This is a genomic window from Erysipelothrix aquatica (genome assembly GCF_009828775.2).
In the GTDB taxonomy this organism is placed as follows: Bacteria; Bacillota_I; Bacilli_A; order Erysipelotrichales; family Erysipelotrichaceae; genus Erysipelothrix; species Erysipelothrix aquatica.
Window position 1 is genome coordinate 57,672 of sequence record NZ_WTSY02000001.1, and the last position, 57,671, is coordinate 115,342.

General features: G+C 38.0%; 55 protein-coding genes, 1 riboswitch and 1 other annotated feature (2 of these 57 cut by a window edge). Of the genes, 5 read left to right on the plus strand and 50 right to left on the minus strand.

What is annotated here, in order from left to right; all coding sequences use genetic code 11:
• The 10 genes from GVV20_RS00275 to GVV20_RS00320 form a co-directional block, all read right to left on the minus strand.
• Positions 1-170 carry the 5' end (the start) of a response regulator transcription factor gene (locus GVV20_RS00275; protein WP_159636351.1) on the minus strand. It extends 499 nt beyond the left edge of the window, so only the first 170 of its 669 coding nucleotides appear in the window; its start codon is at positions 168-170; the stop codon falls past the left edge of the window.
• Between the two features lie 45 nt (positions 171-215).
• Entirely contained in the window at positions 216-3,254 is a 3,039-nt protein-coding gene (gene dnaE / locus GVV20_RS00280; protein WP_159741374.1) for a DNA polymerase III subunit alpha, read from the minus strand.
• 64 nt (positions 3,255-3,318) lie between these two features.
• The gene (galE, locus tag GVV20_RS00285) at positions 3,319-4,332 is read right to left on the minus strand and encodes a UDP-glucose 4-epimerase GalE (protein WP_159741373.1); all 1,014 of its coding nucleotides are present in this window, start codon (positions 4,330-4,332) and stop codon (positions 3,319-3,321) included.
• 15 nt (positions 4,333-4,347) lie between these two features.
• A complete protein-coding gene (locus tag GVV20_RS00290) occupies positions 4,348-5,421 on the minus strand; it encodes a phosphotransferase enzyme family protein (protein ID WP_159741372.1) in 1,074 nt (357 codons plus the stop codon).
• Positions 5,422-5,604: 183 nt separating this feature from the next.
• Complete coding sequence (locus GVV20_RS00295) at positions 5,605-6,426, minus strand: ZIP family metal transporter (RefSeq protein ID WP_201287483.1); 822 nt, start codon at positions 6,424-6,426, stop codon at positions 5,605-5,607.
• A gap of 57 nt (positions 6,427-6,483) precedes the next feature.
• Positions 6,484-7,431, minus strand: a complete 948-nt coding sequence (locus GVV20_RS00300; protein WP_236261741.1) for a DHH family phosphoesterase — start codon at positions 7,429-7,431, stop codon at positions 6,484-6,486.
• On the minus strand, positions 7,403-8,602 hold the full coding sequence (locus tag GVV20_RS00305; RefSeq protein ID WP_159812613.1) for an acetate/propionate family kinase: 1,200 nt from the start codon (positions 8,600-8,602) through the stop codon (positions 7,403-7,405). The genes GVV20_RS00300 and GVV20_RS00305 overlap by 29 nt, the downstream gene beginning before the upstream one ends.
• Entirely contained in the window at positions 8,599-8,913 is a 315-nt protein-coding gene (gene ylxM, locus GVV20_RS00310) for a YlxM family DNA-binding protein (protein WP_236261740.1), read from the minus strand. Before ylxM ends, GVV20_RS00305 begins: the two co-directional genes overlap by 4 nt.
• Positions 8,913-9,863, minus strand: a complete 951-nt coding sequence (gene ftsY / locus GVV20_RS00315) for a signal recognition particle-docking protein FtsY (RefSeq protein ID WP_159641362.1) — start codon at positions 9,861-9,863, stop codon at positions 8,913-8,915. The genes ylxM and ftsY overlap by 1 nt, the downstream gene beginning before the upstream one ends.
• Positions 9,863-12,793, minus strand: coding sequence for a chromosome segregation protein SMC (locus GVV20_RS00320; protein ID WP_159741073.1), 2,931 nt, complete (start codon positions 12,791-12,793; stop codon positions 9,863-9,865). The genes ftsY and GVV20_RS00320 overlap by 1 nt, the downstream gene beginning before the upstream one ends.
• A gap of 124 nt (positions 12,794-12,917) precedes the next feature.
• Between GVV20_RS00320 and GVV20_RS00325 the strand changes: the two genes are divergently transcribed.
• A complete protein-coding gene (locus GVV20_RS00325; protein WP_159636365.1) occupies positions 12,918-13,439 on the plus strand; it encodes a hypothetical protein in 522 nt (173 codons plus the stop codon).
• Between the two features lie 50 nt (positions 13,440-13,489).
• Here the strand turns inward: GVV20_RS00325 and GVV20_RS00330 are convergent, their stop codons facing one another.
• From GVV20_RS00330 to parE, 10 genes are all read right to left on the minus strand, one after another.
• Entirely contained in the window at positions 13,490-16,660 is a 3,171-nt protein-coding gene (locus GVV20_RS00330) for an InlB B-repeat-containing protein (RefSeq protein WP_159741072.1), read from the minus strand.
• A gap of 208 nt (positions 16,661-16,868) precedes the next feature.
• Entirely contained in the window at positions 16,869-17,546 is a 678-nt protein-coding gene (locus GVV20_RS00335; protein WP_159741071.1) for a 5'-methylthioadenosine/adenosylhomocysteine nucleosidase, read from the minus strand.
• Complete coding sequence (locus GVV20_RS00340) at positions 17,543-18,214, minus strand: class I SAM-dependent methyltransferase (RefSeq protein WP_159741070.1); 672 nt, start codon at positions 18,212-18,214, stop codon at positions 17,543-17,545. The genes GVV20_RS00335 and GVV20_RS00340 overlap by 4 nt, the downstream gene beginning before the upstream one ends.
• Positions 18,211-18,534 carry a ribosome silencing factor gene (rsfS, locus tag GVV20_RS00345; protein WP_159636373.1) on the minus strand — a complete coding sequence of 108 codons (324 nt, stop codon included), beginning with the start codon at positions 18,532-18,534 and terminating at the stop codon, positions 18,211-18,213. The genes GVV20_RS00340 and rsfS overlap by 4 nt, the downstream gene beginning before the upstream one ends.
• On the minus strand, positions 18,531-19,550 hold the full coding sequence (nadD, locus tag GVV20_RS00350; protein WP_159741069.1) for a nicotinate (nicotinamide) nucleotide adenylyltransferase: 1,020 nt from the start codon (positions 19,548-19,550) through the stop codon (positions 18,531-18,533). Before nadD ends, rsfS begins: the two co-directional genes overlap by 4 nt.
• Positions 19,547-19,831, minus strand: a complete 285-nt coding sequence (locus tag GVV20_RS00355) for a YhbY family RNA-binding protein (RefSeq protein ID WP_159741068.1) — start codon at positions 19,829-19,831, stop codon at positions 19,547-19,549. The genes nadD and GVV20_RS00355 overlap by 4 nt, the downstream gene beginning before the upstream one ends.
• A complete protein-coding gene (gene rsgA, locus GVV20_RS00360; protein WP_159741067.1) occupies positions 19,831-20,853 on the minus strand; it encodes a GTPase RsgA in 1,023 nt (340 codons plus the stop codon). Before rsgA ends, GVV20_RS00355 begins: the two co-directional genes overlap by 1 nt.
• Positions 20,843-22,147, minus strand: coding sequence for an adenylosuccinate lyase (gene purB / locus GVV20_RS00365; RefSeq protein ID WP_159741066.1), 1,305 nt, complete (start codon positions 22,145-22,147; stop codon positions 20,843-20,845). The genes rsgA and purB overlap by 11 nt, the downstream gene beginning before the upstream one ends.
• Positions 22,148-22,237: 90 nt before the next feature.
• Complete coding sequence (gene parC, locus GVV20_RS00370) at positions 22,238-24,706, minus strand: DNA topoisomerase IV subunit A (RefSeq protein WP_159741065.1); 2,469 nt, start codon at positions 24,704-24,706, stop codon at positions 22,238-22,240.
• Positions 24,696-26,606 carry a DNA topoisomerase IV subunit B gene (gene parE / locus GVV20_RS00375; RefSeq protein ID WP_159812611.1) on the minus strand — a complete coding sequence of 637 codons (1,911 nt, stop codon included), beginning with the start codon at positions 26,604-26,606 and terminating at the stop codon, positions 24,696-24,698. Before parE ends, parC begins: the two co-directional genes overlap by 11 nt.
• 132 nt (positions 26,607-26,738) lie before the next feature.
• Here parE and plsY point away from each other — a divergent pair, with 132 nt between their 5' ends.
• The 3 genes from plsY (at position 26,739) to GVV20_RS00390 (ending at position 29,829) form a co-directional block, all read left to right on the plus strand.
• A complete protein-coding gene (plsY, locus tag GVV20_RS00380) occupies positions 26,739-27,341 on the plus strand; it encodes a glycerol-3-phosphate 1-O-acyltransferase PlsY (RefSeq protein WP_159741683.1) in 603 nt (200 codons plus the stop codon).
• A 74-nt stretch (positions 27,342-27,415) separates the two neighbouring features.
• Positions 27,416-28,132, plus strand: a complete 717-nt coding sequence (locus GVV20_RS00385; RefSeq protein WP_159741682.1) for an ABC transporter ATP-binding protein — start codon at positions 27,416-27,418, stop codon at positions 28,130-28,132.
• Complete coding sequence (locus GVV20_RS00390) at positions 28,129-29,829, plus strand: ABC transporter permease (RefSeq protein WP_159812609.1); 1,701 nt, start codon at positions 28,129-28,131, stop codon at positions 29,827-29,829. Before GVV20_RS00385 ends, GVV20_RS00390 begins: the two co-directional genes overlap by 4 nt.
• 35 nt (positions 29,830-29,864) lie before the next feature.
• On the opposite strand, the gene GVV20_RS00395 is transcribed toward GVV20_RS00390, so the two are convergent.
• From GVV20_RS00395 to GVV20_RS00435, 9 genes are all read right to left on the minus strand, one after another.
• Positions 29,865-30,719, minus strand: a complete 855-nt coding sequence (locus GVV20_RS00395; RefSeq protein ID WP_159741397.1) for an alpha/beta fold hydrolase — start codon at positions 30,717-30,719, stop codon at positions 29,865-29,867.
• Between the two features lie 84 nt (positions 30,720-30,803).
• Positions 30,804-31,022 carry a YtxH domain-containing protein gene (locus tag GVV20_RS00400; protein WP_159645915.1) on the minus strand — a complete coding sequence of 73 codons (219 nt, stop codon included), beginning with the start codon at positions 31,020-31,022 and terminating at the stop codon, positions 30,804-30,806.
• Positions 31,023-31,108: 86 nt separating this feature from the next.
• Positions 31,109-31,825 (minus strand): YebC/PmpR family DNA-binding transcriptional regulator, encoded by a 717-nt coding sequence (locus GVV20_RS00405; RefSeq protein ID WP_159741396.1) that lies wholly within the window; start codon positions 31,823-31,825, stop codon positions 31,109-31,111.
• A gap of 25 nt (positions 31,826-31,850) precedes the next feature.
• Positions 31,851-34,223, minus strand: a complete 2,373-nt coding sequence (pheT, locus tag GVV20_RS00410) for a phenylalanine--tRNA ligase subunit beta (RefSeq protein WP_159741395.1) — start codon at positions 34,221-34,223, stop codon at positions 31,851-31,853.
• A 9-nt stretch (positions 34,224-34,232) separates the two neighbouring features.
• On the minus strand, positions 34,233-35,264 hold the full coding sequence (pheS, locus tag GVV20_RS00415; RefSeq protein ID WP_159741394.1) for a phenylalanine--tRNA ligase subunit alpha: 1,032 nt from the start codon (positions 35,262-35,264) through the stop codon (positions 34,233-34,235).
• 34 nt (positions 35,265-35,298) lie between these two features.
• Positions 35,299-35,491: a binding site (T-box leader), on the minus strand.
• A gap of 84 nt (positions 35,492-35,575) precedes the next feature.
• Positions 35,576-36,412 carry a VanW family protein gene (locus tag GVV20_RS00420; protein ID WP_159741393.1) on the minus strand — a complete coding sequence of 279 codons (837 nt, stop codon included), beginning with the start codon at positions 36,410-36,412 and terminating at the stop codon, positions 35,576-35,578.
• Between the two features lie 68 nt (positions 36,413-36,480).
• Positions 36,481-37,287: a metal ABC transporter permease gene (locus GVV20_RS00425; RefSeq protein ID WP_159741392.1), complete on the minus strand. Its 807-nt coding sequence runs from the start codon at positions 37,285-37,287 to the stop codon at positions 36,481-36,483.
• 1 nt (position 37,288) lies between these two features.
• On the minus strand, positions 37,289-37,960 hold the full coding sequence (locus GVV20_RS00430; RefSeq protein ID WP_159741391.1) for a metal ABC transporter ATP-binding protein: 672 nt from the start codon (positions 37,958-37,960) through the stop codon (positions 37,289-37,291).
• Positions 37,950-38,900: a metal ABC transporter substrate-binding protein gene (locus GVV20_RS00435; protein WP_159741390.1), complete on the minus strand. Its 951-nt coding sequence runs from the start codon at positions 38,898-38,900 to the stop codon at positions 37,950-37,952. Before GVV20_RS00435 ends, GVV20_RS00430 begins: the two co-directional genes overlap by 11 nt.
• A 148-nt stretch (positions 38,901-39,048) precedes the next feature.
• Here GVV20_RS00435 and GVV20_RS00440 point away from each other — a divergent pair, with 148 nt between their 5' ends.
• Complete coding sequence (locus GVV20_RS00440) at positions 39,049-40,395, plus strand: FAD-dependent oxidoreductase (RefSeq protein WP_159641396.1); 1,347 nt, start codon at positions 39,049-39,051, stop codon at positions 40,393-40,395.
• Positions 40,396-40,422: 27 nt separating this feature from the next.
• Here the strand turns inward: GVV20_RS00440 and GVV20_RS00445 are convergent, their stop codons facing one another.
• From GVV20_RS00445 to dnaG, 21 genes are all read right to left on the minus strand, one after another.
• A complete protein-coding gene (locus GVV20_RS00445; RefSeq protein ID WP_159741586.1) occupies positions 40,423-41,598 on the minus strand; it encodes a hypothetical protein in 1,176 nt (391 codons plus the stop codon).
• A 67-nt stretch (positions 41,599-41,665) separates the two neighbouring features.
• The gene (locus GVV20_RS00450; RefSeq protein WP_236261739.1) at positions 41,666-42,364 is read right to left on the minus strand and encodes a zinc metallopeptidase; all 699 of its coding nucleotides are present in this window, start codon (positions 42,362-42,364) and stop codon (positions 41,666-41,668) included.
• Between the two features lie 56 nt (positions 42,365-42,420).
• Positions 42,421-42,705: an HU family DNA-binding protein gene (locus tag GVV20_RS00455; RefSeq protein WP_159636411.1), complete on the minus strand. Its 285-nt coding sequence runs from the start codon at positions 42,703-42,705 to the stop codon at positions 42,421-42,423.
• Positions 42,706-42,766: 61 nt separating this feature from the next.
• Positions 42,767-43,759, minus strand: coding sequence for an NAD(P)H-dependent glycerol-3-phosphate dehydrogenase (locus GVV20_RS00460; RefSeq protein ID WP_159741587.1), 993 nt, complete (start codon positions 43,757-43,759; stop codon positions 42,767-42,769).
• Positions 43,759-45,069 (minus strand): ribosome biogenesis GTPase Der, encoded by a 1,311-nt coding sequence (der, locus tag GVV20_RS00465; protein WP_159812607.1) that lies wholly within the window; start codon positions 45,067-45,069, stop codon positions 43,759-43,761. Before der ends, GVV20_RS00460 begins: the two co-directional genes overlap by 1 nt.
• 5 nt (positions 45,070-45,074) lie before the next feature.
• A complete protein-coding gene (cmk, locus tag GVV20_RS00470) occupies positions 45,075-45,725 on the minus strand; it encodes a (d)CMP kinase (protein WP_159741763.1) in 651 nt (216 codons plus the stop codon).
• Between the two features lie 14 nt (positions 45,726-45,739).
• Positions 45,740-46,663 (minus strand): hypothetical protein, encoded by a 924-nt coding sequence (locus tag GVV20_RS00475; protein WP_159812605.1) that lies wholly within the window; start codon positions 46,661-46,663, stop codon positions 45,740-45,742.
• Between the two features lie 145 nt (positions 46,664-46,808).
• Positions 46,809-47,330 carry an ECF transporter S component gene (locus GVV20_RS00480; protein WP_159741451.1) on the minus strand — a complete coding sequence of 174 codons (522 nt, stop codon included), beginning with the start codon at positions 47,328-47,330 and terminating at the stop codon, positions 46,809-46,811.
• A 44-nt stretch (positions 47,331-47,374) separates the two neighbouring features.
• A riboswitch (FMN riboswitch) is annotated at positions 47,375-47,493 on the minus strand.
• A 127-nt stretch (positions 47,494-47,620) separates the two neighbouring features.
• Positions 47,621-48,178, minus strand: coding sequence for an elongation factor P (efp, locus tag GVV20_RS00485; protein ID WP_159741452.1), 558 nt, complete (start codon positions 48,176-48,178; stop codon positions 47,621-47,623).
• Between the two features lie 2 nt (positions 48,179-48,180).
• Positions 48,181-48,399 carry a hypothetical protein gene (locus GVV20_RS00490; protein WP_159741453.1) on the minus strand — a complete coding sequence of 73 codons (219 nt, stop codon included), beginning with the start codon at positions 48,397-48,399 and terminating at the stop codon, positions 48,181-48,183.
• 535 nt (positions 48,400-48,934) lie between these two features.
• Complete coding sequence (locus tag GVV20_RS00495; RefSeq protein WP_159741454.1) at positions 48,935-49,198, minus strand: hypothetical protein; 264 nt, start codon at positions 49,196-49,198, stop codon at positions 48,935-48,937.
• Positions 49,199-49,208: 10 nt separating this feature from the next.
• Complete coding sequence (comGC, locus tag GVV20_RS00500; RefSeq protein ID WP_159741455.1) at positions 49,209-49,502, minus strand: competence type IV pilus major pilin ComGC; 294 nt, start codon at positions 49,500-49,502, stop codon at positions 49,209-49,211.
• Entirely contained in the window at positions 49,499-50,428 is a 930-nt protein-coding gene (locus GVV20_RS00505; RefSeq protein ID WP_159741456.1) for a hypothetical protein, read from the minus strand. The genes comGC and GVV20_RS00505 overlap by 4 nt, the downstream gene beginning before the upstream one ends.
• Positions 50,397-51,257, minus strand: coding sequence for an ATPase, T2SS/T4P/T4SS family (locus tag GVV20_RS00510; protein WP_159741457.1), 861 nt, complete (start codon positions 51,255-51,257; stop codon positions 50,397-50,399). The genes GVV20_RS00505 and GVV20_RS00510 overlap by 32 nt, the downstream gene beginning before the upstream one ends.
• Positions 51,258-51,310: 53 nt before the next feature.
• Complete coding sequence (locus GVV20_RS00515) at positions 51,311-51,940, minus strand: MBL fold metallo-hydrolase (protein ID WP_159741458.1); 630 nt, start codon at positions 51,938-51,940, stop codon at positions 51,311-51,313.
• 25 nt (positions 51,941-51,965) lie between these two features.
• Complete coding sequence (gene rpmG / locus GVV20_RS00520; protein WP_159636437.1) at positions 51,966-52,115, minus strand: 50S ribosomal protein L33; 150 nt, start codon at positions 52,113-52,115, stop codon at positions 51,966-51,968.
• 65 nt (positions 52,116-52,180) lie between these two features.
• A complete protein-coding gene (locus GVV20_RS00525) occupies positions 52,181-54,232 on the minus strand; it encodes a peptidoglycan D,D-transpeptidase FtsI family protein (protein WP_159741459.1) in 2,052 nt (683 codons plus the stop codon).
• Positions 54,233-54,241: 9 nt separating this feature from the next.
• Positions 54,242-55,579: a DEAD/DEAH box helicase gene (locus tag GVV20_RS00530; protein WP_159812601.1), complete on the minus strand. Its 1,338-nt coding sequence runs from the start codon at positions 55,577-55,579 to the stop codon at positions 54,242-54,244.
• Between the two features lie 14 nt (positions 55,580-55,593).
• The gene (locus GVV20_RS00535) at positions 55,594-56,232 is read right to left on the minus strand and encodes a tRNA (adenine(22)-N(1))-methyltransferase (RefSeq protein ID WP_159741714.1); all 639 of its coding nucleotides are present in this window, start codon (positions 56,230-56,232) and stop codon (positions 55,594-55,596) included.
• 3 nt (positions 56,233-56,235) lie between these two features.
• A complete protein-coding gene (rpoD, locus tag GVV20_RS00540) occupies positions 56,236-57,318 on the minus strand; it encodes an RNA polymerase sigma factor RpoD (RefSeq protein ID WP_370456906.1) in 1,083 nt (360 codons plus the stop codon).
• Positions 57,319-57,613: 295 nt separating this feature from the next.
• Positions 57,614-57,671, minus strand: partial view of a DNA primase gene (gene dnaG, locus GVV20_RS00545; protein WP_159741624.1) — the 3' portion only. It continues 1,697 nt past the right edge of the window; 58 of the gene's 1,755 nt are visible here — the last part of the coding sequence; its start codon lies beyond the right edge, outside the window; it ends in the stop codon at positions 57,614-57,616.

Sequence of the window (57,671 nt, forward strand, 5' to 3'; positions counted from 1 at the left end):
TTAGGCATCATGATGTCCAATACAACAACATCATAATCTTCTTCTTTTACTTTATCGATGGCTTCTTGACCATCGGATGCTTCATCCGCAATCAAACCAGATGCTTTTGCATATTCTTTTGCTACTTCGCGAATTTTGACTTCATCGTCAACAATTAAAAATTTAATCATCTGTATCACCTCTTAGTTGTAGTTATATCATACACGAAACGGGTACTAGTTTTCAAACGTAAACATATCTTGAACAATAATTGAATCTGTTTCTTTTACCTGGACTTTAATGAGAACCACCGCTCCAACTTCAAGCTGGTCTTTAATTTTTTCATAGACATTATTGAATACAACAACATCTTTATTATCAGTATCATCGCTAACTTGAAGGAACGCCATCATTTTCCCGTTCTTTGCGCGATGTTGCTTGACTGCTTCGATCATGCCAATGACACGATAGTATTCGTAACGTGGCTCGAGTTGAACAAGCGAATCCGTGCCATGTTTGGCTTTCAAAGATTTCGTTGGATGGTCTGAAAAGTAAAAGCCCAATAAATCATGTTCGTACGCCAAAGTCGCGCGAACATTCTCATTAACCTGCGTAAAGATGGGTTCGCTAATTAGTGAAAAGTTAAGTTGTTTTCGCCCGTCTTTTTCGACTTTAATAATATTGGCATAGCGAATGGCTTCTTCTAATGATGCGAGCATGGACTCACGATTAGCACCGAAGTAATCCATCGCCCCCGCTTTAATCAACATCTCAAAATGACTCTTTTTAACCCCAACAAGATTTAATCGGCTCACCGCATCATAAAATGATTTGTACGATCCATTTTCTGAACGCTCTGCTTCAATCTCTGCTGCAATCGTTCCACTAATTCCTTTAATGATAGTGAATGGCATGCGAATTTTAACACCATCTAGTGTGTAAGCACTATGGCTATGATCTAAATTGACACTCAATAAACTCACATTGCGACGACGACATTCGTCAATATATTGTCGTGTCTTGACATCGCTTCCTAAAACACTCGAGAGGAGTTCTGTATAAAAGAGATGTGGGTAGTTTGCTTTAAGATATGAGAGTTGATAGGCAATCAAACCATACGCAACAGAGTGCGATTTATTGAACCCGTAATTTGCGAATTTTTCTATTAAATCATAAATTTCATTTGCAAGTTCACGATCATGTCCTTCACGAAGACATCCATTAATAAAATCTTCCCGAAGTGCATTGAGTTCAACTGCGTTTTTCTTACCCATCGCTTTTCGTAAGATATCCGCTTTTCCAAGTGTGAAACCTGCCATTATTTGCGCAACCTGCATAATTTGTTCTTGATAAATTAGAATTCCATAGGTAGATTCAGTAATTTCACGCAACTTCGGATGTAAATATTTAACACTTGATGGGTCTTTACGAGACGCAAGGTACAGTGGAATATTTTCCATGGGTCCTGGACGATACAACGCGATTGTATCGACAATGTCCATAAATTTGCTTGGCTTAAGTTTTTTAAGTAATGCTTTCATACCATCTGATTCTAATTGAAATACTCCAACAGTTTCGGCAACCGAAAGAAGTTGGTAAGTTTTTGCATCGTCCATCGGAATTTTCATTATGTTAAATGCGGTCGTTTCATTAATTTTACGTGCGATGTTGTCGATGATTGTTAGGTTTCTTAGTCCCAAAAAGTCAATTTTGATAAGCCCAATAGCTTCTAAGTACGTCATATCATACTGTGTTACATGCGTTTCTTCATCAAATGCGAGCAGTGGCACAACATCGTCAAGTGGTTTGCGCGACATAACCACCCCAGCTGCATGCTGTGAAGCATGGCGCAGTAACCCCTCTACTTTTAAAGCAATTGTAAAAACACGCTTAAGGTGTTTATCGCTATTGAGAAAGGTTCTAAATTTCGGAACGTTGTCATAGTTTTCTTGAAGCGTGCTTGCGCTAATTAGCTTCGCACCCGTATCTACAGTACGAATTGGAATTTGCAACACTCGACCAACATCACGAAACGCTTGACGCGCTCGTAATGTCCCAAATGTCACAATGTTCGCAACATGGTTATGGCCATATTTTTCTTGAACATATTGAATTACAAGATGACGCTTGTCATCTGGAAAGTCGATATCAATATCTGGCATCGAGATTCTTTCGGGATTCAAGAATCGTTCAAAAAGCAAACCATATTCAATCGGATCTACTTCGGTAATTCCTAAAGCATAAGCAACCAAAGATCCTGCAGAACTCCCGCGACCCGGGCCAACATAAATGCCCTCTTTTTTTGCGTATCGGATGATGTCGTAAACAATTAGAAAATAATCAGTAAAATTCATACCATTGATGACCGATAATTCATACTCGAGACGATCTTCATAAACTTTATTCACCGGTTGCTTAATACGGCGACTTAAGCCAAAGGCAGCAAGTTTTGATAAGTACACATCGTTGCGAACAGCTTGACCTGTCTCAAAATGAGGCAATGATGTTTTAATACTAAAAACATCGACGGTGCACATATCCGCTATTTTTTGTGTGTTTTCCAAACAACGTGTATCATACATTGATGCCATCGCTTCTTGGGAATAGAAATTACGATGGGGGGACGAAACCAACGTCTTGTCTTCTAAATACGTTCCTTTACCAATCGCCTGGACAACTCTAAAGGCTTCTTCATCACCTTCAAGTTCATAGTAAACTTTAGACATAGCAACAGGCTCAATATCGCTAAAAATCGCCATGTCGATAAGTTGCGAGTTTGTTTTTCGAAAGAAATTCGATTCTTGGTGTGATATCCCAATATACAGGTGCGTAAACATTTGCTTCATAACATTAAGACGGTGCTTCACCTCATCTAAATTTTGATTCAATAATGCTTTTTCAAACGGACCACCTTCCGAATGTGCGATCACTATCAACGATTTTTCATACGTTAATATTTCTTCGAATGTAAGCACTGATTTTTGACTTAACGCGTGACTCAGATGCATTAAGCCAATATATCCGGAGTTATCTTTCGCAAGCAATGTCGTTGTAAACGTCTCTTCTTCGTGCGAGAGCGTCACTTCCATTCCAAATAATGGCTTAACACCAACTTTTTCGGCTGCTTTTTGAAACTCCAATGCTCCAAAAAGGACATGCGAATCTGTTAGAGCAACAGCTTGCATGTTATTTTCTTTAGCATTTTTGACAATTGTTTCCACTGACATCAAACCTGCCAGTAACGAATACGAACTCCGAACGTTTAAATGTATCATGGGTCACCTCATTGCCTTTATTATAGCGTATGTTTGAAAAGAAAAGAACGTATATACGTTCTTTTTATCCTTCATAACCATTCGGGTTGTTACTTTGCCAACGCCATGTATCTTCGCACATTGTGTTGATGTCACGGGTTGCTTCCCAACCGAGTTCTACTTTTGCTTTGTGAGCGTCTGCATAGCATGTTGCAATGTCTCCAGGGCGTCTTGGTTCAATTGTATACGGAACTGCTTGACCTGATGCCTTTTCAAACGCCTTTACAACATCTAACACAGAATAGCCGTTTCCAGTCCCCAAGTTGTAGACAACATAGCCCTGATTGTCACGAATTGGCTTAAGTGCAGCCACATGACCTGTCGCTAAGTCAGCAACGTGGATGTAATCGCGAACACCAGTTCCATCTGGAGTATCATAATCATCACCAAAAACTGATAATTTTTCACGCTTACCGACAGCAACTTGAGCGATGTAAGGAACCAAATTATTTGGAATTCCTGCAGGATCTTCACCAATCGTACCCGACGCATGTGCTCCAATTGGATTAAAGTAACGTAGAATTACGACATTCCACTCTGGATCGGAATTTTGGAGATCCTTAAGAATATCCTCTGTCATCAATTTAGTTGCACCGTATGGATTCGTCGTCGACAATTCAAAGTCTTCTAAGATTGGATTTGTTTTTGGTGATCCATATACTGTTGCTGATGAGCTAAAGATAATGTTTTTGACATCATGATCACGCATTACTTCGAGCAATGTCAAAGTCCCCGAAATATTGTTTTTGTAGTATTCGAGAGGTTTAGAAACCGATTCACCAACTGCTTTGAATGCAGCAAAGTGAATTACAGCATCTACTTGTTCTGCATCAAACACAGCACTAAGGGCCGTTTTATCAGTGATATTCACTTTATACATTCCCGGTCTTTGACCTGTAATAGCCTCAATACGATCTAAAACAATGGGACTCGCATTAGAATAGTCATCAACAATTACAACTTCATGACCTTGTTCTATCAATTCAATTGTTGTGTGGCTTCCAATATATCCAGCACCACCTGTTACTAAAATTCTCATGTCTTTAACTGCTCCTTATCTGTATTTGTTAACAACAGCATGCATCGCATCCCATTGTGCTTCCATATCTTGAATCAGTTTCATTTGTGTTCGTGAGCGTACAAGATTGTGGGTATCGTAATCTGTTTTAAAATAATTATCGCCATCAATGTAATCCGTTAAGAAACGCATACCACATTCTAATGTCATCATTTTAGCACCGACTGCAAATTGATCCAACTCAACATCCGTAAATGATCCATTACCACCTTCGATAAACCCTTTCGTAAAGGCTTCATAGTACTCAATACTAAAGTTTACTTTATTCAGATCTTGCTCATCTTCAAGAGCTGTACTGGCTCCAAAGCGAATGGCATCACCAAAGTCATCAACCGCAAACCCTGGCATGACGGTATCCAAATCCACAACACATAACGCTTGTTTTGTTACATTATCAATCATAACGTTATTTAGTTTTGTGTCATTGTGCGTGACTTTAAGGGGCATTTCTCCTTTTTCATGCAAATCCCATAGGATGTTCATGAAATCAGCTCGTTCTTTATAGAAATTAATATCTTCTTGAACTGCTGCAGCACGACTCTGTGGGTCACGCGCAATCGTTTCTTCAAAAGTTATGTAGCGTGACGGTGTATGATGGAATTTTTCAATTGTGTAGTGCAATGTTTCAACCGGAAATTCTGAGAGTTGATATTGAAATTTACCAAATGCAACGCCACTTTGATAGAAGACTTCAGGATCTTCGACCAAATTAAAAGATGTAGCATTGGAGATATATTGGTAAGCTCGCCAATAGTTTCCTTCTGGATCTTGCGTATATAACGCACCATCTTGTGTGCGGATAATTTCAAGAACTTCACGTTCGGGATTTCCACCTTCTTCAGTGACAATTTTCTTGATATACTGCGTCACACGTTCGACATTCTCCATCAATCCAACTGGATTGGTAAAGATTTGATGATTGATGCGCTGAATAACATATTGATTCGTATCAAAATCGACCAAATACGTGTCATTAATATGACCATCACCAACTGGCTTATGGTTTTTATATTCCCCATTGAATTTAAACTCGTTTATTACAGTTAACATAATGCCTCCAATAATTTACTTATACTATATAGTATACACCTTTGCCCTTTCGTTTTAAATAAGTTAAAGGGCTTTCATAGCGTTACAAACATTCGCAATATTGAGATACATTTAAACAAACAAGATTACACAATCACTTGATAACACCCTTCATCAAAAGAAAAGACCATTTAAAATGGTCTTTTATCCCAATCCAACATCCAATAGCATCATTATGGTGAACCCAATCATACATCCTATGGTAGCGATGTCAGAACGCATATTATCGTTACCAATATGCGCTTCTGGTATTAGCTCTTCCACAACAACATAAATCATTGCACCTGCAGCAAAGGCTAAGGCAAACGGGAGTAATGGTTGCATTACAGTTACCGCGTATGCACCGAGCATTCCTGCGAACGGCTCAACAATTCCACTTGCTTGTCCATACATAAATGCTTTGCTCCGTGACATTCCCTCGCGCCGCAAAGGAATTGAAACTGCAGCCCCTTCAGGAAAGTTTTGAAGTCCAATACCAATTGCAAGAGCAATCGCACCAGCGATAGTTGCACTTGGCATTCCTTGAGCAGCAGCACCAAAAGCAACCCCTACGGCGAGCCCTTCAGGAATATTATGAAGTGTAATCGCCATCACAAGTAAAACAGAACGTTGCCAATGTGTTTTGATTCCTTCTGCTTCGTCAGTTGGTTGACCTAAATGAAGGTGGGGTAAAATCTTATCTGCAAGAAATAAAAATGCTCCTCCCGATAAGAAACCTCCCGCAACAATGAGCAAGACATTTTGATCAATAGCTTCAGCCATATCAATGGCTGGTGCTAATAAAGACCAAAAGCTTGCGGCAATCATAACTCCCGCCGCAAACCCTAGCATCCCGTTGAGAACCCCTTTATGAATTCTTTTGAAAAAGAAGACAGTGGCAGCACCTAATGCTGTAACACCCCATGTGAAAAGCGTCGCAAGAAGTGCTTGAATTACAGGTTGTTGTTCCAAAAACCAAGTCATCATAATCTTTCCCCTCTATAGTGTGAAAAAGCAGTTGCCCTTAGGCAACTGTTCTTTTTCTTATTCTCCAATACTTCGTTTAGCAAGTATTTCAATGATTTCAGATACATTTTCTTTCGTCAGTTTGCTGACGCCAGATGCCAATCGGTGACCTCCGCCTCCAAATTGTTGTGCAATATCATTAATTGTGTACTCGCGTGAGCGAATTGAACCTTCATATGAACCATCTTCATCTTGAGTAAAGATTGCCCAAATTCCGAATTCTTGAACACCTGACATAACATTGACAAATCCTTTAATTTGCTTACTTGTAGAACCTACTTCAGCAATACGCTCAGAATCCATGACAATGAAAGAATGCGCTTCTTTGACTTCTACAAACTGTGCAATCTTATTTTTGAGCTCAAAGACTGCGCGTGGTTGTGTGAAGAGATCTTGATTCAATTTTGAAATATTTGCACCTTGTTCAATTAAAAAGGATGCTGATGCAAGCGTTTTTCCAGATGTCGCTTCCGTCGAAAAACGAATTGTATCTGTTAAAATTCCACTTAATAGTGTATTCGCAATGTCTTCGGTAAATGACTTGTCAAAACCACGAAGAATATCTGTAACGATTTCGCACGCGCTTCCGCGTGATGTATCTACCATCTGTAAGTCACCGTAAGGATCCACTTCTGGATGGTGATCAATCTTAACAAGTTGTTTCCCTAACATGTAACGCTCATCGTCAATGCGTGGACGGTTTGCTGTGTCAATAACAACTGATAGAAATTCACCCGATAATTCAACGTCATCCATCATTGGATAAATTGAATAATGATGGTCATTTGACCCTAAAAGATGAACGGTCTTATTCGGATAATTATGCTTCACCCATTTTGCAAATCCAACTTGTGATCCCAAAGCATCACCATCTGGATTTACATGACGAAAGACAGCAATCGTATCATAGGCTTCAATGAGTTGAAGCAGTTCTTGACTACCCTTCATTGTGAATGCGGAATGCATCTTGTGCAATCATCAATTCTTCATTTGTTGGAACAACCCATACCGCAACTTTTGATGCATCTGTACTTAAACGAACTTCGTCGCCATGTGTTGCATCATTAAGTGCTGAATCGTACTCAATACCAAGTCCTTCTTTAATAACATCAAGAACTGCAGCACGTGTACCGTTGTCATTTTCACCTAAACCAGCAGTGAACGCAATTACGTCAACACCGCCCATTTGAAGTGCATATGCGCCAACATATTCAAGTACACGTTGTGCATACATTTTACGTGTTAAGATTGCACGTTCGTGACCTGCTTCAATAGCATTTTCGATATCACGTGCATCGCTTGAAATTCCACTGATTCCAGCCATTCCTGATTTTTTGTTGAAGATATTTAAGACTTCTTCAGCTGAAATGTTTTCTTTTCTCATAAGGTATGTCACGATTGCTGGATCCAAATCACCAGTACGTGTTCCCATGATAAGACCTGCTAATGGTGTGAATCCCATTGATGTATTTACACAAACACCATCTTTTACAGCACTTACAGAAGCACCGTTTCCTAAGTGGAGTGTAATAACACGTAATCCTTTTTCATCACGACCCATAAGTTCTGCGGTACGTTTTGAAACGTAGTCATGAGAAACACCGTGTGCACCATAACGACGCACTTTATGATCTGTATAGTAGTCATATGGTAAAGCATACATAAATACTTCTTCAGGCATTGTTTGGTGGAATGCTGTATCAAATGCAAAGATATGTGTTGCATTTGGTAATTCTTTACTAAATGCACGGTATCCGATTAGGTTTGCAGGGTTATGTAATGGCGCTAAATCTGCTAATTCTTCAACTTTAGAAATTGAATATTCGTCACAAATTACTGATCCTTGGAAATACTCTCCCCCGTGAACAACACGGTGACCAGCTGCTTCAATTTCTGATAAATCAGCAACAATTTTTTTCTCAACAAGACCACTTAAGACTAAGTCAGCTGCAAGTTGGTGGTCTGGAATATCCATTGTAACAGTTTCTTTTTTTCCATCATATTTGAATGTTAAGATTGAATCATTTAATCCAATACGCTCAACGATTCCGTTTACTAAAATTGTAGCTTCTGGCATTTCCAATAATTGGAATTTTAATGAACTACTTCCGGCATTTACTGCTAATACTTTACTCATAATTTCCTCCCTTTGATAAATGTATCGAGTATGGCATTGACGTCATTGTTTTCTAGAGCATAGAGTTTATCAAATAGCGTCTGATAATCATTTGCTACACCGAGTTTTTCTTCGTACTCGATCAATAACTTTGAAGTTCGATTTAAATTATCGAACACGGCTGCACGGCTAATTCCGAGAATATCGGCAATCTCTTGATATGATAAATCATCTTGATAATAATATCGAAAGACTTCCTGTTGACGTTGTGTCAGTAGTTTCTCATAATAATCGAACAGCTTATTTAAAAATACTGTTTTTTCAATATTCATTAGGCATTGTCACTCACAAGGTTATAGAGGTATGCTTCAATATCAAATGGGCGTAAATCTTCCATTTTTTCACCCAATCCGATATGACTTACTTTGATACCCAGTTCATCCTTTATACTTAGGAGAACACCACCTTTTGGTGAACCATCGAGTTTTGTAACAATTAATGAATCAATTGGCGTAACTTCGGTGAAGGTTTTCGCTTGTAGAAGGCCATTTTGACCTGTATTACCATCGATTACAAGATATGTATGATCGATTGCTCCAACTTCACGTTCCAAAACACGTTTCATTTTGTCGAGCTCTTTCATTAAGTTGACTTTGTTTTGAAGACGGCCTGCGCTGTCGCAGATCATAACATCATACGCTTCTGCTTTCGCATGACGCGCTGCATCAACATAAACTGACGCAGCATCACGACCTTCATCGCCTCCAATAAAATCAACGCCGATTTCATCTGCCCAAACTTTCAATTGATTACTACCGGCTGCTCTAAAGGTATCGCCTCCAACGAGAAGAACCCGTTTCCCTTCAGATTTATAGTAGTGTGCAAGCTTGGCACATGTCGTCGTTTTGCCCGACCCATTAACACCAACAACTAGTATAGCATTTAGACGACCATCTTCAAGTGCATAGGGTTCGATATTTTCACCATATTGGCGCATCATAACCCCCGCTAGGGTCTCTAAACTCTCTTCTTGCGTCATCGAAGGCTTAACTTCTTTACGAAATGCCTTGATTATTTTTTGTGCACTTTTTAATGAAACGTCCGATTGGATCAAAACTGCAAGCAAATGATCATACCATGCATCATCAAATTTTGGCTTTCCTGTAAACATTTCTTTGAGTTTTGTACCGAACGTTGCCTTTGTTGAATCTAGCCCCGTACTGTATAACTCTTTGTCTTCTTTTTTAGAGAACGATTGTTTTAATTTGTCAAAAAATCCCATTATGCTTTCGCCTCCTTCATTTCTACTGCTTCTTCAAGACGGACACGTAACATTGACGAAACACCTTTGGTAGGCATCGTCACACCATATAAGACATCAGCTTGCGCCATAGTTCCTGGACGGTGTGTAATTACGATAAATTGTGTATCATCGCTAAATTTTCGAATATAGTTTGCAAAACGCTCAACGTTCGCAGAATCAAGTGCTGCTTCCACTTCATCAAAGATACAAAGTGGCACATGACGTGCTTTGAGAATTGCAAATAGAACTGAGATTGCAATCAGTGATTTCTCGCCACCAGAGAATAGTCGAATATTCTGTACTGATTTCCCAGGAGGCTGTACATCAATATCAACCCCCGTATTAAGCAAGTCATTTTCATCTTCAAGGATTAAGCGAGCGCGTCCTCCGCCAAATAAGGCACTAAAGACTTCTGGAAGCTCCTCGTTAATTTTGTCAAACATTTCTTTGAATTGCTTGACCATGATTGTATCCATTTCTTCGATGACAGCTAGTAACTTGTCGCGAGCGCCATGAAGATCTTCAAGCTGTGTTGTATAGAATTCGTAACGTTCTTTAGTTTCCGCATATTCTTCAGGTGCTTCAAGGTTTACATTCCCGAGCGCTGTAAGTTCATTACGAAGTTTAAGGACTTCATCACGACTCATTGCAGCATCTTGGTCGTATACATTTTCAAAAGCATAGTCATACGTCATTTGGTATTCCGATGATAATCGCTCTAATCCTGTTTCCAAACGTGTATTGTTTTTAGTAATATCCAGTGCTAGTTGATGACGTTTTTGTGTGAGACCATTTAAATCTTGACGATACTGGCGTAACAGAATTTCTTTCCGTTGGATTTCAGTACTAATGCCTTGGCGTTGTTCCCGCATTAATGCAATGTTAGTGGTGAGTTCGTCACGTTCCATGTAAGCTTTGTTGAGTTGTGCGACAATATCATCGCCTTCCCCTTCGGGCACTTCTGTGACATCATCAGGATTTAAATCTTCATATTCTTGTTTTAATCGTTCATATTTGGATCGTTTAACATCTAAAAGCGGCTCCAATTGAGCTAGCGAAATACGGCGTTGCATTAAGATATCACTTTCGTTTTTATGCGTTGTCGTTAATGCATGCATCGCATTTTCGCTTAAGATAAGTTTTTCTTTATCTTGAATGATTTCTTGTTCAAGATTTTCTTTATCTTTTTTTAGTGTCATAACAGAAGTGTTGTTATTGCGGTTCTTACCACCCGTCATCGTTCCACCACGGTGAATTACATCACCATCCATAGTTACAATTTTATAGTTGTGGTTCAACATCTTTGCGATTCTATTAGCTGCTTCGATCGTATTCACGACGAGTACATTTCCAAGCAAACTGTCACGTAACTGATCATAGACCGCGTCATTTGTTACAAATTCACTGGCCACGCCTGCAAAGCCGTCAACGTGTGATGCAACCGTAATTGCATCTTCTGAAACACTGCGCGGCTTCGCAACGGTTAACGGAATAAATGTTGCACGTCCTGCATTGTTCTTTTTCAAGAAGTTAATCGCATTAACAGCGGCCTTGTCATCGTTCGTTACGAGATGCATCATGGAACCTGCTAACGCAGTCGTAATTGCAATTTCATAGTTTTCAGTTGCAGTAAATACATTACCAACTACATCATGTACACCAAATAGTGAACTCTTGTTATTCATAATCGCTTGAACACCATGATTTGACTCATAAGGACGTTCCAATCGCGAATTTACAATGTTGAGTCGGTTTTCTAACTGTTGAATTGCTGTCGTAAGTCGCGCGACATCTTGTTGTTGATCTGCAAGTTTACGATTTCGTTCATAGCTGTTTTCAACCAACATTTCAACTTCTGCACTTAATTCTTGATGGCGTGCTTTACGATCATCGTATTCAAGTTTTGCATCGTTGAGTTGTGCTCGCATTTCTTTTGCTTTTTCTTGGGCATTTCCAACTTCCAGCGTATATTTACGACGCTCTTCAATTTCAACTTTTCGCGTTTCCAAGAGACCGATTTCACGAATCGCTGCCATCATGTTTTCTTGTGCTTTTGAAACATCACGATCCAATTCATGAAGTGCTTGACGTTTGGATTCTAATTCGTGTTCGTAGACCCCTTCAGATGTCTCAAGTGAAGCAAGTTCAGCATCAATTTTAAATAAATTTTGTTTGATAACTTCGTTAGCTTCAGTGAATTCTTGAATTTCTTTAACCAATACCGAAACTTCGACTGCTTGTAGGAGTTCTTTTTTATCGCGATATTGTTCTGCTTTTTTAGCTGCACGTTTTAATGAATTCACTTGTCGTTCAACTTCATCAACAATGTCTTGCATCCGCTCCATGTTTTCGCGTGTTCGCTCCAACTTGTTGATGGATTCAATTTTTCGTTTCTTATATTTCGAAACACCTGCCGCTTCTTCAAATATCATACGACGTTCTTGTGGTTTGGCTTCTGCAAAGTACGAAATTGTTCCTTGTGAGATAATGGACAGTGAATCTCGTCCTAACCCAGTATCCATCACCAAATCATGAATGTCACGAAGCCGCACAGCTGTCTTATTAATCAGATACTCTGATTCACGCGTATCACGGTATAGTCGCCGTGTAACTTCAACTTCTTCGTAATCACTGTTCAATGGTTTTGAACCATTATCAAATACAAGTGTTACTTCAGCTAAATTTACTTTTTTTCGGTTCTCAGAACCGTTAAAAATAACGTCTGTCATACTTGACCCACGCATCGATTTTACTGATTGTTCACCTAATACCCATCGTATCGCGTCACTAATGTTACTTTTACCGCAACCATTAGGACCAACCACACCAGTTACAGGATCCTCGAAATTTATGACCACTTTATCTGCAAAGGATTTAAATCCTTGCATTTCAATTTTCTTGAGGAACATAGTTACCCCCATTCTTATCTTGTCTATTATAGCGTAATTTCGCAATAAACAAAAGGTTATGAAAGTCGAAATTTGCTTTCTTCTGTGAAGCGTGGTAAAGTAAATTCGTGAGTGAGGAGACATTATGGCTAAAAAAATAATACTCGTTGCATTTACAGCGTTTGCTATAGTTGCGATATTCATTGGGCTTTATAACCAATTTAGTAGTCAAACAGTAGCGATGACGCGTACTGTAGACACAGTTGATTCTGTAATTTCTACATCTATTTCAATCGATGACATTTCAAAATATTCAAAAGAAAACCCCGGTAATCACGTATTTTTAATTCGTGATGGTAAATCCGATTCCGATTATGTAATTAATTCTATTCTAACGCCGCTTGCTAAAGAACAAGAGAAACGTCCTACACCGGAAATTGTTTCAATTGATATTAGTAGTGCTGAGAATATGACCGGAACCCGTCTTAAGAATTTATTTGGTGTCGATTCGTATCCAGCGTTTGTTTATGCAAACTTTGATACAACAAAAAATCAACTTAACGTAGAATCAAGCATTTCGTTTAATTCTAAAAAACCAATGACTGTAGATGAATTAAGAACATGGTTCTTTAACAACAAACTTTGGACTGGCTTATATAAATCATAAGCCAGTTTTTTTATTGAAAAAAGGTACCCTCTTAGAAGGTACCTTTTTTGTTATGCTTTAACTTTACGTCTTTTTGTTGTAAGTCCAAGAAGTATGACACCAGCAGCAAGTATAATATAACCAGTTTGATGCGATGTAACACCCGTTGGAGGAAGGACTACTTTATCCTGTTTCCAAATAGCAAATACTTTCACATTAGCATGCATTACAACTTCTTGACCCATTGTAAATGCTGTCCCCTGACCATCCGCTTGCGTATTCCAACCGACAAATGTATAGCCTTTACGCGTCATCGTTGGATTCGCAATTTTAGCGACATCACCGTCAAAATACTGTTTCGTATCAACTGGCACTGATCCATCTGTATATCCATTACCATCATACATTATACGATATGTTTCCGTGATGCCTTCTTTTGTCCAAATGGCATAAAGCGTTACATTGTCTGTAATCGTCATTTGAGAACCTTCACGATACGTTGCTCCTGTACCGTCTTTTTGTGTATTCCAACCCATAAACGTATATCCTGTTTTCAGGAGTGTTTCTGGACCTTTTACAGTAACAAGTGTTTGGCTTTCGTACGCATTTGCATCAATAGGCTCTGATCCTGTTGTCTGACCGTTACCATCATACATCACACTATATTTTTCAGGTAATTTCATCCATTGAGCGTAGAGATTTAAGTCTTGGGATATTGTGACATCCTGACCACCTACATAGACATCACCAGTACCATCTGCTTTCGTATTCCATCCAGTAAATTGGTATCCAAACTTAATAAGGTTTCGCGCACCTAATATTTTGGCTTGTGCACCGTTGAGATAGTTATTGATATCAATTGGCACAACTCCCGCATTATGGCTATTTCCAAAATAGGTAATTCGATAAGTTACTGGAATGACGTCCCACATCGCATATAATGAAACATCTTCTGTCATCGTCAGTGTATCTTGAGGATGGTATACTGTCCCTAATCCATCTGCCTGTGTATTCCAACCAATAAATCGGTACCCGTCTTTAATGAGTGTCCCTTCACCAAGAAGTGTCGCTGTCGCGCCTTCTAAGTACTCTGTTGCATCAATTGGTGCCTCGCCGGCTGTATTAGTGTTTCCAAAGTATTTAACTGAAAATGTTGTTGGGATTTCTTCCCAAAGTGCATAAAGCACTTGGTTTTCTGCTTGATAGTCGATGAGTTCATCTGGTCCATAGACTGGATCTGTAGCATCCGGTTGAAGCGCCCATCCAATAAATCGGAATCCATCTCGAACTAATTTCGAAGTATCGGGATTCAAAGTCGCTCCGGCCCCCCCAATCACGCTGACAGTATAGTAGTTATTAATAATACCATCAACTGCAGCTTCGTAATAGACTTTACCCTGATATCTATCTAAGGTTTCAAGCTCATATCGACCACCATTTGCATTGTATCGAATCGATGCAATCTGTACCGCACCATTCGCTTTATGACGAACATAGCCGCGCTGATCGGTAGTGCCAGTCACATCATTGTTTGTGTTATCGGCAACACCGTCTGGTTTAATGATTAGTGTTGGAATCGGTTCTTGATTGTAACCTGCAACAAATCGTGTACTGTTCGTTTCTAATGTTACATTTTCATTTCCGAATACTGATTTTAATGGGTGTGTATTAGCATCAAGATTAATGACATTATTCGTTCCTAAATCAGTCCCACCAAGTTTTGATACATCTTTATAGTCACTTGTCGCATTAAGGTTTCCATTAGCATCATACACGCGGTTACCTGCAAAGAGACTTCCCTTAATGGATGCACTATTGCTTCCGAATTGACCACTAAGCCCGATAGCCCCACCGTTTTGATTCTGACGCGAGAATTCATTACCCGCCTGATTATTCACAAATGTTGAGTTTGTGACATTATTGGTCATGGTGCTAAAAAAACCAATTTTGAAAAATTGAATCGCACCACCTGATAGATTTCCTCCATTCAATCCCAATGCTAGATTATCAGTAAAGGTACTGTTCGAAATATTGGTTTTTCCTTTACCTTCTACCATTATCGCACCACCATCATCGGATGCGAAGTTGTTGGAGAATGTCGACTCTGAGATATTAATTGTTGAGTTTGGTAACGCGTTTTTGATGAAGATTGCCCCACCGTCATCTGCTGTCCGACTTGGAGAACTTGCATCGCCTTGTGCTTTATTATTATCAAAGATTGTTTGTTTGATATTCAATGTCCCGCTAAAGTTGTTCATATGAATGGCACCACCACCGCCACCTAAGACTCCAGAGTAGAATCCCACATTAACGTTGTTTCGGAATACTGAGTTTTCAATAGTCATAACCGCCGTATACCCTTTAGTCGAGATTGCTCCTGCTTCATACCCAGATGCTGAACCAACGTTGTTCGCAATGGTCGAATTTCGGACGGTTAGGTCAACATCTGAGCTGATCCAAATTGCAGACCCAGTGTTATGACCTTTACTGTCATGAATGTACATGGCATCCAAGACAGTTGAAACATTTAATTTCATTGTCCCATCAGCACTATTTGAGATACTGGAGTTTGTAAAATTTAACGAGCCTGAGCGACGACCATCTTCAAAGATGTAGCCATTTCTTCCAGAACCATTCAAGTGAATGTTGGTTATCGTCAACGACTTGCTGCCGTTTCCAGTCAGCGTTATTTTACCTTCAGTCCAGTTTACATTATTACCATCTATGGTAAAGGCGACATCTGGAATTACTACCGATATTGGGCCCGAAATAAATGTTGGTGCAAGTTTAATCGTTTGTCCATCTTGAACATTTACGATTGCTTCTTGCAACTCTACCACGGTTTGGATATTCGAGATATCATATTGCATCGCTACAGCGGATGCGGTCTGTGCTGAACCCGCTACAGGATCTACTAATTGTTCTTCGGTCAATGGGGATGGTTTACCCTCTTTTTCTTCATTATCAATTAGATTATCCGTACTTTCTGCTGGAATTTCAACTTCTGTAGTTTCAACATTTGTATCAGTAATTTCATCTGTCTTTTCATCGTTGATGGAGATTTCTTCATCATTTTCAGTAGAAATTGTCGTTTCTTCTGGCTTTTCATCCGTGTACACTTGCTCCTGACTGGTGGTTTCTTTAGATGTTTGAGTTGCATCTATAGCCATCGCCGGATAGATTGAACCAATGTATAAAAGCATTGCTAAAGCAATGATAGCAATTGATTTTAACCGTTTCATAATAACCCCCCGTTAAACAAAACTGTTTATATATACATTATAAGTTATTTTATTCTTCACGTTTTGTCATATAGGATAATATGTTATTTATTTCACTAACAAAGAACATACGGACTTAACATAGTTTACACCCGCCCTATCTTGTGAAATATCGTTTATTATTAGTAAACATCATAAAAAAACCTCCTGATTACCAGAAGGTTTCTAATTATAAATTTTGAACAAATAATTCGCAAATGTTTGCGGAATTTGTACTAGCAATCGGTAGGTATTCATCAAAGGATATTTCGTTTCCTTCAATAAATGTTACATCACTTAAGCTCCGTAAAACAATAAATGGTGTTTTCGAACGTGCGCATACTGCTGCAATCGCAGCCGCTTCCATCTCAACACAAATTGCGTGAGGAAATGTTTGTTGGATAACATTGAATTGTGGCTGATGCTTCGTAATAAATTGATCACCAGTAACAATTAAACCTTGATGGTATGGCATTTCCAATGTCTCAAGTGTTTCTGCAGCTTTCGTCAACAGTTTCTCATCTGAATAGAAAATAAATCGAGGATCTTCATGGGTTGTCGGTCCGATATCGAGATCATGATACTGAAGCTTTTCAGCTACAACTATATCACCAACATTTTGACCTTTTTGTAATCCACCCGCACTTCCGATGTTGATGACAAGTTCAGGTTTTAAAGCATGAATAAGGGCTGATGCAGTATACGCTGCATTAACCTTTCCTACACCACTCAAAGCAACGGTTACAGTATGGTCAGATAGCAACCCTTCCCATACATTGACCCCTTGCACTGTCTGTTCGTGAACATTTTTCATTTTATGTGTCAGTGCCGACACTTCTTCAATCATTGCACCAATTATGAGAATCATAGTGTCTCCTTTGTTGCAACTAAGACAATTTTTTCACCTTCAGGTAAGAAACCCTCATGAATGTAATCTGTGTAAACATCAACTTTAAAACCGCGTTTTTCGAATCCATCAATTAAGAGTTTTGGATCGAAAACCCATTGATAAATAGCATCAAACGTCCCATCCAAGAAATTGATAACATGAACCAAGTGTTCTTCATTGACTTCAATTTGGTATGCATAATCAAATTCATCGGTTGATCCTTCTTCATAATAATCATCCGCAAACTCATTAAGTCTATGGGGATGATGACAATCTACGATTAAATGGTTTGAAGTGTTAGTCATTGTTTCAATAAATTGTTCGAGATCTTCCGATGTTAGAATATAGTTGGTACTATCACCAATACAGAAAGCTGTGTCGAAGGGTGTTTCAGGCGTGTAATCAAGGAAATCACCAACTGTGGTGACGTCTTTTAACTCTGGATATTTTTGGTGAGCAATTTCAATCATCTCAGGATCTATATCGACACCCACTACTTCAAAATCAGGGCTTAACATCTTCATGATATCACCAGTTCCACATGCAAACTCAATGACACGTGGTCCGACTGCATGGTTGTTTACAAAGTCGTAATAGCGTTTTGCCCCTTCTGGATCATAGAAGAGTGCATCGTAGTAGCTTTTCATTTAATAAGATCCTGATATAGTTTCTCTAAATTATAGTGAGCACGATCTTCTGTTAAGAAAATATGTGCAACCACATCGTATGCATCAATGAGAATCCATGATGATTCGCGCTCACTCTCAACCGTTTTAATTTTGTATCCTGCCTTTTCTATTGCATCGACAACATGGTCTGCAAGTGCCTTAATTTGGCGATGACTTGCTGCATCTGCGATGACAAAGTAGTCTACCAATGGGTTTCCATTTTCAAAATCCACAACTTTTATATCGTTGGCTTTGCGTTCATCTAACGTTGCCACAATTAAATCTTTTAATTCTTTCATTTTAAATTTCCTTTCGCTTGTTCAAATTCACGTTGATACTTTCGTAACGCTTTGAATCCTTTTCGTAAATCTTGTTTTGCGAGCTCAATAAAGGGTTCACTGTCCCACGAACGACCACGTTCACACTTGTCTGCTATGTAGAGAATCATCCCCACTGGATTCGTACTATGGCCATCGACATGACCTTCAATTGCCTGAAGAACATGCTTGTTTTTGATGTAGTACTTCCGTGTGAGTAAATATTTTGCAGCAAATGCATGATAAAATGCTGGATGCAGCACTTCGTGGTGCGGTGCTTTTGCTTGCATGATCATTCTTAAATCTTCTTTATCTGTCTCTTTTTTTAAATCGTGTGCATACGCAGCTAAAGTAACTGCTTCATAATCAACGTTATGAGCACGCGCTAACTCTTGAGCTAAGGCGACAACCCGAAATACATGTTCTGCTCGATTGGGTGTAAGATTAGCACTGTTTAGTGTTTGCATATACAAACTTTGTTCCGTCATGTATCGCAATATTGATGGTTTGGTAGCCATCGACTTCCCTTCGCGAATCTTCGTCGAACTGTATGGAAAGACACTACCAGAGATTATTGGATAATCGGTTGTTAAATGTTCGGTTCCTCGATTGTATACAATAAATTGCACACTGTCTTTAAGCATGTCAAATTGTTTCCATTCATGCATTCTTGGAAGTTGGTCTGAACCAATCAACCAATCAAACGTATAATCAGGGTACTGTTTTTTTAACTCACTGACAGTATCAATCGAATATGAAGGTTCTGGCAACATTGATTCGACAGAATTTACGGACATTTTTTTAAGCCCCGAAATCATCATCTCAATCATATGTTTCCTATCGTCAAATGATGTACTGTCAGTTTTAAACGGACTTCGTTTTGTTGGAATAAACCATAACTCATCGGCATTACGTGATGCAAGAGCAGCTTTGGCTATCTCTAGATGACCATAGTGGATGGGATCAAAGCTCCCTCCAAATAAAATGACATGTCTCAAACTTTAATACGGCCTTTTACGCTATAGCGGTAGAAGACAACAACACGTCCGACTTTGCTGACAGTTGTTGCACCAAAACGATCTTCAATTTCTTCGATGAGTGCTTCTTTGGTAATGTCTGAGTTTTTTTGAATCGATACCTTAACAAGGTTGTGTGCAATTAATGCGGATTCAAAACTTTCGAGAAGTGTTGGTGTCATACCATTCTTCCCTACGGATACGATTGCGTTTTCATTGTGTGATAAACGACGTAATTCTTTTAATTGATCTTTATTTAACATTAAATCATTGCCTTTCTGATTGTAATTACAGCTGACTTGTCAAAGTATGTTTCAACAGCCACTGTTTCGCCTTGAATGCTTACGAAGCCAAGGTCGTAGATTTCCATATCAATTTTGTCCTCAAGTTGTGGCCAGTTACGAAGACGATATTCCGGATTTTCAATCATGAACTCGTGTTCGAGGGCTAAGTTTGCATCCAATCGTTCTGGTTTAATACGCTTTAAGGTTAGTGGTAAATAAGAAATGATGTTGACGGTTGTCTTTGGCGTAATTGTGATTGCTCCCAAATTACCAAATAAAATCGTTTGCTTTTCATAGATTTGGAAAACCGTTGGTTTAATAGTTTTTTGTGGGGACAACGACACTAATGTATCATCAGAGATTTTATCGACAAGCTCTGTCTCATTGCTTAATCCGGGTGTATCAATTACATCTCCGAGCCCTGTTTCAATTCGAACAACATCTGCGGTTGTAGATGCAACAGGTGATACCGATAAGTTCTGATTTCCAAGTAGTGCGTTAAGAAGCGATGATTTACCTGCATTCACGCAACCCACAAACGCCGTTTCATCGTTTTCGATATATGGCAGCAGTGGTTCAAGTGTTTCACGTTTAAGTGCAGAAACATAGACTATTTCCATTACTGAAACTGGTTCGTCACGGAGTGCACGCATAATTGCATGCTCAATTTTAGTATTTGATACTGATTTTGGTAGTAAATCGCGTTTATTCACGACAAGTACGACTTTTTTACCACGGAGTGAGCGCAATAATCCTGTATGAATACTTTGGTTTAGGTGCATGATATCCAACACCCAAAAAATATTACCTTTGAAACCATCGATAAATTCGAGTGTTGCTCCATCATCAACACGTGCTTTAACCCGTTTAAAATCACGGTAGTGCTTCAGCCTAAAGCATGATTGACAATAGTCGTGATCCATCGATCGCGCATAACCACGTTGATCCGCATGTGTTATCTGTAGTTCGCTCCCACAGCCCATGCATTTTTTAATTTCCATTTATATTTACCCTTTCATATATTGTGTCGACTTCGCGCAAGAAGTACGCGACATCGAAACATGATTCCAATGTTTGAAGATCCATGAAATCTAAAATTCTTTTATCCTCTAAGAGAACATTTTTGAAATGTTCAGATGAATTGAATGCGCGCATCGAGAGTGGCTGAATAAAATCATATGCCCCTTCTCGGCTCATGCCTCCTGTCTCAATGAGTGTCGTCATCACACGTTGTGCGAAAATAACACCATGCGTTAGATGAATGTTCTTCATCATCACTTCTTCATAGACAACAAGATTGCTAACGATACGGTTAAAGCGTACAAGCATGTAATCAAGTAACATTATTGCATCTGGGAAAATAATGCGTTCTGCACTTGAATGTGAAATATCACGTTCATGCCAAAGTGCAACATTTTCAAAAGCGGTTGTCATATAGCCACGAATTACACGTGCACAGCCACTCATGTTTTCACTACCGATTGGGTTTCGTTTATGGGGCATTGCGGATGAACCCTTTTGGCCTGGATTAAAATACTCTTCAGCCTCACGAACTTCGGTGCGTTGTAAGTGACGAATTTCGGTCGCCATCTTTTCGATGGATGTCGCAATAAGTGCTAGTGTTGATATGTAATAAGCGTGGCGATCACGTTGGAGCACCTGTGTTGAGATATGCGTTGATGTAATGCCAAGTTTTTCGCACACATAATCTTGAACGAAAGGTGGCGTATTGGCAAAGTTTCCAACTGCTCCAGATATTTTCCCTGCTTCAATATCTTTTCGAGCATGGCGAAAGCGATCAAGCTGACGATTCATCTCGTCATACCATAATGCAAACTTAAGACCGAAACTCGTAATATCCGCATGGACACCATGGGTACGACCAATTGTTGGAACGTCTTTATATTTTACTGCTTGGAGTCTTAATGACTCAAGAAGTGTCATGATTCCTTGCTCAAGAATTTCATTCGCTTGCTTATATATGTAACCATACGCTGTGTCAACAACATCGGTACTTGTTAACCCATAATGAATCCACCGTTTTTCAACACCGAGCGACTCACTAACGGCACGTGTAAATGCAACCACATCGTGTCGTGTTTCTTGTTCAATTTCGTAAATTCGGTTGATATCAAAGTGCGCTTGTTCACGCAGCACTTTCACATCGTCACGCGGAATAACTCCCATTTCAGAAAATGCTTCCGCAGCACATAGCTCAACTTCAAGCCATGCATTGAAACGAGCCGAATCTTCAAATAAACGTCGCATTTCAGGTCTTGAATAACGATTGATCATAAAGCCTCCTTAAAAAGAAACATCTGGCGGATATTACCACCAGATGTTGGTTGTATTTGCTTGGTTATATCACCTAACAATTATACAGAATTATATATCAAACTTCAAAGGTTCAGTATGCGTTATTTCCGCATTTTGCGGGATTGCAACAACTGGAACGTGAATTCGTGGATGCAAGATTGTGAAACCTGCTTCAGAGGTTACGTTTGAGAATGTTGCATCAACCCCCATAAGTGGAACATCTTTTACTAATACAATTGTGAGATGGTCGTTATAGATGAAAATATCATCTTGGAGTTTAGCAATAACAACATCTTGAACGTAATGAGGATTACTCTTCACAGTTTTCATAATACTTGAGCCAAGTGTTGCGCGATTATGAACTGGAATCTCATCTTGTTTCATACGTTTGAATTGACCGCGTTCAGACATTATCACAACTTCTGTCTCATCATGGAAAATTCCTGCAGCTACGGCACGATCCCCTACTCGAACTTTAATTCCAATCACACCTTTAGCTCGAACACCAATTGGATTTACATCGGCCAAATCAATACGGATTAATTGCCCCAATCGCGTTACAATCATGAGATGATCATGTTCATAGGCAATCGAAGTATCAATGAGGACGTCATCTTTACCCAGTTTCATGATGTCATAAAGTCTATTGGTACGTTTAACTTCCAAATCAGATAGTGCAGTTTTCTTAATCATTCCTTGTGCACTCGTGGTTACAACAAACATGTGTGTATCAAATGATTTAAGTGTAAATGCACTAATTATTTTCTCTTCCGGATCAAGTTTCATATATTGCGTCATATGTGATCCAATATCACGCCAACGTGCTTCTTCAATTTCATGAACAAGAAGGATACCATAGCGGCCCTTTGTTGTCGTATAAACAAGATAGTCCGTTGTTTCAACTTCACTACTCAAGACCATACGATCGTCTTCGTTAAGTGCAAAGATTTCTTTCTGACTGGAGCCATAAGAACGAAGTGATACTCGTTTGAGATATCCATTTCGTGTAAGTGTGAGCATTACTTGTTCATTTGAAATCAAACTTAAATGGTCAACTTCCAGGTTAGAAATTTCATTTTCAATAACAGAACGGCGTGGCACTTCAAATGTGTCACGAACTTCTTGGAATTCTTTAATGATGAGGCTGTTTAACATTTCTTTGTGGTTGATTACAGTCTCTAAATAATCCATTTCATTCGCAAGTTTCGCAAATTCATCACGTAACGCATTGATATCAGTTGATGATAAACGGTAAAGTTGTAAATCAACGATTGCACTTGCTTGTTCATGTGTGAAGCCGAACGCCTCCATAATGTTATCGCGTGACTCACCGCGGTTATTGGAAGCACGAATAATTGTGATAATTTCATCTAAAATCGATGTTGCTTTCATGAGTCCTTCGAGAATATGGATTCGTTTTTCTTTTTGTGCATAGCGGTGCTTACTTCGATTCAGGACAATTTCTTGACGAAATTCTAGATACGCATCGAGAATTTCGAGTACACCACAGACTTGCGGACGTTGATTAACAATCGCTACCATATTCGCATTGTAATAAACTTGTAATTCTGTCTGTTTGTAAAAGAGGTTTAGAATGCTTTCAGCATCTGCATCGCGTTTGCAATCAATAACAATTCGCAATCCATTACGGTCCGATTCATCACGTACATCCATGACATCACCAAACCCTTGATTCGCTTTCGTAAAACGAAGTTCATCAATCTTTTTGACAACATTGGATTTAATAACTTCATAAGGTAATTCCGTAATTACAATTTGCTTCATGGTCTTGTTTTCGACAATTTCTGTTTTTGCACGAACGACAACACGACCGCGACCTTTGGTTAAGATATCACGGATGCCCTCTTTTCCTTGGATGATTGCACCAGTAGGAAAATCTGGTCCTTGAATAAATGTCATGATATCATCGACGTTGCTTTCAGGGTTGTGTAAACGGAAGATTGCCGCATCCATAACTTCTTTTAAGTTGAAAGGCGGAATATTCGTTGCATAACCTGCGGCAATTCCTGTTGATCCATTAATCAACAAGTTTGGATAGCGAGCTGGCAATACGGACGGTTCCCATTCAGTATCATCAAAGTTCAATACAAACGGAACAACGTCTTCATCGATATTTTCTAACAACGAATGGGAAATTTTACTGAGACGTGCTTCGGTATATCGCATCGCCGCCGCAGGGTCATCATCAATACTCCCATTATTCCCTTGCATATCAATCAAGGGCATATTGTATTTCCAATCTTGTGACATACGAACCATGGCATCATAGACTGAACTGTCACCATGAGGGTGATAGTTACCAATTACAAGTCCAACTGTTTTCGCAGACTTACGGTATGCTTTGTCAAAATGATTTCGATCGTGGTGCATCGCGTACAAAATACGACGTTGAACAGGTTTTAACCCATCTCGAACATCAGGAAGCGCGCGTTCTTGAATAATGTACTTGGAATAACGACCAAAACGTTCACCAACGATGTCTTCAATTGGTAATTGAATTATTGTATCATGCGACATTTTGTTCCTCCTCCAATGTAAACGCGACATTCTTTTCAATCCAGTCACGACGTGGATCAACTTTATCACCCATGAGAACTGACACACGTTTGTCAGCAGCTAAAAAGTCATCAATTTGAACTTGGATAAGTGATCGTGTTGAAGGATCCATTGTAGTTTCCCATAGTTGATCAGCGTTCATTTCACCAAGTCCTTTATAACGTTGAATTTCAATTTTGCCATATTTTTCGCGGTAGTTATCCAGTTCTTCATCACTGTAGCAGTAATGGAGATTTTTTCCTGATTTTACGCGATACAACGGCGGTTGAGCGATGTAAACATACCCAGCTTCAACAAGCGGACGCATATGTCTAAAGAAGAAAGTTAACAGTAGCACCTGAATGTGCGCACCATCGGTATCCGCATCGGTCATAATGATAATTTTACGGTAGTTGCTGTCATCAACATCAAATTCTTTCCCGACACCGGCACCAATTGTATGAATAATCGTGTTCAACTCTTCGTTTTTCAAGATATCATCAAACTTTGCTTTTTGTGTATTCAACACTTTACCACGTAATGGTAGAATTGCCTGAAACTTACTGTCACGGCCTTGTTTTGCACTTCCACCAGCAGAGTCACCCTCTACAAGGAAAAGTTCATTTTTATTCTTGTTTCGTGTTTGAGCATTCGCAAGTTTCCCTGACAACAAGCGTTCGATGCGGTTTTTCTTCCCTGAACGGGCTTGTTCACGAGCCTTACGTGCAGCTTGTCGAGCATGGGTCGCTTTTTGGATCTTTTGAATAATCTTCATGGCTTCTTCATGATGTGTATCCAAATAGTATGGAAGTTGTTCGGTGATAATTGAATCAACGACGACCCGTGCAATTGGTGTCCCTAACTTCCCTTTTGTTTGTCCCTCAAATTGTAAAATATCTTCAGGAATTCCGACTGAAATAATAGTCGATAAACCTTCGCGGATGTCACCACCCTCAAAGTTCTTATCTTTTTCTTTTAGAATATTGTGTTTACGCGCATATTCGTTAATTACCTTGGTAAAGCCACTACGAAAACCTGCAACGTGGGTTCCTCCATCATGAGTGCGCACTAAGTTTACGTATGAATAGGTATCTTCGTTGTATCCTTCGTTGTATTGTAATGCTATTTTAACATCAATGGACTCAGACTTCCCTGTCAAGGTAATAACTTCACTTAAGACTTCAGTATCTTCATGAATATATGCCATGAATGCATTGAGTCCGTCTTCGTATTCAAAGTCACGTGTCTCATCAATTCGTTCGTCGACAACGGTAAAACGAATGCCTTGCAAGAGAAACGCGCTCTCTTGCACACGCTCGCAAATGGTATCGAAATTGAACTTACTATTTTTAAAAATTAGTGGATCTGCTTTGAAACGCACGTAACTTCCAATTGGCCCGCGTTCAGAAATTTGTTCAAGTTCTGTTGTGGCTTTTCCACCATTACTAAAATTCATTTTATAAGTACCATCTTTACGGTACACTTTGACTTCTACTTCTTCACTTAAGGCATTAACGACAGATGCTCCAACACCGTGAAGCCCTCCACTCGTTTTATAGCCTCCTTCAGCTGAAAATTTTCCACCTGCATGCAACACTGTAAAAATAACCTGAAGTGCACTAACTCCACTCTTATGGAGTTCAATCGGCATTCCACGTCCTTCATCACGTACTGAAAGTGTCATATCATCTTCAATTACTATTTTAATAGACTTACCATAACCGTTAAGCGCTTCGTCTATCGCATTATCCATAATTTCCCAAACTAAATGATGTAGACCACGTTGATCTGTAGATCCGATATACATCCCGGGACGCTTACGAACGGCTTCAAGCCCCTCAAGTATTTCAATACTTGATGCTGAATAATCTTGTTTACTCAAGTTACCCCAACTCCTTTTCAAGCGTAATTATAACACGCTTTTCAAAGAATTGAAGTTATCACCAATTCTTTTGCTTCAAAACTATCAAATAGTGTATAATTATTTGGTATTCAAACAATTTGAGGTGAACATATGAATTATTTTATTGCATCCTTGATTGGTTATCTCTTAGGCTCGATTCCATTTGCATTAGTTATTGGAAAAGTTTTCTATAAAACAGATATACGCCAACACGGATCCGGAAATCTTGGCGGGACCAATGCTGGTCGTACGTTAGGTAAAAAAGCTGGGATTTTCGTCATTATCTTCGATGTATTGAAAGCTGCGATTGCAATGGTGATCACGTATTTCATTGCACCTGATGCAATGATATTTGCGGGATTCTTTGCAACAATCGGTCATTGTTTTCCTGTTTTTGCAAATTTCAGAGGTGGTAAAGCCGTTTCAACTGCTATGGGGTTTTATTTAAGTGTTTCCATATTAATAACACATAATGTGTTGTTGCACTTTGTATTACCGCTCGCGATCTTTGTCTTATTACTTTATATTACAAAGATTGTTTCGCTCTCATCAATTATTGCAGTTCCTGCTGGAGCATTGATTATCGCATTAACACAACCTGATATTCGTGTAACGTTGGCTAGCGTCATTATTTCCGTCATTGTCGTTGTTAGACATCGTGAAAATATCAAGCGTATTATGAGCCATACTGAACGAAAAATAACATGGATGTAAGCAACGAATTCGTTGCTTTTTTTATGTTGTCGTGCTATTGTGTTAGTGTAGTCACACACTAAAAGGAGAAGTTTATGATTGCTATTCAAAATGTATCAAAGACTTACAGCGGAGAACACAAAGCCGTTGATGATTTAACATTAACAATCCAACCAGGGGAAATTGTTGGATTTATCGGACCAAATGGTGCTGGAAAAACAACAACCATTAAGATGCTTACAGGGATTCTTGCTCCGGATTCGGGGAATATCGAGATCAATGGTTACAATATCTTTAGTGATCCTATCCACGCAAAACAACAATTTGGATATGTATCTGATGATCCAAACGCTTTCTTAAAATTGAAAGGCATCGAGTACTTAAACTTTGTCGCTGATATGTACGGAGTCGATACTCAGTTACGTCAAGAACGAATTCGTCATTATTCTGAATTATTAAAAATGGAAGAAGCACTCGGAGATCGTATTGACTCGTATTCACATGGAATGCGTCAAAAAATGATGGTTATGGGTGTCTTAATTCATGATCCATACCTGTTGATTTTAGATGAACCACTTACAGGACTCGACCCTCAATCTTCATATGTTCTCAAGCAATTAATGCGTGAGCGCGCTAATCAACAAAAATCAGTCTTCTTTTCGACACACGTCCTGGAGGTTGCAGAAAAACTATGTGATCGCATTGCAATCATTAATCATGGAAAAATCGTCTATACCGGTATCCTTGAAGACTTGAAAGCACAGTATGATGAACTTTCACTTGAAGAAATCTTCTTGGAGCTTACCAAATGATAAGTCGTATCATCACTTTGACTCGAGTGCTCCTTAAAACATCGCGCGATCAGATTATGCAAACTGGCCTCAGTCAACGTAAAAAGAAAAAGAACAAGCGTATGTCCTCTGTGGGACGTAAAATTCTATTCGGAATTCTCTATCTGTATATCTTCGGAATTGTCGGATTTTTCTCATACCAACTAATTGCTGCACTCAATGCAGTCGGTCAACCTGGCTTAGCAATCCAAATGTTATTTATTGGAGTATCTGTCTATCTATTACTAATGGGAATCATCTTTACACCCACAGTATTCTATTTTTCTAAAGACATAGAGCGGCTCCTCGTTATGCCGATTCGACCACTTGAGATTGTAAGTGCAAAATTGCTGACAACGTTTGTCCTTATGGTTGAGCAAATGGCAATGTTTACGATTCCCTTTGGAATCGCATACTTTGTTGTTGTGAATCCGGGATGGTCTTTCATTCCATTTTACATCCTTGCGAATCTCTTCTTACCCTTATTACCGGTTGCATTATCAGTTGGAATCATTATTATTCTCTTTACATTTATTCCTTTCTTTAAGAATAAAGATATATTTACCTATATATCCATGTTCATTGGATTTGCGATGGTCTTCTTCTTTATATTCGCAATTCAAATTGCGGATCCAGAGTCATCTTTTAATATCGAACAAATGCTTCTTTCGCTACAATCTGGCGATAACGCACTTGTTAATCTCTTGAGTGGCATCTTCCCAAGTAGCGATTTCTTAGCACGAGGTATCGTGAATACCTCCTTATTGTCCATTTTAATTGGAATTGTTATTTCTATCGTAAGTACGATAGCAATTATTTTCTTAACACAATTTATGTATTTTAAAGGGGCTATCGGTATTAGCGAAGGTACCGCTAAAAAACGTAAAATGTCACATTCCGAAACCTACAGTGAAAGCATTTCAAAATCACAACGCCGGGCTATACTGGAATATGATTTTAAAAATATTTTACGAACACCAACATACATGATGAATTACTTCTTAATCGTATTAATCATGCCTCTCTTTATGTTCCTTCCAATATTTCTCAGTGGCGGTTTGGTTGAAATTATGGGTGGTTTACCAATGGTTGCAGACTTCTTCAAACAAATTGATAGTATGCAACTCCTCATGATTTTCTTTATCGGAGGATTCTTAATCGCATTTTTCATGAGTGCAATGGGAACAATATCGTCCACAGCATTTTCTAGAGAAGGACGCTCAATGCTGAGCTTCTCAGTCATGCCGATTCCGTTTGAAACACTACTCCAAGCAAAAATCTTACTTGGTACATTAACGATGGTTATCGTTCCACTTCTAATCGGGGTGGTCGGACTTATTATTGTTAAGGTCCCGGTCTTATCATTTATAGGTTATATGATTGCTGCAGTACTTGCTACTGTCTGTGAGAATACAATCGCAATGGTGACTGACGTATACGCACCAAAACTGAACTGGGAAAACGAACAACAAGCCGTTAAGAATAACTTTATGGCGGTTGTCCCAATGTTTGTTATGATGGGGCTATCGATTATTAGCGTCTTTATTATCTTAAATACTGAGCTTATTATATCGGCACCTTTAATTACAGTGATGATCGTTGTCTTTGCATTTTTATGCTACAAATGGATGATTCGTTTGGGACGCACTCACTTTCCTAAAAAACTCGAAGAATTATAAGAAAAAAAACTGTCAGTTCCGTTATCTGACAGTTTTTATTTTTGTGGAGATGTCCTTGCGTTAAGCCACGCAATTGAATCCATGATTACAGTATCACCATCAGGCTCATCATAAAGGACATGATGCATGCCTTCGTACAACTTCCACGACTTGTCTTTTGACGAAACCGTATCATAAAAGTGTTTCCCAACACTTGAATGGACTGTTTTATCCAGTGCACCATGCATAATAAAACATGGATAACGATAATCTTGAAGTACGTCTAGAAGATAATTAGGCGCTGCAACAAATACCGTATTCACAAATCGCATTGTGTAGTATTTTCGTTGCAATGGATTTTTGCTCGTGAAAACAAAGTTATCTTCAAGGGTTTCTTTTTTGCGCGGATCATTCAAACTAATTGTATCACCCTTGAATTCAACCCATAGATTTGGAGCAATTTTACCACCTAAAGACGTTAAATATTTCAAATTTCCTTCGACTGCAGCAACATAACCAACTGCAGGTCCTAGAAAGAGTTGCCCACTAAGCGTATTGGGATACTGAACTCCAAGCATAGCCGAAACCAACCCACCCATGCTAAACCCAAGTGTAAATAGTGGTATGTGTAGGTTTTCCCTTAAAGCCATGCGAACCATGACATGTAAATCATTGACATACGTTTGATAATGATCAAGATCACCCAGTTCAGAAGATGTTTTTCCATGACCACGCATATCATAGCTGTACACTGAATAGTTCTCGGCATTAAGCATTTTAATATAATGTTCATAATCTCCACTATGATTTGTAAATCCGTGACACATCACAATAGTTCCACGTGGATTTGGAACCAAGTGCTTCATATAAAATAGTGAAACATTATCTGAAACATTTAGATAGTCGAACATCACAATACCTCCGTTTTCTTTATCATATCACACACCGATTTCATTTACACACTCACACATAAAAAAACGCCTGATGGCGTCTTTTTATTTATTGAATTTTTCTTTGATGTCTTCAACGACATCTTCAGCTTTGTCTTTTAGATTTTCAGCAGTTTTACCAGCTTTATCGGCTAGCTCATCTGCCTTTTCTTTAAGATCTTCAGCTACATCACTGGCTTTATCTTTAAGTTCGTCGGTGGTTTCGCTTGCTTGATCTTTTGTTTTTTCTAAAAGTTCTTTTGCTTTATCTACAATATTTTCCATATGTATACCCCCTTTTCATGTTTAAATTATAAGGGATTTGTTAAGAAGTCTCAAGTGTGGTGATTATTTACCATACAATTTTCATCTTAAAGTTGTGCATTATGGAAGACATTTTGAACATCTTCGACTTCATCAAGCATGTTAATGAGTTTTTCAAAATTGGCTTGGTCTTCTTCATCAACCCCAACATACTCATGTGGTAAGAAAGTAATTTCAAGAAGATCAAACGTCACATCTGGTAATAATGTTTCGATTGCCTCTTTTGCTTTATGGAGGCTAGCAGTATCTACTGTTACTGTAATAGAGCCTTCTTCCAGTTCGATATCTTGAAGATCAACATCATTTTCGAGTAAGACCTCCATGATTGCTTCGTCGTTATCGAATTCAAATGAAAGAATTCCAACATGGTCATAACCATGCATTACACTACCACTTACACCCATTTTACCTTTGGATTTTGTGAAGCAGTTGCGCACCTCACTGACAGTACGGTTATCATTGTCCGTTAAACATTCAACAATAAAGGTTGAAGCTCCAGGTCCAAATCCTTCATACGTTACAGCATGATAACTCTCTTCTGATCCACCTTTAGCTTTTTCAATAGCACGTTTAATGACATCAGCAGGAACTTGTTTTGCACGGGCTTCATCTATAATACGTTTCAAGCCAACGTTCATTTCCGGGTCAGGAACCCCTGCCTTCGCAGCCATATAAATCTCTTTTCCATAGCGTGAATAAACTTTTGTTTTAGCTGCGTTCGTTTTCGCCATGGATGCTTTTCGAACTTCAAATGCGCGTCCCATAAATTTTCCTCCTCTATTGTCTATGTTAACGAATTTCTACATTATATTTTGATACAAGTTCTTGCGTAATGGCATCCATTACTTCTTGAACTTCTTCAACCGATAAAGTACGGTTTTGGCCCATTGATAATTTAAATGCAATGGATTGCTTGTCACCAAGTTTTTCAGATGTAAACACATCAAATACATTTAATCCAACAAGGTAACGACGGGATGCTTTCTCAATAGATGCACTCAAGTCGCTAACTTTAACAGACTTCTCGCATAAGATTGCAAGATCTCGTGTAACAATTGGATATTTCGCAACAGGTGCGGCTTTAATTTGACCACGCTTTTGATTGAGAAGGAAGTCCAAATCAATCTCAACATACATAACATCTTTGAGGTCATGTTTAGATGCAAGTGTTGGATGCACCTGACCAATCACACCAAGATGTTGTCGATTCAAAGTAATTTCCGCAGATTTATAAGGATGTAAAACTGATGTATCTACAGTATCTGTACTGAAGCCGATACGTTTTTCGCTAAAGCCGAGTTTATCAAGTAACGACATCAACATTCCTTTTACGTTAAAGAAATCAATATCCACTGATGACTTTGTCCAGTTTTCACTGAACACTTTTCCTTGGCCAATTATTGCAAGTCGGTATGATGTTTTGTCTTTCGCCGTAATTGCACTATGTTCGAAATAAAGACCATCAGTTACTTTATGAGCATTGTTATAAGCGACTACTTCCAGCATTGATGGGAATAATTGGGTTCGCAAATGTGCACGTTTATCACTCATTGGACTCATGAGTCCAACAGGTTCACCAAGACTTTCGAATCCCTCAGTCATCGCTTTTTCAACTAAAGTATATGTGTTGGTTTGATAGGCACCAAAACCCAACATAACTGATTCAATTAATCGAATATTTCTTTGGAACGGTGTCAAGTTACCCAAGGTTAAATCCATGAGCGGTAATGTTTCTTCAAGAACATCATATCCTACAACGCGGATGACTTCTTCGATTAGGTCCACTTCAATTTCGATATCGTTTCTAAATGAAGGTGCGGTACATGTAATAACACCGTCCGTAATCGTCGGCGCGAAATAGAGTCGTTCGAATACATCCATCACAACATCTTCCGATAAATGCGTTCCAAGGTAAGCATTGATACGGTCAACTGTAATGGATACTTGTTTTGGTTCGTAGGAAATAGATCCATATTGAACTGTCGCTTCAATTTCAGTTGCATCAGCGTATTCAATTAAGAGCTGCACTGCACGGTCCATTGCTTGGTGTGCCGATAAAGGATCCATAGCTTTTGTGAATCGTGCTGAAGCGTCTGTGTTTACACCAATTCTTGTTGCAGTTTTTCGTACTGAAACATGATTAAAGCGAGCAGCTTCAATCACAATTCCGCGTGAATTGTCCTGAATCATTGAATTTCCAAGTCCCATGATGCCGGCGATTCCAACTGGTGTATCGCCATTCATAATAACGAGGTCTCCTTTGTTCAATGTGTAGGTTTTATCGTCAAGGGCTTCGTAACTTCCTTCAATATCATCACGGACGGATAAGTCTTGATTTGCTAAGAAATCGATGTCATAGAAATGAAGTGGTTGACCTGTTTCTAACATAACAAGGTTTGAAATATCAACAACGTTATTGATTGGCTTAATGCCTGAACCAATCAGTGCTTCACGAATCCAGTCTGGAGATTGGCCTATTGTGACGCTATTGATAACTTTACCCAAGAATAATGGACTTTTCTCTGTGTATGATGTGATCTTGAGATTTGTTGGTGCGCCACCGGATGCGGCATTCTCAAAAGTTGGTAAGGTCAATGGACGTTTAAAGAGTGCACTCACTTCGTGTGCTATCGCGAACATTGATAAGAAATCTGAGCGATTTGGTGTTTGTGACACATCCATAATCTCATCGTCCAAGCCCAATGCTTCTGCTGGGTTACTACCTGGTTTAGCTTCTGGTAAAACAACGATGCCTTCTTTTTGCTCATCTGTGAGAAATTTTTCTGCAACTCCTAACTCAGTTAAAGAGCAAATCATTCCTTTTGATTCGACGCCACGAATTTTAGTTTCTTTGATGGTCAAATCTTTAAGTTCTGCGCCCACAGTCGCAACAACAACGTATTGCCCTTTCGCAATATTCGAAGCACCACAGACGATTTGCTCGACATGAGTCCCTAAATCGACTTGAGTGACGTTCAAATGATCACTGTCTGGATGTGGTTCACACTCAAGAACATGACCCACTACAAGTTTTGTTCCTTGCAGTAAACTATCGACGCCTTCAACTTCTAATCCAGCATTTGTTAAGGTATCTGCAATTTCTTGAGTTGTAATTCCTTTAATATCTACATATCTTCCTAATAATTTTCGACTAACTAACATAGACTCCTCCTACTCGTATCGCTTAAACTGCTCGATAAAGCGCTTATCGTTAATATAGAATGATCGAATATCTTCGATTCCATACTTGAGCATGGCAATACGTTCAACACCAGCACCAAATGCAAATCCAGTAAGGGTTTCATCGGTATAACCAGCATCTTTCAATACTTGGGGGTGAACCATCCCAGCACCTAAAATCTCAATCCAACCAGTTTGCTTGCAGACATTGCAGCCCTTGCCATCACAAATATGACAAGATACGTCAACTTCAACTGAAGGTTCAGTAAACTGGAAGTATGACGGACGGAAACGAATCACACGTGACTCCCCAAACATACGCTTCGCAAACAATGATAAAGTTCCTTTTAAGTCACTCAATGTGATACCATGACCGACAACAAGTCCTTCAATTTGAACAAATTGGTGGGAGTGTGTCGCATCATCATCATCACGTCGGTAAACTTTTCCAGGGCAAATTACTTTTAACGGAACATGAGGTGCATATGCTTCCAAGGTGCGTGTTTGAATGGCTGTGGTATGCGTACGAAGTAACGTATGCTCATCGATGTAGAAAGTGTCTTGCATTTCTCGAGCAGGGTGATCTTGAGGAATATTGGCACGTTCGAAGTTATATAGATCCAATTCAACCTCATCCCCTTCAACAACTTGATACCCCATTTCACGGAATAGTTCTTCAATTTCTCGTTGAATTGATATGATTGGGTTTTGTGTTCCAATATTAAAGAGCGTTCCAGGCATAGTTACGTCAATTGCATCAGCTTTCATTTGTTCGTCTAATCGTACTGATTCCAAATGTTGCTGTTTCGCTTTAAGCGCCGAATCAATCGCTTCTTTAGCTTCATTGACACGTTTTCCAAACAGCGGCTTCTCCTCATTTGAGAGATCTTTCATTGTTCCCATTACTTTGGTTAGATGGCCTTTTTTGCTTAAATATTCGATACGTACATCATTTAATGCTTCTAATGAATGTGCATGTCCGATTGCTGCAAGACCTTTTTCCATAATTTCTTTTAAGTCCATAATTTCCTCCTAAAATATAAAAAAGTACCACACGTCCAGGAACGTCAAGCGCGGTACCATCCTGATTTATACTAATGTATACATCTCTAAAGTTTTTAACGCAAACAACACGGAAGTGATTAGCTTCTCTTCAAGGTGAATTCACAACAGTTTAATTCCTAGGTCTCATCATCCTAAGTTTCTGTAAATTAAAGGGTGTTATTACTATTCCTCTTCAACGATTTATATCGAATCAATTATACCTAATTCACTGGTATTAATCAAGGATGTTTCCTTGTTTACCACTTATCTAACGCATTAAAAACAATGTCCTAACTTACAACTTCATTAGTCATCCCATCAACAGGTACAGGAATTAAATCATAATCGTACATAACCCGTGCATGATTCCTTTTTAGTAATTCTCTTTTTAATTGAATTCCTGTAGTTTTATCATTCATGATTCGGTAAATTTCATTTTTTCGGTAAACAACCCCATCCTCCATTACAAAGACTTCATTTTCACACCGGACGTGATATTTCATCGGGAGCGGATTTGAACAGTAGATTTCACCATTTAAATACGTATCATCACACCATACGCATAATTGATATGTATTTTCTGTTTCGTTTTTAAAACAGTAATCAAGATAATTGTAGTAAATTGATGTTCCAATTCCAAATGGAACTTGGCGTTTATAATCCGGAAACAAATCAAAACGATCATGTGAATGATATTCTGTAACTGTTAGAGGTGTGTGCAAAACAATCCAATGTAATAGATTGGTGAATTGACACATGCCACCACCATAGTCCTGAGATATCCGATCGTTTGATATGGTCACACCCTCAAGATACCCTCTTCGTGAAGATTGTGGTCCAACAAGGCTCCAAAAAGAAAAGGTTTCTTGAGGACGAATTAGAATATTCGTGATTTTTGGTGCAGCGATGCCAAGGTTAATTTTTTTATTGGCTTGGAGCTGCAGGTTCGTATTTCCTAGCTTTCTCATTATTAATGACTTATGACTATAAATTTTATAAGGTAACAGTTTATCGGAAAATGTTTTAGCATAACGATTAGAATCAAAAAAATTGCGAGCATGTCGCTTAAAGATATGACCTTTCACAGCAATCTTGAACGTGATCGGTGAAATACTTGAAAATCGCATGGTGACCTCCCAATAAAAAAAGTGTAAATCATATTGTAATTTACACTTACACTTATAGTATATCATAGTCAGTATGACTTAAGTCGATGCTTTATAGCTGTTGGAATGATGACTGCAAGTAAAATCAGAATACCCATCATAACGATAGTTCCTCCAGGTGCAATATCGAATGTGTACGATGCAGCAAGACCACCCCATACCGACATAAGTGAGAATAGGATTGCATAATACATGGTTTGACGATAGCTCTTTCCGACTTGCATTGCTGTGGCAGTCGGAATTACCATGAGAGAGGAAACAATTAGAGCTCCAACAATCCTAGAAGCGACGGATACTGTTAATGCAGTTAGTATTAAGAAAATTATATTTGTTCTTTTGACATTAATTCCTGAAAAATGTGCAGAAGTTTCGTCAAAAGCGATAAAGAAGAATTGACGGTAAAAATATATGGATGCAATAATAAGTACAATTGATAGAATGATAGCCAAAATATTATCACTTCCGCCTATCGCCACGATACTGCCAAAAAGGAAACTGTTAAAATTGGCCGGATTATCTACAAATCCCATCAGAATTGCTGATAATCCAATCCCAAAAGACATGATTACAGCAATCGCTAACTCAGTATATTTTCCAAAACGATTTTGAATAATTTGGATACTTAATGTCGCAATCAGAGCCATCACAATCGCACCTATTAATGGATTAACATTTAAAATAAGTCCTAAAGCAATACCGCTCAAAGATACATGGGACAATGCATCTCCAATCATCGACATGTGTTTAAATACAATGACGACCCCAATTAATGGAATAGCAACTGCCAGAATGCCACCAATAATAAAGGCATTTCTCATAAATTCATACTGAAACATTCTATATCTCCTTTACATCATAATCGGATACTGTCAGTACACGATTAATGGGTAAGTTCTCTTGATCCAATTGATGCGTAACCATTACTATAGTTATATTATGCTTTTCGTTTATATGTTGGAGCAATTCGAAAAGTGTCGCAATCGATTGACTATCCAATCCACTCGTAGGTTCATCAAGAAACATAATTTCCGGATTCATCATGAGTTCACGTGCAATAAGAACACGTTGCAATTGACCACCTGAAAGATTTGAAATTAAATCATTCGCTTTTGATTCAAGTCCAACGTGACGTAATGCATCCATCGCCTGTTTTTTACGTTTTTTATTTGAAAAATTGAAAAAATTGCCACCCTTAATTCGTAATAATACAACTTCCAAAGCGGTAGCTGGAAAGTTAGAAACTGTACCCAGACCACCTTGCGGGACATATCCGATTGACGCAAAATTTTTGAGATTCAAAATGTTGGACCCAAATATTTCAACCGAACCTTGTTGCGGCGTTAGAAGCCCCAACATGAGCTTCATCAATGTTGACTTACCCGAACCATTTGCGCCGACAAGCGCCAAGAAATCTCCTTGATTGATGTCAAAACTAACATCTTTTAATACGGACCGTTTATCATACGAAAATGATAAGTCACGCACCATTATTATTGGACTATTTTCCATAAGATAATCCCTCCTTCAATGAATCTAAATTTTTATACATAATAGTTGTATAGTTCTCCCCTTCCGCAATCTGTGCTCGGGTCAAACTTTCTAAGGTATAGAGTTCCAAAATGTGAGAACCTGTTTCCTTTTGAATGACATCAAGCGTTTTGGATGAACCCGATGGTGTCGCATATAATACAGATATATTATTTTCCTTAATATAGTCAATTGATTGTTGAAGTCGTCGAGGTGTCGGTTCTTCACTAAGAAGTCCATTAATTACGCCACGTTGTTCTAATCCATATGCGTGTGCTAAATAACCAAAAGCTTCATGCTCAACAACAATAGTATTGCCTTTATACGGACCTAATGCAGTTCGGTAGGCATTATCTAAGTCTTCCAGTTCTTTTTTCAGTATTTCAAAATTATCCGTGTAATCTGAAGCATGCACTGGGTCAAGAGCGATAAAAGTATCTTTGATTGCCTCAACCTGACGAAGTGCATTAAGCGGATCTAACCAAGTGTGGGGATCCATTGGACCATGATCATGATCATCGTGATCATGGTCATGGCTTTCATGACCTGTTTCGCCTTCATCATTGTGAATCTCTTCACGTTCGATGACTTCACTATACATACCGCTTGTTAATACGCTCGTATTTTTCACAATTGAACTTTTGAGTACTGAATCTGTCCAAGCTTCAAATCCAAGACCATGAATTATAAAAACATCTGCTTCCGAAATTTTTTGCATGTCTTTGGGTGTTGGCTCAAAACTATGAGCATCTGCCCCGCTCGGCAGAATATTATAGACGTTTACATGCTCTCCACCCACTCGTGTAGCGAAATCTGCAAGTGGATAGAAACTTGTAACGACATTCAAAGACGCTCTTTGTGGTGCCACTGAGCACCCTGCTAACATAAGCATAGAGCTTATGATGATCAGTATTTTTTTCATATTTCCTCCAGTTGCAAATTTTTTGCAACTACAATTATAGATTTGCTTGTTATTTTTGTCAACGATTTTCACTACTTTTCACTTTTAAAGTATATCTTCTCTCAATTTGCTCACGTATAATTGGAAAGTACATATAGGAGGTTTATGTATGAAAGTAGTAGTAATCGGATGTACACACGCGGGTACATCAGCAGTTAAAGCAATTTTGAAAGAAGCACCACAAGCAGAAGTTAAAGTCTTCGAAAGAAATGATAACGTATCATTCTTATCATGTGGAATCGCTCTCTATGTTGGAGGCGTTGTTAAAAAAGCGGAAGAACTTTTTTACTCAAATCCAGAAGAATTAAAAGGTCTTGGCGCAGACGTACATATGGAACACAATGTCACCAACATTGATGTTGACACAAAAACTGTAAGTGTAACAAATATGCTTACAAATGAATCATTTACTGAGTCATATGACAAATTGGTACTAACAACAGGATCATGGCCAATTACGCCACCAATCCCAGGTATCCAATCTGAAAATATCTTGTTATGTAAAAACTACAACCAAGCTCAAGAAATCATCGCTCGCAAAGAAGATGCTGAACGAATCGTTGTTGTCGGTGGTGGATACATCGGAATCGAACTCGTTGAAGCTTTTGTTGAATCAGGAAAACAAGTAACACTTGTTGATGGTCTAGATCGTATTTTGAATAAATATCTTGATCCTGAGTTTACAGACGTTTTAGAAGCAGACCTTACAGAACGCGGCGTAAACATCGCATTAAATCAAGTTGTTCAAGAATTCAAAGCTGATGAAAACGGTAAAGTTAATAAAGTCGTTACCTCAGAAGGTGAATTCGAAGCAGACATGGTCATTCTTTGCGTTGGATTCCGTCCAAGCAATGAATTAATCCAAGGTAAAGTAGATACATTACCAAATGGTGCTGTTATTGTTAACGAATACATGCAAACAAGCCGCCCAGAAATTTTTGCAGCTGGTGATAATGTTGCTGTTCATTACAATCCTAATGGACAAAATGCATACATCCCTCTTGCAACAAATGCGGTACGTATGGGATCACTTGTAGGTCGTAACATCGTCGAGAACAAAGTAAAATACCGAGGAACACAAGGAACTTCTGGTCTTTACTTATTTGGCTACAACATTGGATCAACTGGAGTCACTGTAAACTCAGCACCACACTTCGGTCTTGAAGTTGATTCTGTTGTTGTTAAAGATAACTACCGTCCTGAGTTTATGCCTACAACTGAAGAAGTTATGATGAAACTTGTTTGGGAAAAAGGAACTGGACGAATTGTTGGTGGGCAAGTTATTTCAAAATATGACGTAACACAATCCGCAAACACATTATCCTTGGCAGTTCAAAATAAAATGACGATTGAAGATCTTGCATATGTTGATTTCTTCTTCCAACCACATTTTGACCGTCCTTGGAATTACTTAAACATTCTTGCTCAAGCCGCACTTGATAAAGAAAACGCTTAATAAAAAGCTCAGCTTCGGCTGAGTTTTTTATTTTACCAACTTTTGGAGCTCATTATTAAACTCTTTTTGATTCCATAAGATAAGTTGGTTTATGTTTTCATTCGATATATAACGATATCTCTTCTTGATTGGGAGAACTAAAATTGTTCTTTTAACACTATGATTATCAAAACGATACTTTACTTTTTGTTTGCCGGGTATACGCGTATTGACTGATGATTGACTTGGCTTAACCAGATGCGTTACTGATTCGTTATCGTAGCCTTTAGCAGTTACATTATGCATTACATCAATCGTATCATACTGTAATACCGTTAAATCAGGAGCTATGATTACAGGATCACTTTTAAGTGAAACGATACTTAATGTTAAGCCTTTATCTTGTGGATACGATACAAAATTACTTTGTACGAAAGCTTTCTTTTCATCACCTTCTACAACACGATTACGCAAACCATCACATCTATCCAGACGAACACCAAGTTCGATTGCTTTTACCAGGCCGTTTGGCCGAACACTCTTAATTTTCTTAAAAGAGCTATTGTGCGTGTAAAAACTATCTCTTCCATAGTTTTGTGAGCAATTTTCATATTGAACAGTTGGCGTTTGAAAATTCAAATATGGTTTAGCCCTAGCAACCACTGTGGGATGTATGATTTTAATATTTTGATATCTAAAATCACTATTTAGTGTATAGGATAGAATTTTAGATTTGTGCACAATGTCACTTTCGTTTAAATAGTTGACTCGACTCGAAAAATTTTCACCGGTGCTTGCTACACTCATATGAATTCGTATTGAGTAATCATCAATTTTTAGTTTTGACAGTGGAACTTCAAATTTAAACCCAACGTTCTCATAGTCGTAATTGCAATCCGCTTTATACTTTTCGAAAAAGTTACACTTGGGATAACCACGATATTCCATCAAATCCGTTAGCGAAACATCTTCAACCGTACCTGACTCCCACATTGAATGCGCATTCCCTCTTAATTCCAATTTAAATGAATGTGTTTTATCATTCAATAAGTGAGTCCGATTTCGTACTAATGCCCACCCTTCTATCACTAACCCTGTTTCATTCAATTGGATGTTTGATACTTCATGCATAAAACTCTGACGTTCCGCTACAACCTTTATCGAAGTACAATGAGAAAAAAAGAAACAAACTAACATGATAAAGATACTCGTGAATCGTTTCATTACGTCACCTCTATCTTAAATATGCTATCTGCTCACCTAATCATAAAAAAAGACTAGCATATTCATGCTAGTCTTTTCTGCTATTAAAAACTGCGATGTATCTTAGCACCGACATTAGTGTCGCTACTAAAGCTGCAACATATGTTAATGCTGCTGCTGATAACATTTTGCGAGCTCCAGGAAGCTCATTTTGGGTTAAAATTGCTTGTTGATCTAAAATCTTCAAGGCTCTTGCAGAAGCGTTGAACTCAACTGGAAGTGTCACCAACTGGAACGCAGCCATCAATAATAAGGCTCCAATTCCGACATAGAAAATCGTAGTATCTTGCGCAAAAATCCCAATCATGATTGCAATCATTGAAATACTGTTACCTGTAATTGCCAAAGGCAACAACTTGTTTCTTATTCCGATAAAAGCATATGCTTCCGCATGTTGAATAGCGTGCCCGACTTCGTGGGCTGCAACAGACACTGAAGCAATTGAATTATTTTTATATACATCTGGTGAAAGGGCTACAATTTTCTTTGTAGGATCATAATGGTCACTTAAGACCCCGCCTTTTGATTGAACCACTTCAACGTCTGTAATATTATTCAATTCAAGTATACGGCGTGCAACATCAGCACCCGTCATTGATCCCATAGTTTTAACTTTGCTATATTTGCTATAGTTAGATTTTACAAACATTTGTGCAACTAATGATAAAATTGCAGCAATTAGAATAAAACCCATACCTACGGGATTAAAATAAAGATATGGCATCATAAATTAATCTCCAAATTTCTATTAATAAAAGAGGAGCATCGCTCCTCAATTAATTATTATTTAACTGCGTCTTTTAATGCTTTTGCAGGTTTGAACCCTACACTGTATGAAGCTTCGATACGGATCTTTTCTTTTGTTTGTGGATTGAAACCATCACGTGCTGCGCGGTGACGAACTTCAAATTTACCGAACCCTGCAAGATCAACTGTACCTTTTTCTTCTAAGACTTTTTTGACTTCATCTAAGAATGCATCAATAAACTCATTAGCTTGTTTCTTACTTACGTCTAGGTTTGTTGCAATTGCTTCCCCTAATAACTTTTTGTTGTATGTTTCACTCATATTGAAACCTCCATTTCATATTGAAATAATATCATTATACTGCTTAAAACACAAGTTAAAGCTACTCTGCTTTTAAATCGCGTTGCATTAATTCACGAATTGCGGTGACTGGCTCTTTGCCTTCAAAGACGACTTTATAGACCTCTTCTGTGATTGGCATCGATACATTCATTGATTTCGCCATATTATGGACAACTTTAGCTGCAAAAACACCCTCTACAGTCTTGTCATTTGTGTCAAAAAATGCTTGGGATGAGTTGTTTTTTCCAATCATAAACCCAGCTTGAAAATTTCGTGAATGTTGACTTGTAGCTGTTACAATCAAATCTCCAACCCCACAAAGCCCTAAGAAAGTCTCTGCTTCTCCACCTAATGCAACTCCAAAACGTGTCATTTCTGCAAGACCACGTGTCATTAAAGCAGCACGAGCATTATCCCCATAGTCTAATCCTTGCAAGCATCCACTTGCTATCGCAATGATATTTTTAATTGCAACACCAACCTGCGTTCCAATCACATCATTATTAGTATAGACACGGAAATAATCATTTGAAAAAAGATTCTGTACAAGCTCTGCAGCATCTTGATTTAAAGATACCGCATTAATTGTTGTCAAATCACGTAATACAACTTCCTCAGCATGGGAAGGCCCAATTAAACTAACAACTCCAAGACGCTTTTCAGCATCAACCACTCGCTCAATCACATCAATTAAGAGCTCATGAGTCTCAGGATGAAACCCTTTGGCGACATTAATAATTGTGACTGGTCGCGTTAATGTTTCATTCAAACGCTTCGCGACTTCTTCAACAGCACTTGTCGGTACTGCGAGTAATACGACATCGGCATTTACTACTTCTTCAAAATCTTGTGTTGCATCCAAAGATTCATTCAATTTAATACCTGGAAAATATGTTTCGTTTTGGCTGTACAGATGTATATCAACAACTTCATCCAGCTTACGCCCCCAGATGAGAACTTCATGTTGATTATCAGCAAGAACTTGTCCTAATGCGGTTCCCCAACTTCCTGAACCAATAATCCCAATTTTCATTATGCTCCTCGCTTCCTGACTAAAATACGAATCGGCGTACCATCAAAGTTAAACGCACGACGTAAAGCATTTTCTAGATAACGTTTGTAAGAGAAGTGTAACAACTCTGGATCGTTTACAAACACGACAAACGTAGGTGGTGCTGTAGCAACCTGTGATGTATACAGAATTTTTAAACGTTTTCCATGGTGTGATGGAGGTGGCGTTAAACGAATTGCATCCTGAATAACTTCATTTAGCACGCTTGTTCCTATTCGGCGTTTACTATTTTCATACGCTTGATCAATAAGAGGTAGCAATGTATGAACACGCTTTTTGGTTAGAGCCGATACGAACGCAATTGGTGCATATGAAAGATATAAGAATTCACTAGCAACCTGCTTGCGCACATCATCCATCAGTGTTTCTTCTTTATCGACTGTATCCCATTTGTTATAAACGATAATGATAGGTTTTCCTGCATCGTGCGCAAAACCAACAACGTGCTTATCTTGAGCACGAATTCCTTGCTCTCCGTCCAATACAAATAAAACTACATCTGATCGTTCTATAGCACTCATCGCACGTAAGACTGAGTACTTTTCAACGTCTTCGTATACTTTACCGCGCTTACGAATTCCTGCTGTATCAATAACGACATAATCTTTATCGTGAAATCTAAACGGTGTATCAACAGCATCACGAGTTGTTCCCTCAATATTAGAAACAATTACACGTTCTTGGTTAAGCATTGCATTAACAAGTGAACTCTTCCCAACATTTGGACGACCAATAATTGAAAACTTTAATTCATCTTCATACATTGTTAGACCCTTTTCAGGGAGTTTTCGAATAATTGTGTCAAGTAAGTCCCCAACACCAATTCCATGCAAACTACTTACTGCCATTGGCTCATCATAACCAAGTGCATAGAATTCATAAATATCTGCTTGAAATTGAATATCATCAACTTTATTGACAGCTACAATAACAGGTTTATTCGTTTCACGTAATAAACGGGCAATATGCTGGTCATCATTAGTCAGACCTTCCATTCCACTTACGACAAAAACAATTACATCTGCTTCATCAATAGCGATATCGACCTGCATTTGAATTTCGTCAGCGAATGCTTGTCCCTCGATTTGAATTCCACCTGTATCGATAAATCTTAAATCTTTAGTTAACCATGTTGCTTTTCCGTATAAGCGATCTCGTGTGACTCCTGCTTCATCATGAACGATTGATAATCGCTCACCCATGATACGGTTGAACAATGAGGATTTCCCTACATTTGGGCGACCAACGATCGCAACAACTCCATCTATCATTTTTACTACCTACTCTCTATATATTTCTTAATTAACGCTACAATTTCATCAACACTGAGATAGGTTGTATCAATTTCAATTGCATCTTCAACTTTAATTAATGGTGATTCTTCTCGATTCATATCACGATAGTCTCGATCCACTAATTCTTTGTATAAGGTATCGAACTCTACATCGAATCCTTTTTTTGATAACTCTTCAAATCTTCGCTGAGCACGTACAGTAACGTCCGCAGTTTGGAAAATTTTAATCTCAGCATCTGGAAGTACAACGGAGGTTATATCTCGACCATCCATCACAAATCCCTTCTTTTCAGCCATTTTACGTTGTTTAGCAACAAGTAACTCACGTACTCTTGCAAATTTCGATACTTTTGAAGCACCTTGAGACACTTCATCAGTACGAATATTATTGCTCACGTCTTTGCCATTCACAAAGATAGAACCTTCTGGCGAAAGTTCTATTTCTGTTTTCATAGCAACCTCAAAGCAAGCTACTTCATCCTCGAGATCCACGTTTTGTCTAATACACTCAAATGCTACTGCACGATACATCGCACCAGTATCAATATGTGTATATCCTAAATCTTTTGCTAACCGCTTTGCGATCGTACTTTTTCCTGATGCACTCGGCCCATCAATTGCTATATTAATCACTTTTTCACCTCTAATTATACTTTTTGAATCAATATTAAAATAATAACAACAAAAATTGCTAAGACAAGAAGTGAAATAACGACATTCATCATACGATTCGTTTTAACCATCGTATCACTGATTTCCTCAATATGACGTTCTTGATCTATAATTTTGTGTTGTAACGTTTGTGTTTGGTCTAATAATTCTCGTTTGAATTTTTCTGAGTCAAAATTAAATGATCCAACCTCATCTAAGCTCTCTTCATATTTATCGTCTATCATATCAATATCCAATTCAACAACTTCATCTATTGGTGCAACATCAACATAATCGTCTTGAGATACTTCGACAGCAGGATCCACTTCAGTTTCTTGAATTTGTGTTTTAGCCACTTGATTATCCGCAGGAGTATCAACATCTTGCGCCATCTCATGAACGGCCATTGAAATTGTCTTTTCTAAATCTGGAACACTATGTTCATCTTGAAGTGAATCAACACGGAAAACACGTGTTTCTTCTAGTATATCAGCATCTGATTTTAGACTTGGATCAATTTCATTGATAACCGATTGCATAATGTCTGGGTTGATTTTTTGAATTGTTTCGGTATCAATGTCAAGTTCTTTAAAGATATTGGACTGTGTATTGCCTTCATCACGATACCCTTTTTTAACATTGTACTCTTTAACTTCATTTAAAAACTCTTTTAAATATGTATTCTCAAATGTGTCAAATGTGTTGGGTTCAACTGGTTCACTTTGTGTTGGAATATGTTGACGCGCCCGAGTTGGTTCATGGTCGACTTTTGGTTCGTTTTCATCCATTTTTCTAAACTGATCATCAATTTGATTTAATCGATTAGCAAATTGTGAAAGATTTGAATTTTCGATTCCACTCTCTGCATTTGAAGACAATGCCTCATGTAGTGCTTGATTTTTTTGAACGCGAGATTTCATGACAATATCACTCCTTTGATAAATTATAGCATATTAAAAGTCACTAATGATTGGATTAGTTACATAAGTTATTTTAATTGCTTCATGACCTTTATCTATTATAACAAATTTTTCCATGCATTCATAAAAAAAAAGGACCGGAGTCCTATTGAATTCTTTTTAATGTTGGTTTAATAAGCATAAACAAGACCATAAGTATGGTACCTTTAACGATATTGAATGGTAAGTAAACAGCGTTTAGTATCTCCCATGCATTCGATTGGTCTAACCCATATAAAGGAAATGTTACATAGTAGTTGAACACGTTCATGATAAGAGAAACGCCGACAACAGAAACAATCATTAGTATCACATTCTTGAATTTATGATCGGTTTTAATGAACACCACCGGAAGCATGAGTAATACCGAAAATCCAAAGTTTGCAAGTTCTCCAGCAATATTTCCATCACTTGAAATTGTTAGAAAGTGAACTAAATTTTTCAAAAACGCGATCATAAAACCTGCAAGTGGTCCCATTAACCATGCACCAATTAAGACTGGTATATCGCTCAAATCAACTTTTAATGGCGAACCAGGGATAACCCTAAATTCAAAATAGTAAAATATCACCGACATTGCTGTAAGTATTGATATCTTCACCATAATTCGAGTGCTTAATTTTTTCATTTTTGTCCTCCTTGTGAAAAAATAAGACTCAAGGCGACATGAAAAAACAACTTCTTTCATCCAGACTATACTGTCGCCATTGGAATTTCACCAATTCAACCATCATTGATGGGTCGCGGGGTCTACCGCCGGTCGGGAATCTCACCCTGCCCTGAAGTACATTGTAATTATATGAACTCAACACTTATTTGTCTACACTTATACTCTTTCTTACGTAATGATTTTAATAGTTTTTTACAAATATAAAAAAAGACCTGTATCTATGTGTAATAAAGGTCTTTTTTAATTAATTATGCACGTCCTGAGTATTTTCCGTCAGAAGTATTTACAACAACAACTTCACCTTCGCTAATGAATAATGGAACTCGGATTTCATATCCCGTTTCAAGTACTGCATTTTTTTGTGCGTTAGTAGCTGTGTCACCTTTAACTGCTGGTTCCGCTTGTGTAATTGTAAGTGCAATTTTTTCTGGAAGTGTAACTCCTAGAATTTCACTTTCATAAACTACAACTGTTACTTCTGAATTCTCTTTCATAAAATTCAATTCCCACTCGAGGCGAGCTTTATCGATTTCTGTTTGTTCATATGTTTCATTATCCATAAACACGATCATATCACCAGCATCGTACAGATATTGCATAGGTCGTTTTTCAACGTGCGCTTGCTCAATCTTGTCTCCTCCGATGAAGCTGAGTTCAGTTACTGAACCTGTACGCATATTACGTACTTTTGCTTTAATAATCATTTGACGTTGTGCTGTTTTATTGTGTGATGTATCAATAACTACATAAAGATTGCCTTCATGTAAAATTGACATTCCAGAACGTAAGTCGTTTGATGAAATCATATTTATTCCTCCGTTATGTAAAGTTTGAAACTTTCGTCTTTCATTATACCATACTCTAATCTATATGGGATATCTCCATTTGTATTTATGTAGATTTTATTATCAATTTTTTCAGCAGTAAGCTGGTTTCCATAATCCGTATATACGGTGCTTTCAGGATTTATTCTAAAGAAATTAAAGACTGCTTTTTCAATATTTAGTCGCTTTTCAATCTTTTCCATAAAACTTACGGTTTCATAATACTCTTTGGATATATAAACTTCCCGTTTAATCCAGAAGCAAACAACTGTCAAAAATATAAGACTATGTATTAAAATCATGCCGCGTTGACATCGCTTCACATTTATCTTTTGTACACACATTCATAAGACTCCTATCAATTTGACATGTTGTTACCTCATCAATTAAAATTTCATATCCTGGTTCTTTGACTACCCGTGAGTCCTTGCATGAAATAGCAAATTGTTGCTCATCAAAAGAAAAAGATAAAATACCATTCTCGACATTAACATTGCTTGCGCGGTTAATGAGTTGCGTTAGCTGCAGTTTAAATACTGAAATTGGGTATATTGTTGGACGGTGAATTTTCACCATTAATATGAGAGTTTGATGAATTAATATGGTGATAAGTCCCCACACTGTAAAACCTATCATGCACTCAACTAACGTGAAACCAGCTTGAAAACATCGACGATTAACCTTAAAACACCTCCAAGTATCAAAATTGCCAAAAGAAGCTCAACTATTATGTATCCTTTATACACAACGATACCGTCCAAAACCAAGTTGTATCGTACATTTTTTGTTGTTGTAATCAAAATCTCCTGCATGATTTACATTTCCGTTAGCATTAAACCACACATCTGCAGTAACATACTTACGTCTCAGTTTGTACATCGCCTCAACTTGACGTGTGAGAATCCCTTTGTTTGCATACGGTAATCCCTTGAAAATTTGATGATGACTGACCATCGTTGTAACAAAAACAACAAAACTCAGTACAATTAATAATTCAATCATCGTGAATCCATTACTGTATTGTCGCTTGGCCCTGAACAATTTCAATATTTTTTCCATCAGAACATCGTGTCTGCCTTTCTGTTATAAACTCATCTGTAACGAGATCTTGAATAGATACAGGAACTCCATCATGCTTCAATTGCCACTGTAAAATAGCCGCATCGATTATTTTTAGTTGCGCATCGCATCCTTTTTCATTAATTACATTCAATGTTCGTTGAATATTCGGCATTGTTAGCAATAACAACACAACAATTACTGCCATAACCAAGACCATTTCTATCAATGTAAATCCTTTTTTCATAATCCCTCCATCAAGTTGATTGGAATCAACATTACTTGATAGTATCCGTACACCGTTAATATCACAAAACCATATACAAGCAGTTTGTAAGTCAAGATTACGCGTCTAAAACACCTAGTAAGTTTCTTTGTAGCATGCCGCATGTAGAAATCTAGCCCTTCTTTTTGCTTTAAAACATTTTGTTTGAATACGTAGTATCTACCTAAATCCTTGTCAAAAATATCATGCGAAAATATTTCTTGGATGCTTTTCCCAGCTTCTAAATTGTCTAGAATGTGATATCCATACCATTTTAGAATCTCACAGTTCGAGGTTTTTAGTGATGAAAACGTGTCATGAAATGAGATTCCAAATAGTGTGCTATTACTATAAATATCAATAATCCGTATCGTGCCCATGAGTCGATATGTCCGGGATAATTTGTTAATTAAGATTAAAGTTAGCGTTGGATAAGCACGATGACTAAAATAACAACATGAAATTGCTCCAACCACGATGCAGTGTATTGCTAAAATGATTGTAAACAGATTGGATACACTTTCGATACTAGCACTACTCAATGCACTATCTTCCAAAAGACCGCTTATTTGGTACTTTATCTGATTCGAGTAAATGCTAATCATCACAACACACACTACATGAAGAAGAATTGGATAAGCAATTTTCTGCACAATTTCGTTGTAAATTTTTTGTTTGAGTTTAATCCAAAACACATAAGATTTTAAACTAATAAAGGGATTTATAACAATACCTTCACCTTTTGCATCCAAACACTCATAAAGTGTCTCAAGTGAAGTAAAGTTACACCCATACTGTGTATTGATATCTTGAATATTCATACCGTTTTTTAAAGACTCCAAAATCTCTTCGCTTTGCATCTTCAATCGGTGTTGCTTATAGATTTTCTCTAATTTCTTCTTTATCAAACATTTCAAAAACAACCTTCACCTCTCCATTAGCATCCATCTTCATTTCCTGAAGTACAACGCCTTCCAATAATTCACGTAGATCTTCCTTACATGCTCCCAAATCAGCGAGCCTTCGTAATGCCTGTTGTAACGTTGATGCGTGCATTGTTGCTACAATCATATGCCCGCTGAGTCCTGCACGTATTAACTCGGATATATCTAGAACTGTTCTTAGTTCTCCAAGGACAATAATGTCAGGATCATGTCGCAGCAGTTGTGTTAGATGAGTACCAATACAATCTGTATCGATTTGAATCCACCGTTCGTTGATTCGTTCAACCGGATTCTCTAAGGTATAGATTTGCTTGGTCCTGAGTTGAGATAGTGCATAAAACATACTCGTTGATTTCCCACTTCCAGTTCGGCCAACAAACAAGAGTATGCCACAATTGTTTTGTATGATTTTATGAATTTTGCAACGGATCGTTTCAAAGGGACATAAGTCAGTCCAAAGATCACTATCGTTTATGTTTAAAACTCGAACAACGCCACTGTATTTATTTGAATTGTGAATGCCCGCAAACCGTATTTGAAGTTCTTGTTCAGCAATATAGTAATGGAATACCTTTGTCTGCGGATTGGGGTTTGTAACATCAAAACCTGCAATAAACTTCAAATAGATAAATAACGCTCTCGGATCAATGTCGTCTACTTTCTTTATCATTTGCTTATGCTTCCGTAAAATTATCTCTTTCTGTGATTCCGACCCATAAATATGAATATCACTGATTCGATGTTGAACACACTGTTTAATAAGTTGGTCGAATTGTATCTCTATTTTAGTCATACTTCTAAATACACTTGTTTTTTAATTTCACCTAAAATAAAATAGCCTTACGGCTATTTTATTTTTTGAATAAATGGATTGCTAAATTTTTCGGTTTCTAAATCAGTGATATCACCATGTCCAGGATAAAGATTTATTTGCTCATCCTCAAACATTTCAATAAACATCTTCAAAGAGTCATTCATCATTGCCATACTTCCCGTAGGTAAATCAGTACGTCCAATGGTTCCTTTAAATATAAAATCACCGACAATGGCATCCTCTTCAAAAATAAAGCTCACCGAACCACTTGTATGACCTGGAGTCTTGATAACATCAAAACTAAACGGTCCGACCGTTTGTGGTTCTTCAAAAAATGTCTCAAAATCCGAAGTCAGAACAACAGATTCAGGCATTTGATTTGAGAGATTAACATTGGGGTTCGTTAAATAGTGTGCTTCTTCATGAAATACAAAGACTGGACACTTATATATTTCAGCAATTGCATCAACACCAGATATATGGTCAAAATGTCCATGGGTAAGGTAAATTGCAATGACTTCTTTACCTTCTAGTGGTTTCAATAAACGTTGAGCGTTATTATGCGGGTCCATACATGGATCAATTACAACTACCTTATTATCAATTTCAAGATAGTATGTATTGGTCTCAACATACCCCATTACTTGTTTCGTTATTTTCATAATAGAAAAAAAGTCGATTTACGACTTATTTTTTCTCTTTATGTAAAGTGTGTTTACGATCACGTGGGCAATATTTATTGATTTCCATACGCTCTAATTGGACTTTTTTGTTACGTGATGTGTAGTAGTTTTCTTCGCCACACTCTGTGCATTTTAAAATAGCTTGTGCTCTCATAATTACCTCCATTTACTCATAGCCTAGACATTATACCATACTTTATTTGCAATGCCTATACTAAATTATTGTGATTTACGTGCCATATAGTAATCCATAACAGCATGTGTTGCATACCCACATTCGTTAGCGATTGTTTGTCGCGTCGCTTGTGCTTCAGTTACAGATTTAGGTGCAATACAGCTTACCGCGATTTCTGGTTGTTCATAAGGAGCATATCCGATATACGTACTATTTCGTAATTCAATGCCGTCAGAACTTATTTGAGCCGTTCCAGATTTGCCAGCTGATTTGTAGTTTTCTTTTCCAGAGGCATACCCTTCTCCAGAGGAAATATAAAGTCTCATACCCTCTTGAACAACACGCAACGATTCGAGATCATCAAGCGTACTCAATGCTTGAGGAGTGTTTTCACTAACCATTGCTTTGGTATCTTGGTTGAATGTTCCTGTCGCAAGACGTGGTTTCATTCTCGTTCCATTATTTGCAATGGTTGCAACAAATTGATTCAATTCCATGACATTATAGGTATCATATTGACCAATAGCAAGTTCGAGTAATTTGCTATCAGCTTCACGAGATCCAATGTATCCAATTTCTTCACGTGGGAAGTCAACATTAGTTGGCACCCCTAAACCAAATTGAGAATAGTATGAACGCATTAAGTCATATGTTGCTGGTCCATCTGGGAAAATTAGTGAACTTCCAGGTACGTATGTTGCATTGCCAAGGCGAATTGCAACATTAAACATGTAGATGTTACTTGACATTTGAAGCGCCGAACGCGCATCAACATTGCCAATTCCATCTTTCCATGAATGTCGAATCAGTCCTCCGATATTCATCGGTGCATCGTGAATTAATTCATTCGGTTGAATTACATCTTCGGATAGACCCATATATACTGTTGCCGGTTTGACAGTCGAACCAACAGCAAAAGTTCCGTTTGAAAGCATTGTACTTTGAATATCATTCCAATACTTCATTTCACCACTTGAATTATTTTCCTTCATTGCAGCAATTGCAAGAATATCTCCTGTCCGTGGGTCTGAAACAATCATGTGCATTTGATCCATAGCTGTACGTTGTGGATCTTTATTAACATCCGTAATTCTTTTGGTAAGTTCTGCTTCTACAAACTTTTGTAGATCTGTATCCAAGGCAAGTTTTAAACCATAACCCTTGCGCCCTTCAGAGCGCAATTGTTTTGTTCCTGATTGATACTCATATTGTGTATCAATACCTGATAACTCGTTTTCATATTGATACTCGAGTCCCGAAACACCGACCTCATCATCTGCTTGATATCCCTTGGCAATGTAGGTGTCAAGTTTTTGTTCGGGAATATCTCCAAGCGATCCGTATAAATTCTTGATATCAACCGTTTCGTTATAGACACGTTCCCACTCTGTATCATAGCTAAACCCTGGAAAATCATTTGAATGTTCAGCAAGATATGATATCTGTTCGTTGGTTGCATTTTCATACACGATAGACGACTGACCCAGTTGACCATTATTCATCTTTACTTGAATTTCAAAAGTTGCTTTGTCTTCTTCTGTAAGTGTATTCAAATGATCTGGAGTAATGCGTGATTTTATAAGTTCATCATACTCTTCCTTAGTCATGTTTCCTTTTGTATACGACTTGTATTCTTCTTCAGTAACTAAATCTTCACCATAGTCATTTAGTCTTAGCCATAGTACCTTGTTATCATCTTCATTCAATGAATGTTGGATATTGAAAGTTTTGGCAAACAGTTTTGCAACATCCCATTGATCATCCGCAGATGTATTTCTTGGTCGGTCATAAACAATAACTTTTTTAGCTTGATTTGAAACTAAGTTAACACCATTACGGTCCACCATTTCACCTCGCATTGTTTGAGAGTAAAGTGGTGGTGTTTGGTATTTCTCATATAGGTTTGCATAATGATCTGCTTGAACGATTTGAATCGTATAAAGACGATAAATCAAACCTCCGGCAATTGCCGCCAACAAAATCATAAATATCTGTAAACGGACATCGATGACTTTTTTGATATTGAGATCTTTTTTCAAATGTTCACTACTACCACTGTAGTTTTTGACTTTATCTTTTTGTCTTCGACGATCCATAACTACCTCCTATGAATTTTCGTAAGTCTCACGTTCACGTTGGCGTTCTTTAGCACGTTCTTTCTTTTGCTCACGAATCTCGTTTCGAATCATATCTCTACGTTTCTTTTGCATTAGTGATTCAATTTCACGTTTTCGTTTCTTTTTATAACCCGGTTTAACTTTAACGTTTTTACGGTTTAGAATTTGAACAACTTCAGGATCAAGTTGTTTTGTACGTTTCTGAATATTGTACCAAGGACGGACATCATCCAATTGACCATCACGAATTCGTTTATATTCAAAGTTCACACCGGTTTTCATCAAACGTGTAACCGAACTTTGATCTTTAGGTCCAACAATACTAATCGCAAACCCTTCACGACCACTACGGCCTGTACGGCCTGTACGGTGTGTGTAGAAGTCCAAATCATGGGTTGGTAATCCTGCATTAATAACATGGCTAATCTCTGGTAAATCGATACCACGGGCCGCCAAATCAGTTGCAACGATGTAACGAACTTTTTTGCTATGAATTCGGCTAATAACTTGTTTACGTCCGCGGTCACTCACATCACCATGAATTTCAACACAATCAATACCATAATCTCGTAAATATGCAGCAATCTCAGTTGCCTGTGTTTTTGTATTGGTAAATACAATGGCAAGTAATGGATTAATGCTTCCAAGAACATCAAGAACTGCCTCATTCATATCACGATGACGTTGATTAATTAAAATATGTTCAATTCGAGGTTTAAGAACTTCTTCCTCAGAAACAATTTCAATTGGATTTTTCAAATATTTTTTAATAAATGCACGTAATCCTTGCGGAATTGTCGCACTAAACAACATAAATACCGCATCATCTTTAATTCGTGACGCAATAGTGTTTACTTCTTCAATAAATCCATAGTCAAGCATCATATCGGCTTCATCAACAATAAAAGCTTTGATGTAGTCCATACGAATAACATTCCACGATAGTATATCTAAAAGTTTTCCTGGAGTTGTAATTAAAATATGGGGTTGTTTTTCAAGTTTACTACGTAAACGTGAGTTGTCCATACCTCCAATGGCTAAATCGATGGTATAACGATCATCGATTTCCATGATATCTTTCGAAAATTCGAAAATTTGCATTGCTAATTCGCGAGTTGGCGCGAGTATTACTGCTTGTGTTTGTTCTAAATCTACTTCAATAAGTTCTAAAATCGCAAATAGAAAGGCATGTGTTTTCCCTGTACCCGTGTCCGATTTTACAATCAAGTCACGTTTTTTTGAGATTTGGTCGAGCACCTTTTCTTGAACTGATGTTAATGATTTAAAACCATTTTTCTTAATTAGTGCTTTATTGATATTATTCATACTAACACTCCTTTCTATACAATTTTGTTTAATAATTGAAATTCTTCTTCAAGCGTCAAGTCATGTTGCTTGATGCGATCCAGATGGTCTTTACGTCCCATCAGATATTTCTTGTAGTTAGTATCCAGATTCTTCATAAGAATTGGACCGAGAGTCATCTCTTCATAACTTAGGTTGACAGCAATTCCGGTCTTTTGGAGCTTCATCATAAAGACTGGGATATCGCGTTCCATTAGAAACGCTTCGTCAACAATCGTAAACCCCGATTGTGACACAATATCCCGAAACCATGCATTCTTAGTATTAGACTGTATCAAAATTACATCGTTATCCTTAAATGGATATTCTTTGATAATTTCCCAAATCGTTTCCGCTCCCATACCAGCAGCAACATAACAATTTGCAAGCCCTTTAAACGATTTGAGACCATCGCTTAAAACAAGCTCCGTCACATCTTCATAACCATGCTTCACGACGTTTTGACGTGCTGCATCCAAAGGCATCGGGGCAATATCGAGTCCGTAGGCAAAGTCACAAATGCCATCTTCAAGACATTTGATCATTAGTAACCCATGATCAGTCCCAATATCTGCCATTCGTGATCCTTCAGGAACCATATCTAAGAGTCTTTGTAATCGTTGCGATAACTTCATAAATTATCGTTTGTCAACAAAGTCACGAAGACGTTTTGAGCGTGTTGGATGTTTCAATTTACGAAGCGCTTTTGCCTCGATTTGACGAATCCGTTCACGTGTGACATTAAATTCTTTACCAACTTCTTCAAGCGTACGAGTACGGCCATCTTCAAGACCAAAACGAAGACGTAGGACTTTTTCTTCGCGTTCAGTAAGACCCTCTAAAACCATATTAATTTCTTCTTTTAAGAGTTGATTATTTGCATAGTCATCTGGTGACATCGCATCTTTATCCTCAATGAAATCACCAAGATGTGAATCATCTTCTTCACCAATTGGGGTTTCGAGCGATACCGGATCAAGTGCAATTTTTTGAATCTCGCGTACTTTATCAGGTGTCATATTTTCCATTTCAGCGGCAATTTCTTCTGCTGTTGGCTCACGTCCTAATGTTTGGACTAATGAACGTTGAATACGTGTTAATTTATTGATAGTCTCCACCATGTGAACTGGGATACGAATAGTACGCGCTTGGTCAGCAATCGCACGTGTGATTGCTTGGCGAATCCACCATGTTGCGTATGTTGAGAACTTAAAGCCTTTAGTATAGTCAAATTTTTCAACAGCCTTAACAAGCCCCATGTTTCCTTCTTGAATTAAGTCAAGGAACAACATACCACGACCAACGTATTTTTTAGCAATCGATACCACAAGACGTAAGTTTGCTGAAATCAAAATACGGCGTGCTTCGAGTCCGTCATAATAAGTAGTTTCACAGTTTTCGATATAAGCAAGGTTTGCTTCATCATCAACAAAATGTTCTTTTAAAATTTCAAATATTTCTTCAATTTTAATTGTCGTTAATAATTCATCAAATTCTTCATCGGTTACATCTGGTGCATAGCGCTCGCGATAAATATTTATAATGAGAACCCGTGCTTCTTCCCCTTCTTGGAGTCGACGTGCAATTTCTGGCTCATCTTTCGCATCGAGTAAGTTAACGCGGCCTATCTCTTTGAGATACATTTTAACTGGATCATTAATACGAACCATGTTGGCACTTGTTAATTCATTTTCATAGGAGCTGAGATCAACTTTGTTCATTGAATCGTCGAATGGCCCTTCGCCATCTTCGCCATCTTCACCAAGATACTCTTCAGCAATTTCATCATCGTCTTCAATCATTTCCTCAGAAATTTCTGCTTCGCCGATTTCATCTACTAAACGAATATCGTTATCGCTAAACCATTGGAACAATTCCTCGTTATCTTCGTCACTTAGTGATAAATGACTTGTCGATTTTTCAACAACAGCATTCAGTAAGGCACCTTGCTTTTCATTTTCTTTAATAAAAAACTCTTTTACTTCATCAAGTGTTTTCATTTTTTTACGTGTCATACTAATTCTCTCCTCCTTGATTATTATTCTCTCTTTTTAATCGTATTGCAGCTTCAAGA

Excerpts from the sequence above, each read along its gene's own strand:
- dnaE (WP_159741374.1), bottom strand. The coding sequence starts at position 3,254 with ATGATACATTTAAACGTTCGGAGTTCGTATTCGTTACTGGCAGGTTTG.
- galE (WP_159741373.1), bottom strand. The coding sequence starts at position 4,332 with ATGAGAATTTTAGTAACAGGTGGTGCTGGATATATTGGAAGCCACACA.
- GVV20_RS00290 (WP_159741372.1), bottom strand. The coding sequence starts at position 5,421 with ATGTTAACTGTAATAAACGAGTTTAAATTCAATGGGGAATATAAAAAC.
- GVV20_RS00295 (WP_201287483.1), bottom strand. The coding sequence starts at position 6,426 with ATGATGACTTGGTTTTTGGAACAACAACCTGTAATTCAAGCACTTCTT.
- GVV20_RS00300 (WP_236261741.1), bottom strand. The coding sequence starts at position 7,431 with ATGCATTCCGCATTCACAATGAAGGGTAGTCAAGAACTGCTTCAACTC.
- GVV20_RS00305 (WP_159812613.1), bottom strand. The coding sequence starts at position 8,602 with ATGAGTAAAGTATTAGCAGTAAATGCCGGAAGTAGTTCATTAAAATTC.
- ylxM (WP_236261740.1), bottom strand. The coding sequence starts at position 8,913 with ATGAATATTGAAAAAACAGTATTTTTAAATAAGCTGTTCGATTATTAT.
- ftsY (WP_159641362.1), bottom strand. The coding sequence starts at position 9,863 with ATGGGATTTTTTGACAAATTAAAACAATCGTTCTCTAAAAAAGAAGAC.
- GVV20_RS00320 (WP_159741073.1), bottom strand. The coding sequence starts at position 12,793 with ATGTTCCTCAAGAAAATTGAAATGCAAGGATTTAAATCCTTTGCAGAT.
- GVV20_RS00325 (WP_159636365.1), top strand. The coding sequence starts at position 12,918 with ATGGCTAAAAAAATAATACTCGTTGCATTTACAGCGTTTGCTATAGTT.
- GVV20_RS00330 (WP_159741072.1), bottom strand. The coding sequence starts at position 16,660 with ATGAAACGGTTAAAATCAATTGCTATCATTGCTTTAGCAATGCTTTTA.
- GVV20_RS00335 (WP_159741071.1), bottom strand. The coding sequence starts at position 17,546 with ATGATTCTCATAATTGGTGCAATGATTGAAGAAGTGTCGGCACTGACA.
- GVV20_RS00340 (WP_159741070.1), bottom strand. The coding sequence starts at position 18,214 with ATGAAAAGCTACTACGATGCACTCTTCTATGATCCAGAAGGGGCAAAA.
- rsfS (WP_159636373.1), bottom strand. The coding sequence starts at position 18,534 with ATGAAAGAATTAAAAGATTTAATTGTGGCAACGTTAGATGAACGCAAA.
- GVV20_RS00355 (WP_159741068.1), bottom strand. The coding sequence starts at position 19,831 with ATGTTAAATAAAGATCAATTAAAAGAATTACGTCGTTTATCACACAAT.
- rsgA (WP_159741067.1), bottom strand. The coding sequence starts at position 20,853 with ATGGAAATTAAAAAATGCATGGGCTGTGGGAGCGAACTACAGATAACA.
- purB (WP_159741066.1), bottom strand. The coding sequence starts at position 22,147 with ATGATCAATCGTTATTCAAGACCTGAAATGCGACGTTTATTTGAAGAT.
- parC (WP_159741065.1), bottom strand. The coding sequence starts at position 24,706 with ATGTCGCATGATACAATAATTCAATTACCAATTGAAGACATCGTTGGT.
- plsY (WP_159741683.1), top strand. The coding sequence starts at position 26,739 with ATGAATTATTTTATTGCATCCTTGATTGGTTATCTCTTAGGCTCGATT.
- GVV20_RS00385 (WP_159741682.1), top strand. The coding sequence starts at position 27,416 with ATGATTGCTATTCAAAATGTATCAAAGACTTACAGCGGAGAACACAAA.
- GVV20_RS00390 (WP_159812609.1), top strand. The coding sequence starts at position 28,129 with ATGATAAGTCGTATCATCACTTTGACTCGAGTGCTCCTTAAAACATCG.
- GVV20_RS00395 (WP_159741397.1), bottom strand. The coding sequence starts at position 30,719 with ATGTTCGACTATCTAAATGTTTCAGATAATGTTTCACTATTTTATATG.
- GVV20_RS00400 (WP_159645915.1), bottom strand. The coding sequence starts at position 31,022 with ATGGAAAATATTGTAGATAAAGCAAAAGAACTTTTAGAAAAAACAAAA.
- GVV20_RS00405 (WP_159741396.1), bottom strand. The coding sequence starts at position 31,825 with ATGGGACGCGCATTTGAAGTTCGAAAAGCATCCATGGCGAAAACGAAC.
- pheT (WP_159741395.1), bottom strand. The coding sequence starts at position 34,223 with ATGTTAGTTAGTCGAAAATTATTAGGAAGATATGTAGATATTAAAGGA.
- pheS (WP_159741394.1), bottom strand. The coding sequence starts at position 35,264 with ATGGACTTAAAAGAAATTATGGAAAAAGGTCTTGCAGCAATCGGACAT.
- GVV20_RS00420 (WP_159741393.1), bottom strand. The coding sequence starts at position 36,412 with ATGCGATTTTCAAGTATTTCACCGATCACGTTCAAGATTGCTGTGAAA.
- GVV20_RS00425 (WP_159741392.1), bottom strand. The coding sequence starts at position 37,287 with ATGTTTCAGTATGAATTTATGAGAAATGCCTTTATTATTGGTGGCATT.
- GVV20_RS00430 (WP_159741391.1), bottom strand. The coding sequence starts at position 37,960 with ATGGAAAATAGTCCAATAATAATGGTGCGTGACTTATCATTTTCGTAT.
- GVV20_RS00435 (WP_159741390.1), bottom strand. The coding sequence starts at position 38,900 with ATGAAAAAAATACTGATCATCATAAGCTCTATGCTTATGTTAGCAGGG.
- GVV20_RS00440 (WP_159641396.1), top strand. The coding sequence starts at position 39,049 with ATGAAAGTAGTAGTAATCGGATGTACACACGCGGGTACATCAGCAGTT.
- GVV20_RS00445 (WP_159741586.1), bottom strand. The coding sequence starts at position 41,598 with ATGAAACGATTCACGAGTATCTTTATCATGTTAGTTTGTTTCTTTTTT.
- GVV20_RS00450 (WP_236261739.1), bottom strand. The coding sequence starts at position 42,364 with ATGATGCCATATCTTTATTTTAATCCCGTAGGTATGGGTTTTATTCTA.
- GVV20_RS00455 (WP_159636411.1), bottom strand. The coding sequence starts at position 42,705 with ATGAGTGAAACATACAACAAAAAGTTATTAGGGGAAGCAATTGCAACA.
- GVV20_RS00460 (WP_159741587.1), bottom strand. The coding sequence starts at position 43,759 with ATGAAAATTGGGATTATTGGTTCAGGAAGTTGGGGAACCGCATTAGGA.
- der (WP_159812607.1), bottom strand. The coding sequence starts at position 45,069 with ATGATAGATGGAGTTGTTGCGATCGTTGGTCGCCCAAATGTAGGGAAA.
- GVV20_RS00475 (WP_159812605.1), bottom strand. The coding sequence starts at position 46,663 with ATGAAATCTCGCGTTCAAAAAAATCAAGCACTACATGAGGCATTGTCT.
- GVV20_RS00480 (WP_159741451.1), bottom strand. The coding sequence starts at position 47,330 with ATGAAAAAATTAAGCACTCGAATTATGGTGAAGATATCAATACTTACA.
- efp (WP_159741452.1), bottom strand. The coding sequence starts at position 48,178 with ATGATTTCATCAAACGACTTACGTTCTGGAATGTCAATTTTACATGAA.
- GVV20_RS00490 (WP_159741453.1), bottom strand. The coding sequence starts at position 48,399 with ATGGAAAAGATTGAAAAGCGACTAAATATTGAAAAAGCAGTCTTTAAT.
- GVV20_RS00495 (WP_159741454.1), bottom strand. The coding sequence starts at position 49,198 with ATGATTGAATTATTAATTGTACTGAGTTTTGTTGTTTTTGTTACAACG.
- comGC (WP_159741455.1), bottom strand. The coding sequence starts at position 49,502 with ATGAAAAAAGGATTTACATTGATAGAAATGGTCTTGGTTATGGCAGTA.
- GVV20_RS00510 (WP_159741457.1), bottom strand. The coding sequence starts at position 51,257 with ATGACTAAAATAGAGATACAATTCGACCAACTTATTAAACAGTGTGTT.
- GVV20_RS00515 (WP_159741458.1), bottom strand. The coding sequence starts at position 51,940 with ATGAAAATAACGAAACAAGTAATGGGGTATGTTGAGACCAATACATAC.
- rpmG (WP_159636437.1), bottom strand. The coding sequence starts at position 52,115 with ATGAGAGCACAAGCTATTTTAAAATGCACAGAGTGTGGCGAAGAAAAC.
- GVV20_RS00525 (WP_159741459.1), bottom strand. The coding sequence starts at position 54,232 with ATGGATCGTCGAAGACAAAAAGATAAAGTCAAAAACTACAGTGGTAGT.
- GVV20_RS00530 (WP_159812601.1), bottom strand. The coding sequence starts at position 55,579 with ATGAATAATATCAATAAAGCACTAATTAAGAAAAATGGTTTTAAATCA.
- GVV20_RS00535 (WP_159741714.1), bottom strand. The coding sequence starts at position 56,232 with ATGAAGTTATCGCAACGATTACAAAGACTCTTAGATATGGTTCCTGAA.
- rpoD (WP_370456906.1), bottom strand. The coding sequence starts at position 57,318 with ATGAACAAAGTTGATCTCAGCTCCTATGAAAATGAATTAACAAGTGCC.